This window comes from Sphingomonas bacterium, from assembly GCF_028289855.1.
Lineage (GTDB): Bacteria > Pseudomonadota > Alphaproteobacteria > Sphingomonadales > Sphingomonadaceae > Sphingomonas.
In genome coordinates this window covers 1-44,595 of record NZ_JAQGKZ010000053.1, presented here as the reverse complement: position 1 = coordinate 44,595, position 44,595 = coordinate 1, and the positions used below count along the sequence as shown (strand labels likewise).

At 65.5% G+C, this 44,595-nt stretch carries 45 protein-coding genes; 20 read left to right on the top strand and 25 right to left on the bottom strand.

The features are described from left to right. The coding region (locus JWM94_RS05000; RefSeq protein ID WP_299422652.1) for a ribonucleoside-diphosphate reductase subunit alpha at positions 1-1,514 on the bottom strand (1,514 nt) is incomplete at its 3' end. Between the two features lie 427 nt (positions 1,515-1,941). On the opposite strand from JWM94_RS05000, the gene JWM94_RS04995 reads away from it, so the two are divergent. Beyond that, positions 1,942-2,934, top strand: coding sequence for a phytanoyl-CoA dioxygenase family protein (locus JWM94_RS04995; protein ID WP_299422648.1), 993 nt, complete (start codon positions 1,942-1,944; stop codon positions 2,932-2,934). A gap of 69 nt (positions 2,935-3,003) precedes the next feature. Then, on the top strand, positions 3,004-3,522 hold the full coding sequence (locus JWM94_RS04990) for a hypothetical protein (RefSeq protein WP_299422645.1): 519 nt from the start codon (positions 3,004-3,006) through the stop codon (positions 3,520-3,522). A 7-nt stretch (positions 3,523-3,529) separates the two neighbouring features. On the opposite strand, the gene JWM94_RS04985 is transcribed toward JWM94_RS04990, so the two are convergent. Beyond that, complete coding sequence (locus JWM94_RS04985) at positions 3,530-6,169, bottom strand: bifunctional diguanylate cyclase/phosphodiesterase (RefSeq protein ID WP_299422643.1); 2,640 nt, start codon at positions 6,167-6,169, stop codon at positions 3,530-3,532. 111 nt (positions 6,170-6,280) lie between these two features. On the opposite strand from JWM94_RS04985, the gene JWM94_RS04980 reads away from it, so the two are divergent. The 8 genes from JWM94_RS04980 to JWM94_RS04945 all read left to right on the top strand — a co-directional run bounded on the left by JWM94_RS04980 (position 6,281) and on the right by JWM94_RS04945 (position 13,280). After that, positions 6,281-6,937 carry a dihydrofolate reductase family protein gene (locus tag JWM94_RS04980; RefSeq protein ID WP_299422638.1) on the top strand — a complete coding sequence of 219 codons (657 nt, stop codon included), beginning with the start codon at positions 6,281-6,283 and terminating at the stop codon, positions 6,935-6,937. Continuing rightward, positions 6,934-7,587, top strand: coding sequence for a glutathione S-transferase family protein (locus JWM94_RS04975; RefSeq protein ID WP_299422635.1), 654 nt, complete (start codon positions 6,934-6,936; stop codon positions 7,585-7,587). Before JWM94_RS04980 ends, JWM94_RS04975 begins: the two co-directional genes overlap by 4 nt. Beyond that, a complete protein-coding gene (locus JWM94_RS04970) occupies positions 7,587-8,111 on the top strand; it encodes a DUF1993 family protein (protein ID WP_299422632.1) in 525 nt (174 codons plus the stop codon). Before JWM94_RS04975 ends, JWM94_RS04970 begins: the two co-directional genes overlap by 1 nt. Positions 8,112-8,151: 40 nt before the next feature. Continuing rightward, positions 8,152-9,666, top strand: a complete 1,515-nt coding sequence (locus JWM94_RS04965; protein ID WP_299422629.1) for a fumarate hydratase — start codon at positions 8,152-8,154, stop codon at positions 9,664-9,666. After that, positions 9,663-10,127, top strand: a complete 465-nt coding sequence (locus tag JWM94_RS04960) for an SAM-dependent methyltransferase (RefSeq protein ID WP_299422625.1) — start codon at positions 9,663-9,665, stop codon at positions 10,125-10,127. The genes JWM94_RS04965 and JWM94_RS04960 overlap by 4 nt, the downstream gene beginning before the upstream one ends. Positions 10,128-10,236: 109 nt before the next feature. Beyond that, positions 10,237-11,583 (top strand): methyl-accepting chemotaxis protein, encoded by a 1,347-nt coding sequence (locus tag JWM94_RS04955; protein WP_299422656.1) that lies wholly within the window; start codon positions 10,237-10,239, stop codon positions 11,581-11,583. 38 nt (positions 11,584-11,621) lie between these two features. Next, entirely contained in the window at positions 11,622-12,776 is a 1,155-nt protein-coding gene (locus JWM94_RS04950) for an MBL fold metallo-hydrolase (RefSeq protein ID WP_299422622.1), read from the top strand. Between the two features lie 48 nt (positions 12,777-12,824). Then, a complete protein-coding gene (locus tag JWM94_RS04945) occupies positions 12,825-13,280 on the top strand; it encodes a hypothetical protein (RefSeq protein WP_299422618.1) in 456 nt (151 codons plus the stop codon). A 28-nt stretch (positions 13,281-13,308) separates the two neighbouring features. On the opposite strand, the gene JWM94_RS04940 is transcribed toward JWM94_RS04945, so the two are convergent. Beyond that, positions 13,309-13,833 carry a DUF3617 family protein gene (locus JWM94_RS04940; protein WP_299422615.1) on the bottom strand — a complete coding sequence of 175 codons (525 nt, stop codon included), beginning with the start codon at positions 13,831-13,833 and terminating at the stop codon, positions 13,309-13,311. 11 nt (positions 13,834-13,844) lie between these two features. Next, on the bottom strand, positions 13,845-14,411 hold the full coding sequence (locus tag JWM94_RS04935) for a DUF3617 domain-containing protein (protein ID WP_299422612.1): 567 nt from the start codon (positions 14,409-14,411) through the stop codon (positions 13,845-13,847). A gap of 80 nt (positions 14,412-14,491) precedes the next feature. Between JWM94_RS04935 and uvrB the strand changes: the two genes are divergently transcribed. Further along, positions 14,492-16,699, top strand: a complete 2,208-nt coding sequence (uvrB, locus tag JWM94_RS04930) for an excinuclease ABC subunit UvrB (protein ID WP_299422609.1) — start codon at positions 14,492-14,494, stop codon at positions 16,697-16,699. A gap of 1 nt (position 16,700) precedes the next feature. On the opposite strand, the gene JWM94_RS04925 is transcribed toward uvrB, so the two are convergent. After that, positions 16,701-17,066: a PRC-barrel domain-containing protein gene (locus JWM94_RS04925; RefSeq protein ID WP_299422605.1), complete on the bottom strand. Its 366-nt coding sequence runs from the start codon at positions 17,064-17,066 to the stop codon at positions 16,701-16,703. A gap of 110 nt (positions 17,067-17,176) precedes the next feature. On the opposite strand from JWM94_RS04925, the gene JWM94_RS04920 reads away from it, so the two are divergent. From JWM94_RS04920 to JWM94_RS04905, 4 genes are all read left to right on the top strand, one after another. Continuing rightward, a complete protein-coding gene (locus JWM94_RS04920) occupies positions 17,177-17,692 on the top strand; it encodes a hypothetical protein (protein WP_299422602.1) in 516 nt (171 codons plus the stop codon). A 41-nt stretch (positions 17,693-17,733) separates the two neighbouring features. Further along, positions 17,734-17,883 carry a hypothetical protein gene (locus JWM94_RS04915; protein WP_299422599.1) on the top strand — a complete coding sequence of 50 codons (150 nt, stop codon included), beginning with the start codon at positions 17,734-17,736 and terminating at the stop codon, positions 17,881-17,883. Positions 17,884-17,925: 42 nt separating this feature from the next. Next, a complete protein-coding gene (locus tag JWM94_RS04910; protein ID WP_299422596.1) occupies positions 17,926-18,390 on the top strand; it encodes a hypothetical protein in 465 nt (154 codons plus the stop codon). A gap of 410 nt (positions 18,391-18,800) precedes the next feature. Further along, positions 18,801-20,390 carry an amidase gene (locus JWM94_RS04905; RefSeq protein WP_299422593.1) on the top strand — a complete coding sequence of 530 codons (1,590 nt, stop codon included), beginning with the start codon at positions 18,801-18,803 and terminating at the stop codon, positions 20,388-20,390. Here the strand turns inward: JWM94_RS04905 and JWM94_RS04900 are convergent. Together JWM94_RS04900 and JWM94_RS04895 are read right to left on the bottom strand one after the other, a co-directional pair. After that, positions 20,387-20,779: a DUF4345 domain-containing protein gene (locus JWM94_RS04900; RefSeq protein WP_299422589.1), complete on the bottom strand. Its 393-nt coding sequence runs from the start codon at positions 20,777-20,779 to the stop codon at positions 20,387-20,389. The genes JWM94_RS04905 and JWM94_RS04900 overlap by 4 nt on opposite strands. After that, a complete protein-coding gene (locus JWM94_RS04895; protein WP_299422585.1) occupies positions 20,776-21,228 on the bottom strand; it encodes a DUF2721 domain-containing protein in 453 nt (150 codons plus the stop codon). Before JWM94_RS04895 ends, JWM94_RS04900 begins: the two co-directional genes overlap by 4 nt. A gap of 207 nt (positions 21,229-21,435) precedes the next feature. On the opposite strand from JWM94_RS04895, the gene JWM94_RS04890 reads away from it, so the two are divergent. After that, a complete protein-coding gene (locus JWM94_RS04890; protein ID WP_299422582.1) occupies positions 21,436-22,536 on the top strand; it encodes a GNAT family N-acetyltransferase in 1,101 nt (366 codons plus the stop codon). Here the strand turns inward: JWM94_RS04890 and JWM94_RS04885 are convergent. The 5 genes from JWM94_RS04885 to lnt form a co-directional block, all read right to left on the bottom strand. Continuing rightward, positions 22,496-23,266, bottom strand: a complete 771-nt coding sequence (locus tag JWM94_RS04885; protein WP_299422578.1) for a ParB N-terminal domain-containing protein — start codon at positions 23,264-23,266, stop codon at positions 22,496-22,498. The genes JWM94_RS04890 and JWM94_RS04885 overlap by 41 nt on opposite strands. Positions 23,267-23,286: 20 nt before the next feature. Beyond that, entirely contained in the window at positions 23,287-23,967 is a 681-nt protein-coding gene (gene trmB / locus JWM94_RS04880; RefSeq protein WP_299422575.1) for a tRNA (guanosine(46)-N7)-methyltransferase TrmB, read from the bottom strand. Between the two features lie 62 nt (positions 23,968-24,029). Beyond that, positions 24,030-24,893 (bottom strand): hypothetical protein, encoded by an 864-nt coding sequence (locus JWM94_RS04875; protein ID WP_299422571.1) that lies wholly within the window; start codon positions 24,891-24,893, stop codon positions 24,030-24,032. A gap of 44 nt (positions 24,894-24,937) precedes the next feature. Continuing rightward, positions 24,938-26,149, bottom strand: coding sequence for a methionine adenosyltransferase (gene metK, locus JWM94_RS04870; RefSeq protein ID WP_299422568.1), 1,212 nt, complete (start codon positions 26,147-26,149; stop codon positions 24,938-24,940). A gap of 78 nt (positions 26,150-26,227) precedes the next feature. Then, positions 26,228-27,784, bottom strand: coding sequence for an apolipoprotein N-acyltransferase (lnt, locus tag JWM94_RS04865; protein WP_299422564.1), 1,557 nt, complete (start codon positions 27,782-27,784; stop codon positions 26,228-26,230). A 145-nt stretch (positions 27,785-27,929) separates the two neighbouring features. Here lnt and JWM94_RS04860 point away from each other — a divergent pair, with 145 nt between their 5' ends. Both JWM94_RS04860 and JWM94_RS04855 read left to right on the top strand, forming a co-directional pair. After that, positions 27,930-28,346 (top strand): VOC family protein, encoded by a 417-nt coding sequence (locus JWM94_RS04860; protein ID WP_299422559.1) that lies wholly within the window; start codon positions 27,930-27,932, stop codon positions 28,344-28,346. After that, a complete protein-coding gene (locus tag JWM94_RS04855) occupies positions 28,343-28,645 on the top strand; it encodes a polyhydroxyalkanoic acid system family protein (protein ID WP_299422557.1) in 303 nt (100 codons plus the stop codon). The genes JWM94_RS04860 and JWM94_RS04855 overlap by 4 nt, the downstream gene beginning before the upstream one ends. Here the strand turns inward: JWM94_RS04855 and JWM94_RS04850 are convergent. The 3 genes from JWM94_RS04850 to JWM94_RS04840 form a co-directional block, all read right to left on the bottom strand. Next, on the bottom strand, positions 28,642-29,133 hold the full coding sequence (locus tag JWM94_RS04850) for a hypothetical protein (protein ID WP_299422554.1): 492 nt from the start codon (positions 29,131-29,133) through the stop codon (positions 28,642-28,644). The genes JWM94_RS04855 and JWM94_RS04850 overlap by 4 nt on opposite strands. A gap of 328 nt (positions 29,134-29,461) precedes the next feature. Beyond that, positions 29,462-30,787 carry a sorbosone dehydrogenase family protein gene (locus tag JWM94_RS04845; protein WP_299422551.1) on the bottom strand — a complete coding sequence of 442 codons (1,326 nt, stop codon included), beginning with the start codon at positions 30,785-30,787 and terminating at the stop codon, positions 29,462-29,464. Between the two features lie 37 nt (positions 30,788-30,824). Beyond that, entirely contained in the window at positions 30,825-31,949 is a 1,125-nt protein-coding gene (locus JWM94_RS04840; RefSeq protein ID WP_299422549.1) for an acyltransferase, read from the bottom strand. A gap of 384 nt (positions 31,950-32,333) precedes the next feature. Between JWM94_RS04840 and JWM94_RS04835 the strand changes: the two genes are divergently transcribed. Together JWM94_RS04835 and JWM94_RS04830 are read left to right on the top strand one after the other, a co-directional pair. Continuing rightward, positions 32,334-32,654 carry a metalloregulator ArsR/SmtB family transcription factor gene (locus tag JWM94_RS04835; RefSeq protein WP_299422546.1) on the top strand — a complete coding sequence of 107 codons (321 nt, stop codon included), beginning with the start codon at positions 32,334-32,336 and terminating at the stop codon, positions 32,652-32,654. Then, positions 32,651-33,652 carry an acyl-CoA desaturase gene (locus JWM94_RS04830; protein WP_299422544.1) on the top strand — a complete coding sequence of 334 codons (1,002 nt, stop codon included), beginning with the start codon at positions 32,651-32,653 and terminating at the stop codon, positions 33,650-33,652. Before JWM94_RS04835 ends, JWM94_RS04830 begins: the two co-directional genes overlap by 4 nt. 43 nt (positions 33,653-33,695) lie before the next feature. Here JWM94_RS04830 and JWM94_RS04825 read toward each other — a convergent pair whose 3' ends face one another. From JWM94_RS04825 to JWM94_RS04780, 10 genes are all read right to left on the bottom strand, one after another. Then, positions 33,696-35,645, bottom strand: a complete 1,950-nt coding sequence (locus JWM94_RS04825) for a hypothetical protein (RefSeq protein ID WP_299422542.1) — start codon at positions 35,643-35,645, stop codon at positions 33,696-33,698. A 58-nt stretch (positions 35,646-35,703) separates the two neighbouring features. Beyond that, positions 35,704-36,066 carry a hypothetical protein gene (locus tag JWM94_RS04820; RefSeq protein ID WP_299422538.1) on the bottom strand — a complete coding sequence of 121 codons (363 nt, stop codon included), beginning with the start codon at positions 36,064-36,066 and terminating at the stop codon, positions 35,704-35,706. 42 nt (positions 36,067-36,108) lie between these two features. After that, positions 36,109-36,903, bottom strand: a complete 795-nt coding sequence (locus tag JWM94_RS04815; protein ID WP_299422536.1) for a hypothetical protein — start codon at positions 36,901-36,903, stop codon at positions 36,109-36,111. 146 nt (positions 36,904-37,049) lie between these two features. Next, positions 37,050-39,224: a catalase/peroxidase HPI gene (katG, locus tag JWM94_RS04810; RefSeq protein ID WP_299422534.1), complete on the bottom strand. Its 2,175-nt coding sequence runs from the start codon at positions 39,222-39,224 to the stop codon at positions 37,050-37,052. A 118-nt stretch (positions 39,225-39,342) separates the two neighbouring features. After that, a complete protein-coding gene (locus JWM94_RS04805; protein ID WP_299422532.1) occupies positions 39,343-40,236 on the bottom strand; it encodes a hemolysin family protein in 894 nt (297 codons plus the stop codon). 8 nt (positions 40,237-40,244) lie between these two features. Further along, positions 40,245-40,754 (bottom strand): rRNA maturation RNase YbeY, encoded by a 510-nt coding sequence (gene ybeY / locus JWM94_RS04800; protein ID WP_299422529.1) that lies wholly within the window; start codon positions 40,752-40,754, stop codon positions 40,245-40,247. A gap of 142 nt (positions 40,755-40,896) precedes the next feature. After that, positions 40,897-41,898, bottom strand: a complete 1,002-nt coding sequence (locus JWM94_RS04795; RefSeq protein ID WP_299422525.1) for a PhoH family protein — start codon at positions 41,896-41,898, stop codon at positions 40,897-40,899. 115 nt (positions 41,899-42,013) lie between these two features. Continuing rightward, positions 42,014-42,580, bottom strand: coding sequence for a hypothetical protein (locus tag JWM94_RS04790; RefSeq protein WP_299422523.1), 567 nt, complete (start codon positions 42,578-42,580; stop codon positions 42,014-42,016). Then, positions 42,573-43,901 (bottom strand): tRNA (N6-isopentenyl adenosine(37)-C2)-methylthiotransferase MiaB, encoded by a 1,329-nt coding sequence (miaB, locus tag JWM94_RS04785; RefSeq protein WP_299422520.1) that lies wholly within the window; start codon positions 43,899-43,901, stop codon positions 42,573-42,575. Before miaB ends, JWM94_RS04790 begins: the two co-directional genes overlap by 8 nt. Beyond that, positions 43,898-44,595: 1-acyl-sn-glycerol-3-phosphate acyltransferase (locus tag JWM94_RS04780; RefSeq protein ID WP_299422518.1), on the bottom strand; the 698-nt coding region annotated here is incomplete at its 5' end. The genes miaB and JWM94_RS04780, both read right to left, overlap by 4 nt.

The following is a 44,595-nucleotide window of genomic DNA, read 5'->3' as shown; positions in this document are numbered from 1 at the left end:
TTCTCGTTGAGCAGCTTTTCGAGATAGGGGTTCTTGACCGACCATGAGCCGCTGAGCGTCTTGTGGGTGTAGATGTTGGCCGGGATCGGCTCGATGCAGGCGCTGGTGCCGCCGGTGATGATGCTGATCGATGCGGTCGGCGCGATCGCCATCTTGCAGCTGAAGCGCTCCATCACGCCCATGTCGGCGGCGTCGGGGCAGGGGCCGCGCTCGATCGCCAGTTGCATCGAGGCTTCGTCGACCTGGCCGCGAATGTGCTTGAACATGCGCATGTTCCAGCTCTTGGCCATGGCGCCCTCGAACGGCAGGCCACGTGCCTGCAAGAAAGAGTGGAAACCCATCACGCCGAGGCCGACCGAACGCTCGCGCATCGCGGAATAGGCGGCGCGTTCCATGCCGGGTTCGGCACGCTCGATGAAATCCTGCAGGACGTTGTCGAGGAAACGCATCACATCCTCGATGAAACCCTTGGCGTCCTTCCACTGGTCCCACGTCTCGAAATTCAGCGACGACAGGCAGCATACCGCGGTGCGATCATTGCCGAGATGGTCCTTGCCGGTCGGCAGGGTGATTTCCGAGCACAGGTTCGAGGTCGAGACCTTGAGGCCGAGATCGCGGTGATGCTTGGGCATGTTCTTGTTCACATGGTCGGCGAAGATGATGTACGGCTCGCCGGTCGCGAGGCGCGTCTCGACCAGCTTTTGGAACAGCGCGCGCGCATCGACCGTGGCGCGGACGCTCCGGTCCTTGGGGCTGAGCAGATTCCATTCGCCGCCGTCGCGCACCGCTTCCATGAAGGCATCGGTGATCAGCACGCCGTGGTGGAGGTTCAGAGCTTTTCTATTGAAGTCGCCGGAAGGCTTTCTGATTTCGAGGAATTCCTCGATCTCCGGGTGATTGATGTCGAGATAGACCGCCGCCGACCCGCGGCGCAGCGAGCCCTGGCTGATCGCAAGCGTCAGCGAATCCATCACGCGCACGAACGGGATGATCCCGCTGGTCTTGCCGTTAAGCCCGACCGGCTCGCCGATGCCGCGGACATTGCCCCAATAGGTGCCGATCCCGCCGCCGCGCGACGCCAGCCAGACATTCTCGTTCCACGTATCGACGATGCCGTTGAGGCTGTCGGGGACCGAGTTGAGGAAGCACGAAATTGGGAGGCCACGCCCGGTGCCGCCGTTCGACAGAACCGGCGTGGCGGGCATGAACCACAGCCGCGAGATGTAATCGTAGATGCGCTGCGCGTGCGCCGCATCGTCGGCATAGGCCGACGCCACGCGGACGAACAGATCCTGGTACGATTCGCCCGGCAGCAGGTAGCGGTCGTTGAGCGTGTCCTTGCCGAAATCGGTGAGCAATGCGTCGCGCGAATGATCGACCTCGAGCGCATAAGGCTGCGGCGTGATCGACTTCGAATCGCGCTTCTCGGCCTTTTTCGGCTTGGCCGGGGCAGTCGCCTCGATCGCGTCGGTTGCCATATGCTCGCCCGTTCCTTCGGTGTCTCTGAAGTCCATCATCCGCCCCTGCTTGCCGCGCTCTTATACGCTCGTCGTCTCGACTCGGGGGCGAACCCCCATGCTACCACCCGGGGGTCGGCGGCCAAGAACAAAAAGTGTCCACAGCCTGTGCATTGGGCACGGAAAAGCCGCTTCCGGGATATAGTATCCCGGTCACTCGTCTACCAGTGCTTGGGTTCGCCCCCGAACTGAACCTCAACAGATTGTGCCTATCCGCCGTTCGACGCAAGACGGTAAATGACGTTTTAATGACTCGGTTCGTCGCTATTTTGAGTCGGTTCATGGAAGGTCCGATCCGGCCCATTCGCCGCGACGCGCGGGTTTCTGCGGCTTTGCGGAAACGCAAGCGAACGAACGTGGAACGGCGGAAAATTTTTTAGGGGCGGTCTGGACCCGATCTATCGGTTGTGGTCCGACGTCGGCGATGATCGACGAGCAAATGCCGACCCGCGATGTGGCGGGACTGTACGATCTTTGGGCGCGCGCGACGATGCTGGCCGCGCCGCGCGATTCGCGGCCGCCGCCGACGCGCACCTTGCTCGATACGCTCGGGATCGGGCTGGAGGAGGCGATGCGCCACCTCGGCGACGCACGGCCCGGGTTCGACGAGTTCGCCGCGTGGATCGTCGCGACTGCCGGGCGGTCCGACCCGGCGCGGATCGAACGCTACCATGCCTGGTATCATGGCGCATCGCCGCCCGCCGCCGAGATCGCGCGACGGGCAAGGGTGATGGCGGCCGATCCGGTGTTCGATGCCGCCGAGCTGGCAATATGGGAGCGCGATGGCGTCGTCGTCCTGCGTGGCGCGGTAACGCGCGACGAGGCGGGGGCGATCGCCGAGCACCTCTGGTCGGTTCTCGACGCCGATCCGGCCGACCCCGCGACATGGTACGCCCCGCGCACCAACGGCATCATGGTCCAGCATTTCCAGCATCCCGCGATGAACGTCCCGCGCCGCGCGCCCCGGCTGCACAAGGCGTTTGCCGAACTCTATGGTCACGCCGATCTGATCGCGTCGACCGACCGGCTCAGCTTCAACCCGCCGGTCGCGGGGAATTACAGCTTCCCCGGCCCGCACCTGCACTGGGACACCAGCCTTGCGCCGCCGATTCCGTTCGACGTCGGAGGCATCTTGTACCTGACCGATACCGCCGCCGATCAGGGCGCGTTGCAGGTCGTGCCGGGGTTCCATCACCGGCTTGCCGCCGGCTGGCTGGAGTCGCTGGGCGCCGCCGACCCGCGCCGGGTCGATTTGTCGGGAGAGGCGGTCACGGTACCGGCGGGCGCGGGCGACCTGGTGATCTGGCGCCAGGAAATCCCGCACGGTGCCAGCGCCAACACGAGCGACCGCCCGCGATTGGCCCAGTACGTCACGATGTATCCGATGCAGTGGCCGGACGAGCGCGAGTGGGTTTAGGTGTTTCCGTCCGCCGACTACCCAGTTGCGGGACAGTAGGGCGATTGCCAATAAGGTTTGGTGCGCAGCTTGGACCCCAGCCCGTGGCTTTTGCTGACCGTTCCGTTCCTCGCCGTGGCGGCTTATGTTTCATATCGGGGCTGGGCGAGGGGCCAGTTTCGCGTTCCTGGCCGGGGTGGTTGGGCGCATTACCATAACGGCTCACTCGACTGGTATGGCGCCACATTACTCAACCTGGTTTTTCTCGGCGCGGGCGTTTTCATGCTCTACCAGTCGGTCTTTCGCGGATCGGATTTCTCGCGTGAACCCGTCCTTCCCATGCCCGTTTTGACGGGCGAGCCGATTGAAACAGTGAAAATCAAGGGGGATCCGGGTTCGCTCGCGCGCTGCCTGGCAACCAAAAACCATGGGCAATTGTTTGCGCTGGGACAGGGTAGTTGGCGAGTGGTTGTTCGAAACGGCCGTAACAGGGTGATGTACACGTTCGATATTGTGCCGCGCGGCGGTGCTAGTCGAATGGATATCTATCGGTCTTGGCCAAGCCCGTTTGTCGGCTGGGATGGTTGCCTGGCCGGGACCGTTAAGTAACGTTGCGTCACCCCGCCTTGCGCAGGCCCCTGTTCGGCGCGACCGCGTTCAAGCGTTCGAGGTTGAAGTATTCGGCGAACTCCAGCCCTGCTTTGCCGTCCTTCGCCCATTTGACGGTGGCCGGGAACATCTGGCCTTCGAGCAGTTCGATCATCACGTCGACGCCGCCCGACTCGCTGGGGAATTCGATCCCGTCGATCAGCGCGCCGGTCGACGAGATGTTGCGGATCCGGACTTCGCCCTGCGCACTGCCGAGGTCGAGTTGCGCGGTGCGCAGCATCCGCGAGCGCGGGCTGCGGCTGACCTTGAAGCCTCGAGGCGTGGCGATCCCGCCGGATCCCTCGAGCAACAGGATCACGTCCTCGCAGCGCGCCGCTTTGCCATAGACGAAGCCCTGGATGTGGCTGCACCCCAGTTCGCGGATCAGCTCGACTTCGTCCTGGTGTTCGACGCCCTCTGCGGTGGTTTCCATGTAGAGCGTGTTGGCCAAGGTCACGATCGCCTTGATGATCGCGGCGTTGCGGTTGCCCGGGACGGCGGCGCCACGCACGAAGCTCTGGTCGATCTTGATCTTGTCGAACGGCGCCTTCTTCAAATAGCCGAGCGACGAGTAACCGGTGCCGAAATCGTCGAGCGCGAGGCGCACGCCGATCCCCTTGAGCGACTTGAACATCGCCTCCGAAGAGCTTGTTTCGTTGAGGAAAACGCCTTCGGTGATTTCGAGTTCGAGGCGTTCCGCGGCGAGCCCGGAGGCGGCCAGCGCCGAGGTGACGATCGCCGGCAGCGCGGGGTTGGCGAACTGGATCGGCGACACGTTGACCGCGACGCGGACGTGGTTCGGCCAGGTCGCGGCCTCGCGGCACGCGGTGCGCAGCACCCATTCGCCGATCGGCTCGATCAGACCCGATTCCTCGGCGATCGGGATGAACTCGGCCGGGCTGATGCTCCCGCGGGTCGGGTGGTCCCAGCGGATCAGCGCCTCGAACCCGACGATCCGCGCGCCTTCGGTCGAGACGACCGGCTGATAGGCGACGTGGAACTGGTTGCCCGCGAGCGCGCCGCGCAGATCGTCCTCGAGCAGCTTGCGGCTCTTCGCGCCCTCCAGCAGTTCGGGACGGAAGAAACGGTGGATGCCGCGCCCGTCGCCCTTGGCGGCGTACATCGCGATGTCGGCGTTGCGCGTCAGCGTTTCCGAATCGGTGCCGTCCTCGGGCGCGACCGCGATGCCGACCGAGCAGCCGACCGAGATCGACGAGCCTTCGATGAAGAAGGGCTGCGACACGGCGTTGATGACCGCGATGGCGAGCTCGCTCAATCTGTCGCGATTGCCCATCCCGGGCAGCACGACCTTGAATTCGTCGCCGCCGAGCCGCCCGACCAGCCCGGCCTCGCCGACCGCGCGCTGCAGCCGCTGCGCGACTTGCTTGAGCAGCGCATCGCCGACCTGGTGGCCGAGCGTGTCGTTGACCGCCTTGAACCGGTCGAGGTCGAGCAGGAACAACGCGGTGGTGCCGGTGCCCGATTGCGGCGCGAGCGTCTTGTCGAGCGAGGCGCGCATGCGCTGTCGGTTGGCGAGCCCGGTCAGCCCGTCGAACAGTGCGAGCCGCGTGATCTCCGCGTCCGAGCGGCGTTTTTCGGTCAGGTCGCGGCCCGAGCCGACGAACCCCTGAAACCGTCCGAGCCCGTCGAGCACCGGACGCCCCGAAATCGACCACCAATGATCGCTTTCCTCGTCGGTCGCCGGGCACACCGAATAATCGGTGAACGAGGTGCGCGTGGAGAGGTGGAAATTGAGCGTGCGCTCGGTGTCGCCCGATTCGGCGTCGACGCGGAACGTGTCGATCAACTTGGCGCCGTGGGTGATCGTCCCCAGCCGCTCGAACTCGCGCGCCACCTTCGCCGACAGATAGGTGAAAAAGCCCTGGCGGTCGGTCTGCCAGAACCACCCGTCGCCATGTTCCTCGACCTCGCGGACGAGCTGTTCGGCGAGGCGGCCGGCATTGGTGCTCGCGCCGTGACGCTCGGTGGTTTTCTGGTCGTCGCGCGCCAGCCGGACGGTCGCGACGATCAGCGTGACGAAGGCCAAAGCGGCGACCGCCGACGGCAGCGCGATGCCCGAGCGGAACATCACCATCGCGCCCAGCGTCGCGGCATAGGACAGGGTGGCGGCGCGTACCGGATGGATCGCGATCGCGGTGATCGTGACCGCGGCGAAGATCGCGACGAACCCGGCGAGGTGGAATTGAGTCAGTTGCGGTGTCGCCAGCAGCGGCAACAGCCACAATAGGCCGGCACCGATCCCCGCCGCGCTGAGCGTCAGCGTGCGCACCTGCATCTGCGTCGGCCACTCGCGCGCTCTGGGCAGCTTGAGCTGGAGCAGCGCGCCCAGCGACATCAGCGCGATCAAACCACCGCGCGTCGCGACGTCGCCGAGCATCGCGTCGTGGCCGGTATAATGGACGACCAGCGCGACGGTTACCGGTGCCAGGATCTGCGCGAACAGCACGAACGGCCAGATCGCCGCGACCTCGGCCAGCCGGATCAGACGGCTGTCGGTAACTTCGGGCGCGGGGTCGGCGTTGAGCCCCAACGCGCCCCAGATCGAGCGCGGTGCCTCGGTCGTCGATCGGTTGCGGTGCAGCGACATGCAGCTTGCCATATCGCCAAGGTGTTATGAAGTGCTTGCCGCCCAGGATTAATTTTCCGTCGCTTGGCGGCCGCCTTATAAGGCGCTGGCGCGCGCTTATGGAGAGAGACGATGGGTAAGGTCAGGGTTGGCGGATTTTCGGTGTCGGTCGATGGCTTCGGCGCGGGTCCCGAACAGAGCCTGGCCGATCCGCTCGGCAAGCGCGGGCCCGAGCTCCATACCTGGTTCTTCGGCACACGATTCTTCAAGGAGATGACCGGACAGAGCGGCGGCAGCGACGGGATCGACCAGGATTTCGGCGCGCGCGCGATGGCGGGGTTCGGCGCGTTCATCCTCGGCCGCAACATGTTCGGCCCCGCGGGCGACGATTGGGGCGGGCCCGACTGGAAGGGCTGGTGGGGTGACAACCCGCCCTACCACGCGCCGACCTTCATCCTGACGCACCATCCGCGCGCGCCGATCGAGATGGAGGGCGGGACCACCTTCGTCTTCGTCACCGACGGGATCGAAAGCGCGCTGGAGCAGGCCAAGGCCGCGGCGGGTGACCTCGACGTCAAGATCGGCGGCGGCGTGTCGACCGTGCGGCAATATCTGCAGGCCGGGCTGATCGACGAACTGCATTACGCGGTGTCGCCGGTTTTCCTGGGACAGGGCGAGAAGATGTTCGACGGGATCGACTTGCCCGCGCTTGGCTTTGCGGTGACCGAGCAGGTCAACAGCCCCCACGCGATGCACGTCGTGCTGACGAAGACAGGACAGGTGAAATGACGCTCAAGCTCTACGCCCACCCGCTGTCGTCGTACTGCCAGAAGGCCAAGACGGCGTTCTACGAGAAAGGTGTCACGTTCGAGGAAGTGATGCTCGACGGCAGCGAGCCGGTGGCGAGCGCGTTCGCGGCACTGTGGCCGATCGGCAAGTTTCCGGTGCTGACCGATCACGAGCAATTGGTGTTCGATGCGGCGACGATCATCGAATATCTTGACGTCAAATACCCGGACAAGCTGTTGATCCCGGCCGACCCCGCCGCCGCGGTCGAGGTGCGGATGTGGGACCGCTTCTTCGACAATTACATCAACTATCCGCAGCAACGGATGGTCTATGTCGCGATCGGCCGCGAGCCCGATGACGGCGACGACGGTGCCAAATGGAAGGCGCAGTTCGACACCGCCTACGCATATCTCGACAAGCATCTGGCCGGGCGCGAATGGGTGGCGAGCGACAGGTTCAGCCTGGCCGACTGCTCGGCGGCGCCGGCGTTGCTCTACGCCGACTGGACCTATGCGATCCCCAAAAGCTTCGCGAACCTGTGGGTGTATCGTGACCGTCTGCTCGCGCAGCCGAGCTACGCGCGCGCGCTCGACGAGGCGCGGCCGTACCGGCATTACTTCCCGCTCGGCGCGCCGGAGGGACGGGACTGATGGCCCTGTCGCTCTACGACCTCAGCGTGCCGACCTTCCTGCAGACGATCGATGCAGTCGGGGGCTTCCTGGGCCGCGCAGCCAAGCATTGCGCCGACGCCGGCACCGATCCGGATGACTTGGTGAACACGCGCCTGTTTCCGGACATGGCGCCGTTTCATTTCCAGATCGAAGCGCTGTCGCACCATGCTGCCTGGGGTGTAGAGGCGCTGACGACCGGCGTGTTCGCGCCGCCGCCGCTGGTCGGGTCGATGCCGTTCGCCGATCTCCAGGCGATGGTGGCGCAAGCCGGTGTCAAATTGCGGGCGTTCGCTCGCGATGAAATCGACGCCTGCGCCGGCAAGGCGCTCGACCTCCAGATAGGCCCGCGCCGGCTCGCCTTTACCGCGGAGGCCTTCATCCTCTCCTTTTCGCTGCCCAATTTCCATTTCCACGCGGTCACCGCCTACGACATCCTGCGCGCGAACGGCGTGCCGATCGGCAAGCGCGATTATGAGGGGCGGCTGCGGACGGTGCCGGCTTAACGTCTGGACCGATGGGCGAGGGCGGCGCTAGAGCGCGGCGATGACCATCATCCGCGCCACCGACCTGATCGAGAGCGTCGCCGACGCGCTGCAGTTCATCAGCTACTATCACCCGATGGATTACATCCGCGCGCTCGGCGTGGCGTACGAGGCCGAGCAGGGGCCGGCGGCGAAGGACGCCATCGCGCAGATCCTGACCAACAGCCGGATGTGCGCAGAGGGGCATCGGCCGATCTGCCAGGACACGGGAATCGTCAACGTGTTCGTCGAATGGGGGATGGACTGCCGGCTCGACGACACCAGCCGCTCGTTGCAGGACATCGTCGATGAGGGTGTGCGGCGGGCGTATCTCAACCCCGAGAACAAGCTGCGCGCGTCGGTGCTCGAAGACCCGGCATTCACCCGGCGCAACACCAAGGACAACACGCCGTGTGTGCTCTACGTCGATATGGTGCCGGGGTCGAAGGTATCGATCGATGTCGCGGCCAAGGGCGGCGGGTCGGAGAACAAGTCCAAGTTCAAGATGATGAACCCGTCCGATTCGATCGTTGACTGGGTGCTCGAGATGCTGCCGCAAATGGGCGCGGGGTGGTGTCCGCCGGGGATGCTCGGCATCGGGATCGGCGGGACGGCAGAGCATTGCGTGCTGCTCGCCAAGCAAGCGCTGATGGAGCCGATCGACATGGGGCCGCTCAAGGCGCGGGGCCCGCGCAACGACATCGAGGCGCTGCGGATCGAAATTTTCGACAAGGTCAACGCGCTCGGCATCGGCGCGCAGGGGCTGGGCGGGCTGTCGACGATCCTCGACGTCAAGATCAGGGACGCGCCGTGCCACGCCGCGGGCAAGCCGGTGGCGATGATCCCGAACTGCGCCGCGACGCGCCACGCGCATTTCACGCTCGACGGGTCGGGGCCGACGTATCTGGAGGCGCCCAAGCTCGACGAATGGCCCAAGGTCGACTGGCAGCCCGATGCGGCGGCGATCCGCGTCGATCTCGACACGCTGACGCCTGAGACCGTGCAATCGTGGAAGCAAGGCGACCGCTTGCTGCTCAACGGCAAGATGCTCACCGGCCGCGACGCCGCGCACAAGCGGATCGCCGATATGCTGGCGAAGGGCGAGGAACTGCCGGTCAGCTTTGCGGGCCGGGTGATCTATTATGTCGGCCCGGTCGATCCGGTCGGCGAGGAAGTCGTCGGCCCGGCAGGCCCCACCACCGCGACGCGAATGGACAAGTTCACCCGCATGATGCTCGGTCAGGGGCTGCTCGCGATGGTCGGCAAGGCTGAGCGCGGGCCCGATGCGACGGCTGCGATCGCGGAAGGCAAGTCGGCGTATTTGATGGCGGTCGGTGGCGCGGCGTACCTGGTCGCGCGGGCGATCAAGGGGTCGAAGGTGGTTGGTTTCGAGGATCTCGGGATGGAAGCTATCTACGAATTCGAGGTCCAGGACTTCCCGGTCACCGTCGCGGTCGATAGCGAGGGCAACAACGTCCACCAGCTCGCGCCACTAGTGTGGAAGGAGAAGATCGCACGGGAGAAATTGCTGGCATGACGTTCCCGATCGATCCGATCGCCTACGTCCGCGGCGGGCGCGCCGAAGCGGTAGACGACGATTGGGACCGCGAGACCGCCGTAATCGAGCTCGCCGCGGAGTTCGGCGAGGAAGCGCTCTATGGCCTCGCCGACTTCAGCCATGCCGAGATCGCGTTCGTGTTCGACCAGGTGCCGCTCGACAAGATCGAAACCGGTGCGCGGCATCCGCGCGGTCGCACCGATTGGCCGCTGGTCGGCATCTTCGCGCAACGTGGCAAGAACCGGCCCAACCGGATCGGCATCACCGTCTGCCGGATCGAGCGCGTCGAGGGGACTCGGCTATATGTCCGCGGGCTCGACGCGATCGACGGGACGCCGGTGATCGACATCAAGCCGATGATGCGCGAGTTCGGCCCCCGCGGCGATATCCGCCAGCCCGACTGGGCGAGCGAATTGATGGCGGGATATTGGCAAGCCTGACCCGGTTTCGCTAAGCAGCTGTTAACCAACACCGCTTACGGTTTCCCCTGATTTCCCAGGGGGTTTTTTAGATTTGGACATCGCGCAAACCGTCCAGACCGCGGCGCGGATGTCGGGCGACCTCGGCATCCGGACGCTCGACTTGCAGGCCGACATTACCGAAATCGCCGGCCGCGTAAGCGATCAGGCCGCGACGATCGAGGCGATCGGCGGCGAAGCCGTGCGGCTGGCCGATAACGGTGAAAGCATCGCCACCGCCGCGCATGAGGCGCGCCAGAATGCCGGCGCGGCGCGCAGCGTCATCGACGATTCGAGCCGCCAATTGTCGGATGCGACGATCAACGTGGTCGATCTGATCGAGCAGGTCAGCCATATCCATGCCGCGCTCGGCGGGTTCAACGACGCGCTGGAGACCGTTGCCCATGTCACGTCGGTGATCAGCGGGATCGCCAGCCAGACCAATCTGCTCGCGCTCAACGCGACGATCGAGGCGGCACGCGCGGGGGATGCCGGGCGCGGGTTTGCCGTCGTCGCGAGCGAAGTGAAGAAACTCGCCAACGAAACCGCGACCGCGACGCAGAAGATCGAGCAATCGATCCGCGCGCTGACCGGCGAGGCGTCGGGGATGCTCGACCGGGTCGCGCACGGCGTCGAGAAAGCGCAGTCGGCGCATGCCGGCACGCGCGATATCGAGGCATTGGTCGGGCGGCTGTCGACGCTGATGCGCGGGCTGTCGGACAATAGCGAAGCGGTCGCCGACAGCATCGGCTACATGGTCGAATCGGTCGGCAACATCCGCTCGGGGCTGGGCAGCCTCGCGCACAATTCGACGGGCAATGCCGACGGGCTGCAACGCCTGTCGACCCGGCTGACCAGCGTCAGCGACGACACCAACGCGATGCTCCAGCATTTTGCCGAAAGCGGGATCGAGATCGTCGATTCGCGCTATATCCGTTTCGGCCTCGATACCGCGAAAGCGGTGGCCGACGCGCTCGAGGCCGCGCTCGCCGCGGGCGAGATCGGCGTCGCCGAGCTGTTCAGCGAAGATTACGCGCAAATTCCCGGCACCAACCCGCCGCTTTACACTCACCCGGTCCAGCGCTTCATCGTCCCCGCCGCGCGCCCGCATCAGGAGGCCGCGCGGGGTTATAAGGGCTTTTTCGGGATGACCTTCACCGATCGCAACGGCTTCGGCGCGGTGGCGATGCCCGAACGCGCGCACCCGCAACGCCCCGGCGACGATGCGTGGAACGCCGAACATTCGCGCCAGGGGCTGATCTTCGATTTTCCAGAGACCCAGATCCAGTGCAAGATCACCGATCCGTTCTGCCTCAAGGCCTATCGCCGCGCGACATCGTCGGGTGACGTGTTGCTGCTCAAGCAAGTCATCGCGTCGATCAAGGTGCAGGGGCGGCATTGGGGCATCCTGCAATTTGCGTACGAGGATCAGGGCTGAGCGCTTGAACCCGCGTCCCCGCTGTGGGACGGGCGCGCATGGGCAGGCTTTTCAGATGGATCGGCGCGGGCCTGCTGTGGCTCGTGATCCTGCTGTGCCTGACGCTGACGATCGTCCCGCATTTCCTCGACGCGCGATATTATCGCGGCCCCGTCAGCGATCATTTCGACGGCGAGCGCTTCTTCAATCCCGATGGCGACGACGGCCTGCCGGTGGCCAATACCGGTACGATGCTGCGCTACATAGCGGGCAGCGACGACCGGCCGAAATGGCCGAGCCGCGTCGCGGTGGCGCCGACCAGGCCGCCCGCGCGGGTCGATGGCGAGCGGATGCTGGTGACGTGGATCGGGCATTCGAGCGTGCTCGTCCAGACGGCGGGAATTAACATCCTGACCGATCCCGTGTGGAGCAAGAGCGCTGGCCCGTGGGGGTTCGGTCCGACCCGGGTGGCCGAGCCTGGCATCCGGTTCGACGATCTCCCCCGGATCGACCTCGTGCTCGTCAGCCACGACCATTACGATCACATGGATCTGGCGACGCTCAAGCGCCTGTCGGATCGCGACAAGCCGATGATCGTTACATCGCTCGGCAATGACAGCGTGATCAGCCAGGCGGGCGTGCCCGCGACTGCGCGAGACTGGGGCGGCAGGGTTGAAGTCCGAGCGGGGATCGAAGTGATCGTCAATCGCGGCCATCATTGGGACAGCCGCTGGTTCGCCGACCGCAACCGCGCATTGTGGTCGAGCTTTGTCGTGACGTTGCCGGGCGGCAACCTGTTCTTCGCGGGCGATACCGGCGCCGGCGATTTCGGCTGGGCTGACAAGGCGGTGAGCTATGGCCCGATCCGGCTCGCGTTGATCCCGATCGGTGCGTTCCGTTTTGCGCCGGGGCAGATGGCGGCGGGGAGCCATATCGGGCCGCTCGATGCGGTCGAGGTGTTCCGCCGGCTCGGCGCGAGCCATGCGATCGGGGTGCATTGGGGGACGTTCCGGCTGTCCTATGAAGGCTGGGACACGCCGCCCCGGCTGCTCGCCGCCGCGGAAAAATGTACGGGGCAGAGCGGTTTCGATGCGCTGCCGATCGGACGGACGGTAGCGATACCGCCCTACGCCGCGCCGCGCCCGCGTCCTGCGATGCCGCGCGCCGAGCTATTGCATTGCCTCGAAACATCCGGCGCCGCCGCGCTGCCTTGAGGCGGCGGGGGGCGTGGTGCTATGACGTCACCACTAGGGGGAGGGGGCATGGCCGCACAACCGGCGCCTGCGCGCTATGAGACGAGCATCGACCGTGTCGGGCTGGCGATCGGCGCGGGCGGGACGATGGGCGGCGCGATCGGCGTGCTGCTGATGGCGTTCGCCGGTACGCACAATGTCGGCGCGCTGCTCGGCGGGCTGCTGATCGGATCGCTGATGACCGCATTGTCGATCACCGCGCTGGCGGCGATCCCGTGGGCGTTGCTCCACGCGGCCGGACGCCGCGGCCCGGTTGCCGCCGCAACCCTGGGCGGCGTAGTCGGGTTCGTGCTGTTCCTCGGCGGGCAGACCTATGGCTACGGCATGTTCGTCGCGCCGGTGATGGACGCGCAGACATTGCTCTACCGCTGGGCGAGCGGAATCCTGACCAGCCTGGTCATGGCGGCGATGGCGGCGGGGATCGCGGTCGCGATGTGGCGCGTGGCGTACCGCAAGGTGGGGTAGCTCCCCGGCGGTCGCCGGGGAACGATCCCTACATCGTCGCGGGCGGCGACTTCATGTCCTTGGCGGTGCACTCGCCGTTGCGGGTCGAGTGGTTCGCTATTTCCATCAGCCCTTCCTTCGCGCCCGTCGCGTCGAACACTTCGACGGTGGTATCCATGTCCTGAACGCTCGCGCCCAGCGTGCCCGTTGCGGTCACCTTGGTCGTCTTGCCGTTGGCGAGCTTGCACGTGCCGGCAACGTCGATGGTGCCGCCCGCGATCGATTTCCGGTCGAACGTACAGCGGCCATTGGGGCCGCCGAGCTTCTCGACGTCCTGGGTCGGGTCTTCCTTGGCCGACATTTCGGGCGTGACGCAGATCGACATCGCGCTCATCATCGCGAACATCGGCGTCATTGCCGCCTTGGCTTTGTCGGCGTCCTTGCCCTCGACCCGTTTGAGTTCGAACTTCGACGACCAGCTGCCGGGCTCGCGCTTGGGCGGCGGGCCGCTCTTGGCGCAGCCGGCGAGCATTATCGCCGCCATGCCGGCGGCCATCATTGTCTTGCGCATCATCTCCCCCTGTTTCAGCCGCATTCGCCGACGCGGCGTGCTTCCGTGTGGATCTTTTCCCGCATCGACATCCGCCCGGTCATCGTCGCGTCGGCGTCGGAGGTCATGGCGGTCGGCGAATAGGTGCCGGTGGTATTGCTCGTCATCGTGCCCATCGGGAGCTTGCACGTCATCTGCGCGGAAATCCTGCCGCCACTGTAGCTGGCGGTGGTGGTGGTGCAGTTGACGCCCGCCTTCTTGAGCATTTCGCCGGGGCCCTTTGCCGCCATTTCGGGCGTCAGGCAGGTCTCGACAGTATCGCCGGCGCTCGGCGCGGCGCGGCTGACCCCGTTTATCTCCATGCTCGTGACCGAAATCCTGGTTTCCCATTTGCCCGGTTGAAGCCCCAGCGACGCGGCGGTCGGGCCGGCGGTACCGGTGGTGACGGTCGACGCGGTCGTCGTCGTGGTGGGCGTGGTGGCGGTCGTCGCCGTCGTGGCCGTGGTCTCCGTCGTGTTACTCGTGGCGGTCGTGGTCGTGCTCGACGGCTGGCCGCACGCGGCGAGCGCAAGGGCGAGGGCGGTCGTAAGGGGGATGCGCATATTGCTCTCCGGTTTCTGGACTCGCGCGACCGTTCCCGATTTGTTGCGGGTTGGCGATAGAGTCACCATATTGCGTCGATATGGCAATCCAGATTCGCACCAACCTGGCCGAACCCGAGACCGGGCAGTCGTTCATTCCGCACCGGCCCGAGCGCCCGGCGAAAATCGAGGGCGGGAAGGCGTTCAACCTGGTCAGCGATTACGAGCCGTCGGGCGACCAGCCTGGCGCGATCAAGGAATTGACCGAAGCGGCGCTGGCGGGCGAGCGCGACCAGGTGCTGCTCGGCGTGACGGGGTCGGGCAAGACCTTCACCATGGCCAAGGTGATCGAGACGCTCCAGCGTCCCGCGCTGATCCTGGCGCCCAACAAGATCCTCGCCGCGCAGCTCTACGGCGAGTTCAAGTCGTTCTTCCCCGACAACGCGGTCGAGTATTTCGTCAGCTACTACGATAACTATCAGCCCGAGGCGTACGTTCCCCGGTCGGATACGTACATCGAGAAGGAAAGCTCGGTGAACGAGGCGATCGACCGGATGCGGCATTCCGCCACCCGGTCGCTGCTCGAACGCGACGACGTGATCATCGTCGCTTCCGTATCGTGCCTTTACGGCATTGGGTCGGTCGAGACCTATTCGGCGATGATCTTCGATTTGAAGAAGGGCGAGACGGTCGATCAGCGCGAGATCGTGCGCAAGCTCGTCGCGCTGCAATACAAGCGCAACGACGCGGCGTTCCAGCGCGGCAATTTCCGCGTGAAGGGCGACACGCTCGAAATCTTTCCGTCGCATTACGAGGACACCGCGTGGCGTGTGTCGTTCTTCGGCGACGATATCGAGGAGATCGTCGAGTTCGACCCGCTGACGGGGAAGAAGGTCGCCAGCCTCAACTACGTCCGCGTGTTCGCCAACTCGCACTATGTGACGCCGGGGCCGACGCTCAAGCAAGCGATGGAAGCGATCAAGCACGAACTCGCCGAGCGGCTTAAGGAATTACAGATTGAGGGCAAATTGCTCGAGGCGCAGCGGCTCGAACAGCGCACGAACTTCGACCTGGAAATGATTGCAGCAACTGGATCTTGTGCGGGGATCGAGAATTACAGCCGCTTCCTGACCGGCCGCATGCCGGGCGAACCGCCGCCGACCTTGTTCGAATATCTCCCTGAAAACGCGTTGCTGTTCGTCGATGAGAGCCACCAGACGATCGGCCAGATCAACGGCATGTCGCGCGGCGACCATCGCCGCAAGATCACGCTCGCCGAATACGGGTTCCGCTTGCCATCGGCGATCGACAACCGTCCACTCAGGTTCAACGAATGGGACGCGATGCGACCGCAAACCACCTATGTCTCGGCGACCCCGGGCGGGTGGGAGATGGAGCAGACCGGCGGCGTGTTCGCCGAACAGGTGATCCGCCCGACCGGGCTGATCGATCCGCCGGTCGAGATCAAGCCGGTCGAGGATCAGGTGCAGGATTGCATCAACGAATGCCGCAAGACCGCCGCGCTCGGTTACCGCACGCTCGTCACGACGTTGACCAAGCGAATGGCGGAGGATTTGACCGAGTTCATGCACGAGGCCGGACTCAAGGTCCGCTACATGCATTCGGACGTCGAAACGCTGGAGAGAATCGAGCTGATCCGTGATCTTAGGCTCGGGGTCTACGACGTTCTGGTAGGGATCAACCTGCTGCGCGAAGGGCTCGACATCCCCGAATGCGGGCTGGTGACGATCCTCGACGCCGACAAGGAAGGGTTTCTGCGGTCGGAAACCTCGCTGATCCAGACGATCGGCCGCGCCGCGCGCAACGTCGACGGGCGCGTGATCCTTTACGCCGACCGCATGACCGGCAGCATGGAGCGCGCGATCAACGAGACCAACCGCCGACGTGAAAAACAGCACGAATACAATAAAGCGCACGGCATCACGCCGACCACGATCAAGCGCAACATCGGCGACATCATCCAGGACGTGGCGAGCCGCGACCAGGTGACGGTCGAGATCGACGAGCATCGCCCGCACATGGTCGGCCACAATCTGCGCGCATATATCGAGGAGCTCGAAAAGAAGATGCGCAAGGCCGCGTCGGACCTCGAGTTCGAGGAAGCCGGGCGGCTGCGCGACGAAATCCGCAGTCTCGAAGCGGAGGAGTTGGGCTTGCCCGTGGACGAGCACCGTGCGCCGATCATGGGCCGCTCGAACGAGGGCAAGCCGGGCACCCGCAAGACGCGCTACGGGAAGAGTCAGAAAATGCGCGCCGGGATGCCCGGCAGCGGGCGAAGGGCGCGTTGAGCTACCCTATCTCCAGATCTTGCTTGTCCGCGCTGTAATAACTCGCGACGCGGTCCGCATAATCCTGGTCGAATTCCGGCGCGGTGCTGGTCCAGCTCGGGCCGCCTTCGAGCACCTTGGGCTCGACCGACGCGACATATTGGTCGGCGGCAAAGTCATAGGCGAGCAACGCGACCGGCACCGCGTAATAGGCTTTGCCGATGCCGAGGAACCCGCCGAGACTGAGCACGGCGTACATCGCGCGGCCCGAGCGTTTGTGGATCATGAACGCATGCACCGCGCCGATCGCCTTGCCGTCGCGGCTTTTGACCTTCATGCCCTCGGCCAGATTGGCGGCTAGCAGCGGCTGGGTAGGGGTGTCGGCCAAATCGAACGCCTTTCGTGATCGGGATCGAAACGCCTGTCGCACATCGCCGATCCGCGCGCATCCGCCGCTTTCGGGTTGAGGCGCGCGCGTCCTGCCGTCATGGTCGGGCAATGCGTTATGTGATCCCGCTTGTGCTCAGTCTTGCCATCCTCGCCGGCTGTGCCGCGCCGCCCGCGCGGGAGGTGCGTCCGCCCGTCGTTGTTGCGCCACCGCCGCGCCCGACTCCCGCTCCACCGCCGCTCGCCAGCGACTGGAACGACTGGCCGTTCACGCCGGGCGATTGGCGCTACGTGCAGCGGCCCGAAATGTCGCAGGTCCAGTTCGATACCGATGCCGATGTGCTCAGCTTCAGTTGCGAGCGGGCGGCGCGTCGGGTCGTCCTGACAGGCATTCTGCCGGGGCCCGTTACGATCCGAACGACGACGATGACGCGAACCATCGCGCCCGCCGGCAATTTCAAGAGCGACTTGCCCGTCATGAGCATCACGTTCGCCGCGAACGATCCATTGCTCGACGCGATCGCGTTCAGCCGCGGGCGGTTCGTGGTTGAGCAGGCGGGACGCCGACCGGTGGTGCTGCCACCGCAGGCGGAGATCGGCCGCGTGATCGAGGATTGCCGAGGATAGGTCGCGCGCCTCGCGCGTTTTGTCGCACGAGGAGAATCCCCGTGATCCGCAAGCTAAAATCGGGCGAATACCGGCTCTATTCGCGCAAGGTCGATCCCGACACCGGCAAGCGCCGTAACCTCGGCACGTTCGACACCCGCGCGGGCGCGGAGAAGCACGAACGCGAAGTCCAGTATTTCAAGCATCATTGAGGCGCGCTAGGCTGGGTACCCCTTCCTCGCGAAAGACGCTGCATGATCCGCTCCACTATCGCCGCCGCCGGATTGTTGACGGTCGGTGCGAATGCCGCGGCGCCGGATCTGGTGCGCGTTCCGACCGACATAACGTTCGCGAGCGGGCATTGCGCGTCGTTGGTGATGAGCGGCAAGACGATGCCCTGCGGCGATGCGATCCTCAGCCTGCATTACAATGACGGCCAGCGGTCGATAGCGATAAAGTCCGGTGACGGGCTGGTCAGTTTCTTCGGTATGCCGGATGCCGAGGGGATCGCGCTCAGCAAGGTGACCGGGGTCCGGCCGGGCGACACCGCCGCCCAAGTGACTGCCGCCGCACAGAACATCACCGGGCGTTGCACGCCGGCGCTGATCGTCGCCCGTACACAGATCATATGCCAGGCGACCGGCGCCGACGGCGGCCGCTACATGCTCAGCTTCACGACGGACGACAAAGCACCGGAGACCAAGCCGTTCGGTAAATGAGGGGAGCGGCCGGGCAACCGGCCAAGGCGAAAGAGAATCGTCGATTTCACCGCGCATTACAAGACTTGAAATACTTATCCACGTGATTCACATTGCGTTCGTGCCCAGTGCTGGGTGCGCCGTTTCAACAAGCGAAAGGAGGTGATCCGATGTCTCATGGTTCAGCAAGGGGGTCGGTTCAGTTCGTTCGGGGGACGCGCCGCTAGCTCCGCCGGTTCCTGACGGGAGGTATGTCCCTCCAATCAACGCAGGAACCACAGGAATAGCGGTCCGCATGGTCCTCCGGGCTGGAGCTTCCGGCCGCTGACCATGTCAGGAGGTTGCCGGGGTGCCGAGAGGCCCCCGGCAGCCTCTTTTCATTTGTGCGTAGCTGGAGGATGACCGGCACGACGAAATTAGGGGAAATCGCCATGCGCCGTCTCGCCGCCTTGTTGTTGCTCGCCGCCCCGCTTCCGGCGCTGGCAGAGACAATCGTCACCGGGCCACGCATCCCCATGGTCGAAGAGCAATCGATCGACGACCTGCGCCTGAAAATGGCCGGCGGCATTTCGAGCGAGGAAATCACGCGTGCTTATATCGCCCGGATCGAGGCGATGGACCGCAAGGGGCCGACGCTCCGCGCGGTTATAGCGCTCAACCCCGACGCGATCGCCGAGGCGCAGGCGAGCGACGCGCGGCGCAAGGCGAAGAAGCTGCTCGGCCCGCTCGACGGCGTGCCGATCCTGATCAAGGACAATATCGAGACGAAGGATCCGATCGCGACCACCGCGGGCAGTTTGGCGTTGAAGGACAACAGGACCGGCCGCGATGCGCCGGTCGTCGCGCTACTTCGCGCACAGGGTGCGGTGATCCTCGGCAAGACCAATTTGAGCGAATGGGCCAATATCCGATCGACCAAGTCGATGAGCGGCTGGAGCGCGGTTGGCGGGCTCGTGCGCAACCCCTATGCGCTCGACCGCACCGCCTGCGGGTCGTCGAGCGGCACCGGCGCGGGCATCGCGGCGAGCTTCGCCGCGGCCGGGCTGGGGACCGAGACCGACGGGTCGGTGGTGTGCCCGTCGTCGATGAATGGGCTGGTTGGGCTCAAGCCGACGGTGGGGCTCGTCAGCCGCAGCTTCGTGGTGCCGATCAGCCATAGCCAGGACACGCCCGGCCCGATGGCGCGCAGCGTGCGCGACGCCGCGATCCTCTTTTCGGCGATGATCGGCAGCGACGCCGCCGATCCGGCGACGGCGGATGCCGGCAAATATCGCAAAGACTATGCCGCCGGGCTGTCGGCGGGCGGGTTGAAGGGTGTGCGGATTGCGGTCTACCGGCCCGACGTCCCGGCGCTCGAAAAAGTCAAGTTCGAGGAAGCGCTGGCGGTGCTCAAGGCCCAAGGCGCGGTGCTGGTCGATGTCACGCGGCCCAAGACCGATGGGATGGGCGACGCCGAATTCGACGTGCTCAAGTTCGAGTTGAAGAGCGATCTGGACAAATATCTCGCGGCGGCGGCACCGGCGGTTAAGGCGCGGAGCCTCAACCAGGTCGTTGCGTTCGACACCGCCAACGCTGGATCCGAAATGCCCTATTTCGCGCAGGAAATCTTCGACATGGCGGCAAAGTCGAAGGGCGTCGACGAGCCGACCTACAAGGCGCAGCGCGAGAAATCGCTGGCCGCCGCCAAGGGCGCGATCGACACGATGCTCAAGGATGCCGGGGCGACGATCCTGGTTCAGCCGACCTACGGCCCGGCGTGGCTCAGCGATCCGGTCTATGGCGACCAGTATAACGGACCGAGCTCGTCGGAACTGCCGGCGATTTCGGGCTATCCCAATCTGACCGTGCCGATGGGGTTGGTGCGTGGGTTGCCGGTGGGACTGTCGTTCATCGGCCCGGCGTACAGCGAGCAGGCGTTGTTAAACGCGGGCTATGCGTACGAGCAAGCGTCGAAGGCGCGCGCGGTGCCGCGTTACTTGCCGAGCGTCGATGGCGGGCCGGAGGTCGAAGCTGCGCGCTAAGGGCGATAGTGCTTGGAGAACCGATACTGCCACAGCATCAGCAGCGGAACGACGCCGAGTTCCATTGCGAAGCCGAAGATATGCCCCTTGCTCGGCGGTCCCACCGCGAGCAGCGACACGACGCGCGCCAGCCCGCCGCACACCACCATCGCGCCGAGCAGGCGGAAGCGTGGACCCTTGTCCTCGATCGCCGGGACGCAGCTGACGAAGCCCAGCCCGAGCGCGAAGAAGATTCCCGAAATGTAGCGGAAATGGCTGTCGAGATCGGTCGGGATGACCGGCGCATGGCCGAGAAAGCCGGGGCCGTGCAGGATGCTCTGCCCGCCGACCGACAGCGGCACCAGGCATGCGACCGCGACGACGATCTGGAGCAGGCGTTTCTCGATCATCTGTGCTCGAGCAATTCGGCGCGGATGTGGACCGCGCGGAGCGACATCCGCACCTCGACCATGAACGCGACCAGCGACGCGATCAGGAACGCCATCGCCAGGATGAACGCCAGCGCGACACCGGTGCCGAACTTCAAGTTCGCCAGTTCGGCGACGAACAGCAACGCGACGACCAGGCACGTCATCACCGCGCTCGACACCGCGAGAAACAACGCGGCGTTGATCACCGAGATGCGCCGGTCGAGCAACCTAAGCTCCCAAACATGCCGGTCATGCTCCGGCCCGGTCGAGCGCGGGTGCAGCGCCTCGAGCTGACGCGCACGATCGACCACGCGCGACAGCCGCCCGGCGAGCACGTTGAGCAGCCCCGAAATGCCAGCGAGCATGAATACGGGGGACAGCGACAGCTGGATCGTCTGGGCGATCGTCGAGACGGTGTTGGCCTGCATCGCGGGACATGATGCAGGCACGGCGTGGCGATGGGAAGCGAATCTAGCCTAGCCGTCATGTCGGGCCTGTCCCAGCATCCGCCGTGCAACAATAAATGACATCCGACTTGGAGAGGCGGACCCCGGCACAAGGCCGGGGTGACGACCGTGTTTGTATAAGCCGATCTCGAACGGCTTGGTAACGCCTGCGCGCTAGATCGTCGTCCCATGACCAAGCCGATGCTGCTCGCCGATTTCACGCGCTTGCCGCCCGTCATGCGCGCGACCGCGTTCGACGGATTGTCGGCGCTGATCGACCGGGTGGCGGAGGCCGCGCCCGAGAGCCATCGGTTCCTGCGCTATCAATGGTTCGCCGCCGCGACCGCCGCCTATGGCTTGCGCGCGCGGACGCTGATCGTCGAACATGACGGCGACCCGGTCATCGCGTTGCCGCTCGCAAGCTTCGGGCTGAGGCCGGCGCGGCTGGCGATGGTGCCGGGGAGTTACTGGCCATTCCGCGGTTTCCCTGCCGCCGAAAATACAGGCGCGGGCGCCTTCGACGTGCTGGTCGATCGTCTGGGGCAAGAGGTCAACGGCTTGCGGATCGGGCCGAGCTATGACGGCGACCTCGCGACGACCGCGTTGATCGCCGCCGCCCGGCGACGCGGCTGGACGGTGCTCGATCGGTTCATCGCCGACAGCTACGCACTCGACATGGTCGCGGCGCAAGGCGCGGAGGGCGGCTGGCCGCGCGGATCAACGCTCAAGAAGAACCGCTTTCACGAAAAGCATCTGGCCGGGCACGGCGAGCTTGCCTGGACCTTCCTGTCGGGCACCGATCTGCTCGCGGGCGGGTTCGATCAGCTTGCCGCGATCGAGCAAAAGAGTTGGGTCGCCGCGCGCACCGACGGCAGCGATGCCAAATTCACGAAGGAAGGGCACGGCGCGTTCTGGCGCCAGGCCGCGACCGACCCGGTGATCGCCGATATGCTGTCGGCGGCGTTGCTGACGGTCGAGGGCGAGCCCGCGACCTTCTCGTTCGACATGAACCTCGGCGGCCTCAAATACGCCATCGCCAACAGCTACGACCCCGCCGTCGCCAAGCATTCACCGGGCAAATTGCTCTATTACCGCAACCTCGTCCGCGCGCTCGACGACGGCATGACGACGGTCGATTGGGGCGCGGGCGACAGCGGGTACAAAAGCACAATCGGGGCGACGAAAGGCTCGGCGATCCGCGACTGGCTCTTGTTGCGGCCCGGCGCGCCGGCGTTGCTGGGAAAAGCGCTCAGGGGTCTGTGGCGGCGCTCGGGGCGGTTGCCCATTTGACCGCGATGCCGTCGGCGGCGGCGCCGTCGATCATCGACTTGACGATCCGGGCGAGCATTTCGGGCGGCATATCTTCCTCTGCGCCGACCCGGAAGGTGACGGTGCTGGCGCTCGCCTCGACGATGCTTAGCGACAGCGGCTCGGCGGCATCGTCCGCCCCGATCGCATCGATCAGCCGCATCACCTCGGCGGGCGGATAAGGCGGCAGCCCGTCGCCACGCCGCGCCGCCTGCGCGCGCGCAATCTGTGCGGCGGTCACGAGAATGACCGGGCCGAGCGGACCATCGAGCCGCGCGGCCAGATCGGCCGCGGCGGCCAGCGGACCGGGCAAAGCGGCCCCTGCCACCAACTCCCCCACACCATCGTCGTCGACCAGCGCAACGCGCACCAGCAGTTCGAGCGCCGGAATGGCGGTTTCGCGCAAATGGCGCACCGCGACATAGTCGCGCGCGCCGGCGATTATTTCATATTCATAATGCGCGTCGTCGAACACCGGCCGCACCGTCACCGGCTCGGCCTGACCGTCGCGGACGATCGCATTGATGCGGTCGCGGCATTCCTCGGGCGTCGGACCGACAAGGCCACTCCACAACCGAACGCGCGTCGGATCGACGTGGAACGACCCGTCGGTCCCGGGCAGCGGCAGGTCGACCGGCGCGCTGTCCTCGTCGCGGCGCGACGAGGAGCGGAGCAGGCTGGCGAAGCTTGGCTTGCTGCGGCGCGCGGTCATGCCCCCATGTTATGCCGCAATCACACGCGGCGGTAGCGAAAATACCACACTTCGTGGCCGTGGCGCCGCGCCTTGCGCTCGTAGCGCGTTTCGGACCAGTCGGCGGGGCGGGTCAGGAAGTCTTGCGCGGTCTGTGCGGTCCATTGGAAATCGCGGCGGCGGTTCATCACCATCATCGCCCAACGGCAATAGGTCGGGTCGTCGGTGCCGAGCCGGAACTCGCCGCCCGGCTTGAGCTTCGCAGCGATCAGGTCCAGCGGGCCGTCATTGACCATCCGGCGTTTCGCGTGCCGCGCCTTGGGCCACGGGTCGGGGTGGAGCAGGTAGACGCGCTCCAGGCTGGCGTCGGGCAGCCGCTCGACCACGTCGAGCGCATCGCCCATGTGCAGGCGGACATTGTCGAGACGTTCGTTGCGGACATGATTGAGCGCGCCGACCACGCCGTTGAGGAACGGCTCGCAGCCGATAAAGCCGTGGGTCGGTCGGGCGGCGGCCTGACCTGCTAGATGCTCTCCCGCCCCGAAGCCGATCTCGAGCTCGAGCGGGCGGTCATCGCCAAACAGCGTTTGCGCGTCGAGCGGGCCGCTCTCCGGGATCGCGATCCGGGGCAGCAATTCCTCGACCAGCGCCGACTGGCCCTGACGCAACTTGTGTCCCTGACGGCGGCCATAAAGGCGTCGGATGGTGGTCGGGTCGTTCATCCAGGAGCGCCTAGGGCTAGTCGACACGAAAGCCAATCGCACGTCCCCGCGGACGCCCCACTCTATTTCTTCGGCATCTCCATTGCCCTGATCCGCGTAGCGCCCCCGACCCTTTCGATCGACCAGAGGCGATTGTTTTGCGTCGTCGCGACGAACAACGGCAATCGCGCCGCGCGCATCGTGAAGACGTGGATTTCGGTCGGTACCGGATCGAGCAGATGTGTGATGAACATCGCCGCCGGCGACCCCTTGGGCGGTGCGCCGGTGTTGATGCAGCTTTTGGTGAAGGGACGAGTCGATCCGATCGAGCTGTCGGCCTTGACCTCCACCAGATAATGGCCGCCCATCGGCCAGATTCCGTTCTGCGTCTGGGGCGTCAGGAAATAGACCAAGGTCGGACCGTCGGGCGTCTCCGGTGGCAAGACGACGCTGTTAAACGCGGCATTGGCGCACACGTCGAGTTGGGCCCTTGCTACCTCGGTGCGCGCCGCGCGGAGCGCGACGACGAGCTTCATACGCGCCGGGGAGATCGAGCGGTCGTCGCCGGCGCCGAGCAGCTTGCTCTCGATCAGCCGCGTCCCGTTATCGGCGAAACGCGCAGTATAGACCGCTTGCGCTCGATCCGACTTGTCGATGAACACCAACACCGGCTCGGCCGCGGTGCCGTCGACGATCCAGCCGCCGAGTGTCGGGGCGAGCTTGTCCCATACCCCCGCCGCCTTGGCCTTTTCCTGCAGGTCGTCCGTGCCGTGCCACGCTGCCTGATCGTACGCGTAGAGCATGTCGCCACGCGCGATCGAGCGATCGACCAGTGTCTGATCGACCGCTGACAAGACGATCGGCGTGGTGTCGTCCTTCGCCCGAACGGCAAGCGGCGCCGACATCGCTGCCAGCGCCGCCAAAATCGCGAATGATCTGAACTTCATGCGATACCTCCCGGTGTTGCCGGAGCGTATCGCGCAAATTTCGATCAGGCCAGCGCCGCCTTCAAATCGTCGACCAGGTCGGTGCGTTCCCACGGGAAGAAATCGCCTTCCGGCTTGCGCCCGAAATGCCCGTACGCGGCGGTCTTCTGATAGATCGGCTTGTTGAGCTTGAGGTGTGTCCGGATGCCGCGCGGCGTCAGGCCGCCCAGCTTGGGGATGCTCATGATCGCTTGTTCGATCCTGTCGTCGCCGACGGTGCCGGTGCCGTGCGTATCGACATAGAGCGACAGCGGCTTCGACACGCCGATCGCATAGGCCAGCTGGATCGTGACGCGCTGGGCGAGCCCCGCAGCGACGATGTTCTTCGCCAGATAGCGGGTGATGTAGGCGGCTGAACGATCGACCTTGGTCGGATCCTTGCCGCTGAACGCGCCGCCGCCGTGAGGGGCGGCGCCGCCATAGGTGTCGACGATGATCTTGCGGCCGGTGAGCCCGGCGTCGCCGTCGGGGCCGCCGATCTCGAAGCTGCCGGTCGGGTTGATGTGATAGACGGTTTCGTCGCTGAGCAGCCCCGACGGGATGACGTCGGCGACGACCTGTTTCACATAAGCGTGGAGCTCGGCTTCCTTGTCGCCTTCGTCATAGCCCTTGCCGTGCTGGGTCGAGACGACGATCGCGGTCGCGGCGACGGCCTTGCTGCCTTCGTAACGGAGCGTCACCTGACTCTTGGCATCGGGCTCCAGGAACGGGGCCTTGCCCGAATGGCGGTCGGCCGCCATCTGCTCGAGGATCTTGTGGCTGTAATACAGCGTCGCGGGCATCAGGTCGGGGGTATCGTCGGCGGCATAGCCGAACATGATGCCCTGATCGCCGGCGCCTTCGTCCTTGTTGCCCGACGCGTCCACACCTTGCGCGATGTGTGCCGATTGCGGGTGCAAATTGTTCTCGAAGCGGAGCGTCTCCCAGTGGAAGCCGTCTTGCTCGTATCCGATCCGCTTGACGGTATCGCGCGCGGCCTTTTCGACCTCTTCCTTGACGCCCGGGGCCCAATTGCCGGCCTCGTCCATGATGCCCTTGCCGCGGATTTCCCCGGCGAGCACGACCAATTGCGTGGTGGTCAGCGTCTCGCACGCGATGCGCGCTTCGGGGTCCTTGGCCAGAAACAGGTCGACGATCGCGTCGCTGATCTGGTCGGAGACTTTGTCGGGATGGCCTTCGGAAACCGATTCGGACGTGAAGAGATAATCGGAACGCATGGAATTTCCTCTTTGTGGGGCGGGAAAGCGGGCCGTTGCCATGCCCATATAAAGCTTTCCTTATATGCGGGTGCGTCCCTAGCGGGCGCGCCGCCGGATGGCAATCGCTGTCAGCAGCAATAACGCCGAAACGAGCGCGACCATCCAATTGCCGATGCGCGCGAAGGGGGTGGGCTCGAACTTGGGCGGCAGGATGTCTTCGATCGCGCCACTATGCCCCAGCGGAATCGACTGGCGGATCTGGCCGTTGGGCCAGATGATCGCCGAAATGCCCGTCGGCGTGGAGCGGACGATCGCAATCCCTTCCTCGATTGCGCGCAATTGTGCCTGGGCGAGGTGCGCGGGCGGGCCAAGCGGGCCGAACCAGGCGTCGTTGGATGGGTTAAAGATCAAATCGGGGCGGCTCGCCGGATCGACAGTCGCACCCGAAAAGACCACTTCATAACATATCAGCATGCCGACTTTGCCGAACCCGGGAACGTTTATCGTGCGCGCGCCGGGGCCGGGGATGAAATCGACATCGCCCGGGACCAGCCGCGACAGGCCGATTGCCTCGAGCAACGGCCGCATCGGTAGATATTCACCAAAGGGGACCAAGTGCGCTTTGTCGTAGCGGCCGTGCAGCCTGGCGTCGGGACCGGCGAGGACGATCGAATTGGTCGCGGCGACCACGTCCTCAGCGGCGTTGAACTTCATCGTCTGTGCGCCGGTCAGAATCGCGTCGTTATCGCCGAGCAACGCGCCCATGCGGAGGCGCGCCATCGTCGCGGTGCCGAGCGAGGCATAGACATAGCCGGGATAGCCGTCCTCGAGCGGGAAGCGGATCGCACCCTCGGGCCAGAACAGCAGCCGCGGCGGCGTACCGGGGTCGGTACGCCGCGACAGTTTGGCGAGCGCGCGGAAATTGTTCTCGGCGTAGTTGTCGGTCGGGCGCTCTTCCTCGGGCAGGTTGGGCTGGACGACGACGATTTTCCGGGACGCTTGATCGGGGCTCGGGATGATCCAGTACGGAAAGATGCCGGCAACGGCGAAAGGCAGTGCGATGGCCAAGGCCGACCGCCAGCGCCCCTGCACCATCAACAAGAGGGCACCGGCGAGTACGACGGTTAACCCGGAAAGGGCATAGGTACCAACCAACGCCGCCAATTGGGCGACGCTCAATTCGCTTACCCAGATCACCGACAGCGGGTCCCATGGATAACCGGTGAACATCGTGCCGCGCAAATATTCGGTGACGATCCATGCAGCGCCGGCGGCCAGCACGAACGCGGTATCGGGGCGGGCAGCGAGATCGCCACGTGCCGTGGAACCGAAGCGCCACGCGAGACCCGCGGCCAGCATCGGATAAATCGCGAGGTAGACCGAGGCCAGCAGCACCGCGACATAGCCGAGCCAGTGCGGCATCGCGTCCTGATACTCGAACGGCTGCTTGAGCCAGGCATTGGCGACGCAGAAATGGCCAACCCCAAACAGCCAGCCGATGCCGAGCGCACGGCGCAGGGTGGGGGCTTCGTGGACGAGGAACAGCAGGACCGCAAAGGCGATGAGCGTGAGCGGCCACAAGCTCCACGGGGCGAAGCCGAGCGCGGCGATCGCGCCAAGGGCGAAGGAGAAGAGGAAACGAACGGCTCTCAAGACTATCCCGGCCCAACATTCGTCATGCCGGGCTCGTCCCGGCATCCGCCGTGCCGCGGGTGCTGCACCTTTTGCCTATGCGGAACGGCGGACCCCGGCACAAGGCCGGGGTGACGGAGGTAGGAAAGGACGTTAGCTGAGCGCAATGCTCCGACCATTCCACCTTGCCTTTCCAGTTCACGACCTCGCCGCCGCCCGTGCATTCTACGGTGGCGCGCTCGGATGTCCCGAAGGCCGCAGCGCCGCGACATGGATCGATTTCGATCTGTTCGGGCATCAGATCGTCGCGCACCTCGACCCCGCCGCCCGGCCGGTCGCGGTGTCCAACCCGGTCGACGGCCACAACGTCCCGGTGCCGCATTTCGGCGTGGTGCTGAACCTGACCGACTGGCGCGCGCTGGCCGACCGAGTCGCCGCCGCCGGCGTCACCTTCGGGATCGCGCCGCACATTCGCTTCGTCGGCCAGCCCGGCGAGCAAGCGACGATGTTCTTCCGCGACCCGTCGGGGAACGCGCTCGAGTTCAAGGCGTTCGCCGACGATGCGATGTTGTTTGCCACGTGACTGAGCCGGTTACCGTCGAGGTGCCGCACAAGCTGGGTCTGGCCGAAGCGCGGCGGCGGGTAGAGGGCGGGGTCGGCAAGCTCGCCGGATGGATCCCGGGCGGCGCGATGATCGACCACCATTGGGACGGCGACATGCTTCACTTCACCGTCGCGGCAATGGGCCAGCGCATCGCGAGCCGGCTTGACGTCCGCGCGGACCGCGTGATCGCGACGGTCGATCTGCCGCCGTTCCTCGCCTTGTTCGCCGAAAAGTTGAAGGCAAAGCTCGCCAAAGAAGCGCCCCGGCTCCTCGACTAGCCCGGCGTGACCTCGATCACGCCGACCCGCAGCAACGCCTCGCTGCTGCGCGCGAATTCGGTCAGCAGCTTTTCCAACAGCGGCTCGAACCCGCGATCCTGGATCGCCCCGGGGACGATCGTCACGCCGCCGCGCGGATCCTCGATCAGCAGGCCTTGTGCAATCAAATGCCCGACATGCCGGCGGACGGTTTCGCGCGGCAGGTCGGTGGCGGCGGCAATCGCGCTGCGCGACATCGGCACCACCCATTCGCGCGGCAGCACCGCGGTCGCGGTATAATCGGCGGGCACGCTGCGTTCGCGCATCAGCTTCTGGATGTTGCCGACACACACGGTGACATAGATCAACAGCACCGACGGGCTCATGCCCTCATGTTCGGACAGGATGCGATGGCTCGAGAGAAACATGTTGAGCAGGGGGAACATCGCGCTGCGCCAGTGCGCCTGCATGCGGTCGGGAACGGTTGAAACACGATCTCCAGCGGCCATACACTTACTCCCGCCCCCGAAACTGCCCCATTTTGGGCAGGTTCGTGCATTTCGTCAACGCATCGACGGTACGGCTGGTGTAAGGTCGTGGAATCGAACGGAAAGAAGCGCGGGTCAAACGCGCGGAGCTTCGGTGTCGTACTCAGTGCGGGTCGCGCGGTCGGGGGGCCGTTGCGGCCCGCCGTTTATTTGGGGTTTGTTCGATCGGCTCACGCCGATGGCGGCACCAGCCCGCTCCCCCACCGACCGCCCATAGAATATCCTGATTGGGCGGTCGGGTGGGGGAGTGGACCGGTGCCGCCCCGGATTCGGCAAGGCTGAATCCGCACTAGCGCGCGCTCACCCGCCAGATAGTGTTGCCGACATCGTCCGCGACCAGCAGCCCGCCGCCGGCATCGAACATCACCCCGACCGGCCGCCCGCGCGCATTGCCGTCCTTGTCGAGGAAGCCGGTCAGCACGTCGACCGGCTTGACGTTGGGCAGCGGGAAGCCCTTGTCGCCGAACGGCACATAGATGACCTTGTAGCCCGACACCGGCACGCGGTTCCACGATCCGTGCTGGCCGACGAACGCGCCGTTCATGAACTGCGCGCCCAGCCGCGAATCGGCCGCGAAGCACAGGCCGAGCGAGGCGGTGTGCGGCCCCAAAGCATAGTCAGGCCGCTTCACATATTGTTGCAGGCTCGGGTTCTCCGGCTTCACGCGGTGGTCGGGATAGCCGCCCCAATAGAACCACGGCCAACCGAAATTGTCCCCCGCCTCGACCGCGCTCATGTAGTCGGGTGGGCCGTCCGACCCCAGCATGTCGCGTTCGTTGACCGTCACCCACAAGCTGTTCGAATGCGGCTCGATCGCCATGCCGTTGGGGTTGCGCGTGCCGGCGGCATAGACCCGCGCGCCCTTAGTGTCGGGATAGACTTGCAGAATGGTGGCGCGATGCTCTTCCTTGTCGAGCCCGTTTTCGGCGATGTTGCTCGACGATCCGATGCTCAGATACAGGCTCTTGCCGTCCTCAGCGACGATGACGTTGCGCGCCCAGTGATTGCCGCCGCCGGGATATTTGATGACGGTCTCGGGCTTGGCGGTGATCTTCGTCTGCCCCGGCGCGAAGGGGAACCGGACGAGCCGATCGGTGTCGGCGACGTACAGATAGCCGCCCATCAGCGCCATGCCGAACGGCGAGTTGAGCCCGGTCAGCAGGACGGATCGGCTCTCCGCCACGCCGTCGCCGTTCGAATCGCGCAGCAACGTGATCCGGTTGGCCGACGGCACGCCCGCGCCGCCCTTGTTCATCAAATATCCCATCACCGCGCCGGTGATCCCGCCGCCCTCGCGCGGCGGCGAGTTGGTCTCGGCGACCAGCACATCGCCATTGGGCAGGCGGTACATCCAGCGCGGATGGTCGAGCCCGGTGGCAAAGGCGTTGACCTTCAGCCCGGCGGCCGCGGTCGGCGTCTCGCCCGCTTTCCAGCCGACCGCGTCGGCGACGCTGATCGTCGGCACGATCTGGCTGCGCGGCGGGTCGATCTTCGGCGTGCGCCCGGTGACCGCGGCGATGCTCAGCCGCGCCTCGTCGGGCTGGGCGAAATACAGATACAGCCCGCCCAGCAATGCCAGGACGAGCGCGAGACCGATCAGGATTTTCTGGCGCATGGCGGCAAGATAGAGGGAGCAGGGAAGCGGGGCAATGTTATCCTGTCACGTTGCGGGCGGGGCCGATGCCCAACATCCGTGCCGCCCATCGCGATCGCGCGAAGGGGCGTTCGATCGACCGGAACATGATTTCCGCGATGGCGAAGGTGACGGCGACGGTCGCCCATGCCTCCAGCAAGGGATATCCCAGACCGACCGCCGCCAAGCCCAGAGGCACCGCGGTGATCATATAGGCGTGAACGAGGTAGGAGCTGAACGACAATTGCCCGACGCGGCGCAGCCAGCTCATCTCGAACAGCCGGCGCGGCCACTTACCGCCCAGCAAAGCAGTGACGATCAGCGCCGCCCACAGCACGCTCCAGGAAAATACCCATCGCCCCACCGCGCGCTCCGGCGAGTCGCTGACGGCCAGCATGCTTGCGATCAACGGCGCCAGCACCAGTGCGACGATGCCGATTACGACAGCGGCGCCGCGTGCCAGCCGCGCGGCGCGCGCCTCCGGCGGATGCGCACCCGCACGATGAAACACGATCGCGGCGGCACAACCCGGCAGGAACGGCGGAAGATACGGCCACAAGGCAATGATGGGCGCCGTGCCCCGGGCGGGTAAGGGCACCATGATCGCGACCCCGACGGCGAGCGCGATCAACATCACGGCGGCCGCCACGGTCCGCTTGCCGAACAGCAACAGGCAACACGCGGCGATCAGCGGGAGGATGACGTAGAACTTCACTTCGACGACCACCGACCAATTGACGCCGTCGGCCCGCTGCAGGGTCAGCGCCTGAAGCATCTTCCCGGTGTCGATCCGCGGCATTTCGCCCTGCCGCAGCCGGTAGACCTCCGCATAGGCGATCGGCAGGAACAGGATATACAGCGGCGCGATCCGCAGCACGCGACGGATCGCGTAGTAAACGAGATGCCGCCATTCGAGGCTCTGTGCGCCCTGCCGCAGGAAGCCCATCATCAACAGGAACGCGCTCAGCGTGAAGAACAGATACACGCCGGCCTGACCCATATGGCTGAGATCGAGCCCCGGGATGAGGTTTAGCCGCACCTGGGACAAGTGCGCCGCCAGGACGTACAGAACCGCGAGACCGCGAATGCCATCCAGCGCGTCGATCTGCGCGGCCTGGTCGGAGAGGTGTCTGCCGTGGATCACTCTATCTCCCTGGAGGCCTTGTCAGAGCAAATGCTGCGGTTGGCAACCAGCACGGCGGCATGCTTTCGCTCGCCGCATTACGAAGCCGTGACGAAGCGGGAAGGCTGGCGTTTTTCGAATATCGCGAACGTCGCCCATAGCGCTGCGGCGCCCGCCCGTTGACGGGGCGAATGTTCCGAATGTTCCCAGTGACCATGAGGCGGCGAAAGGTCGCAAAAGTCACACTCGCAACGCGGACGCGCGGGTGCGCGCGCATAGGAAGGATAACGACGACCATGCGCGGGACGCCGACACGCGAAATCCTACATTGGAAGGGGCTTGCCAAACGATAGGCCGAAAACGGACGTCGTTGACTTTCGTATTTTCCTAATTAGGAAAGTATGCATGGAATCGGCTTTCAAAGCGCTTTCTTCTGCGCCGCGGCGACGCATTCTCAACCATCTGGCCGGTGGTCCGATGACCGTGAGCGAAATTGCCGACAAGTTCGAGATGGCGATGCCGTCGATCTCCAAGCATCTGTCGGTGCTCTATCAGGCGGGATTGGTGCACCAACAGAAGCGCGGCCAACACATCATCTATTCGGTCGCTGCCGATAGTCTCGCCAACAGCCTTTACGCTTTTCTGACGCCGTTTTGCCCCGAAGCGCGCAAACTCAACGCAGAGCGGAGGAAGGGGCGGCGCCAGGACGGGGGAGATGACGTATGAGTGTCGCGGGCGAGGCGGCGGAGGGCGCATTCAAGGTCAATTCGCTGGGCAATCTGGAGAATGCTGACGCCGGAAGCGGGCGGCTGCAATGGGACGCACCGCGATCGATCTGGAATATGTCCTTCATCGCCGGCGCGCTGATCCTTGGCCCAATTTTCTTCAGCTGGGGCGGGGTCCTCGTCTTTCTGCTCCTGTCCGGATTCACGCTTTGCGTCGGGCATTCGGTCGGCTTCCACCGCCGCTTGATCCATCACAGCTTCGATTGCCCGAAATGGCTCGAACGCGTGATGATTTATGTCGGGGTGCTCGTTGGAATGGGCGGGCCTCTTTGGACCGTGGGACTTCACGACATTCGCGACTGGGCGCAGCGCCAGTCCAACTGCCATTGGTTTCTCCGACACGGCAAATCCGCCATCGCGGATGGATTCTACTATCTCAACTTCAAGCTCCTGTTCGACAAGCCACCGCGCTTCGATGCCGGACCGGGCATCAGCGACGATCCCTTTTACCGATTCCTGCAACGGACCTGGATGCTGCATCAGGTCCCGGTCGCCCTTATCCTGTTCTGGCTGGGTGGCTGGTCCTGGGTAGTATGGGGCGTGATCGTGCGCGTCGCCGTTTGCTTCACCATGCATTGGTACATCGCCCATGTGGCTCATCGCCGGGGGCACCAGGATTGGTTCGTCGAGGATGCTGCTGTCCAAGGCTATAATATCGCGTGGCTCGCCATTCCGACGATGGGCGAAAGCTGGCATTGCAATCACCATGCCTTCCCGGCGTCGGCCAGGCATGGACTCTATCCCCGGCAAGCCGATCCGGGTTTTCGGTTTATTCAATTGCTGGAATGGGTCGGATTGGCTTGGGACGTCCGGGTGCCGCAAAACCTTCCACCGCGCTCCGCATTAACGCCGCTGTCCGATCGGGCACTCAGCCTCGCCGCGCCCGGCCAGGAAGCGCTATCGCGAGAATGGGCGCAGGCGCATCGTCCGAATCCGTAGACGTCCGTTATTGGTTTTCAGCAGTCATCGAGCCGATCCGCCGTCATTTCCCCGATGCCGCCGCCTGACCGCGCGCCATGTCGAGCAACCCCGCATCCGACGGGACCGACTGGCCGGCGGTGCGCATCGCCTCGAGCTGCGCGACGACCTGGTTCCACCCATGGCCCGGCGCGCCGAATTGCGCGAGGCTCCACAGCGCGCCCAAAATAACGCGTTGCGGTTCCGCCGATTTGGCGTCGGCCTTGGCCAGCGTCCGCCCGATCGTCAGCGCTTCGTCGAGCGCGGCGAACGCGCCCGCGTCGTCGGCCGGGTGGCGCGCGCTGGCGAGCTTGATGAGCAACAGCGCGATCTGCCGCTGCAACGGCGCAGAGACCGGCGCGGTTTTCAGCTGGGCCCGGCGCAGCGCGACGCCTTCTTCGAGCAATTTGGCTGCAGCCGCACCGTCGCCGCGCGCGAGCTCGACGTCGCCCGCGCGTTCGAGCGCGACCGACAGGTCGCGTTGTGCCTCCGGATTGGCCGGATTGGCGGCGGCTTGCCGGCGCGCGATGTCTAGCATTTCGGTGACCGCTTTTGCGGCGCCGTCGAGATCCTTGATCGCGAGCCGCAACAGCCCGAGCGCGTTGAGCGTGTAGGCGGCGTCATGCTTCGCCGTCGCCGTCGCGTCGGTCGCCGCGAGCCGGCGATTGATCGCCAGTGCCTCCTCCATGAGCGCGATCGCCCCGGGAATGTCGTTTCGCGCGATCCTGATCTGCGCGATCTTCGACAGGCTGATCGACAGGTCGCGCTGCGCTTCGAGCGATTGCGGCGCTTTGCTGGCGAGAAGCCGGGCGAGCGCAAGCGATTCGTCGAACAACGCCGTTGCGCCGTCGATATTGCGTTGCTGAATACGAAGGTCGCCGAGCGTATCGAGCGCCACGCCGAGATCGCGCTGGATCGACGGATTGTCGGGGTTGCGTTCCGCCAAGCCGCGCCGGATCTTGAGCATCTGTTCGAAATCGCCCGATGCGCCGGTAAGGTCGCCGCGCGCCAGCTTGAGCTTGCCCGATCGTGCGAGCGTGTCGGTGAGGTCGCGCTGGGCCAAGCCGTCGCCCGGATTTTGCGCGAGCCGCACGCGGTCGAGCCGCATTGCCTCGTCGTAGGATGTGGCAGCGGTCTGCACGTCGCCGCGTGCCAGCGCCGCCTCGCCGATGCGCAGCAACGCGACCGACCGATCGCGGTCGTTGGTGGCGGTAGCTTGCGCTTTGCCCGCCGCCTCTTGCGCGCGGTCGAACTGGCCGGCGTCGAGGTAGAGCGCGGCGAGTTCCATCCAGTCCCAGTGGGTCGACGGGTCGGCCTCCACTACCGCGACCCACCGCTCGATCGCCACTTTGGTCGTCGTCAGCCCCTTGTCGCGCGCGTCGAGCGCGAGTTGGGCGCGCGAGCGGCGGTCGGCGGCGAGCTGCTGACGCGCGGCCGCCTCGCGTGCCTTATCGCGCGCCGCTTCGACGGCGGCGAGTACCGCGTCAGCTGCCTCGAACGCTCCGGCGCCGCCCGCATTGTAGAGTGCGAGCGCCCGCACGCCGTCGGGGGTGGCGAGCAATTGTTCGCCCGCCGTCTGCAGGATCGCGATGTCACGGGCATATTGCGCGTCACGTCTGGCGAGTTCCTCCGTGAAGCCGTTCTTGAGCGCGGTCAGATCGGCAACCAGCGCCCCGGCCTGTTTTTCCAGCGTCGCGATGCGCGCCTTGTCGCTCCGCGCGTTCGCCCGCAGCGCGGCGAGCTGGCCGCGAGTCCGGGCAAGCTGCTTGTCGCCGCCGTCGATCCGCGCGCGCATCGCCAGCAGTTGCGCGTCGGCGATCCGGGCGGCGACGGTCTCGGTCTGGGCCGAGCGGTATCGCAGCGTCGCCAGCGCATCGAGTTCGACCGCGGTGCGGGCGCCCGCCGGTGGCAGCGGCGATGCCGCGACCGCCGCGATTGCTACGACATTCACCCACCCCATCGTCAGCGCCCCCATCCGCCGCCGCAAGGGGCGAGCGTAGCATCGGCGACGGGCAACCGTTAGGACGTAATCGTCACCGCCAGCGGATTTGCGGTTCGGTCGGGACGGCGCTCCTGAGTCCCTCGAGCTCGGCTATCAGCACGCTCAGGCTCTCGGGCTTGAACAGCAGCGGCAATTCCGCGCCGCCCTCGAGCGCCAGGAAGAGCAACGGCTCGCCCTTTTCGGTTTTCCCGGTCTGCATGCCCGTGGGCCGGATAAACTGCTGCTGTTTGTCCTGCACGTCGAGCTTGGCGGTTTGGGCCGCCAGCTCGGCGAGGAGCGCCCCGGCGCATTCGGCGCTCACCTCGAAGCGGTGAACCGCCTGATCTTCCGCGAGCATCTCGAGAAGGATGCCGTCGCCCTGTGCCGCGCACTCAACGACTCGAATGTATTTCACTGCAGCATTCCCTTTGATTCGACGATGATCATTCCCGCGACGCTATTCCTTCGGGAGGAGCAATTTCGCCGGCCGGCGCTCGCGCGCGGTCTTGAACAGCGAATAGGTCTGTCCGACGATCTCGCTGACGCCCGAAATCGAGGCCATATAGCTTTCCAGTTCGGGCGTCTTCTTCGCCTCGATCAGCCGCACCGGCGCCGACGGATCGGGCCCCTCGAACCGCACGTAGAACAGCGGTTCGCCGCGTTTGAGGATCAGGTCCTTGCTCGTGTCGTGCCACTCGAACGCCCATTGCAGCGAACGCGGCCAGATATCGATCGGGAAGCGGCCGCTGATCTGAATCCCCGGCCGCCGGTCCGCGGTGTAATGAAAGATCGGGGGATATTGATTGATGTAGAGCGGGTCGTCCGAGACGAAGACGTAGGAGGTCAGCATCTGCAGCACGGGGCGCTGCGGGTGGCGCCATTCGCTCTTCGGCTGAAACACGATCCAGCGTTGCAGCGCTTCCGGACGGATCGGGCTCTTGTCCGCTAGCACGTTGGTGATGTCCATCGTGCCGCCGGTCATGTTGAGGCGCAGGTGGACGTCGATCGGGCAATTGATCACGAAATGACGGCGGTCGAAATCGAGGACGGAGGGGCATTGGCCGACCGACTTGGGCTCATTGCTCTGGGACTCGACCCGTACCGGCCTGGGCGTGTCCCAGATGATGCTGGCCTGTTCGGTGCTGAGCAGCCAGCCGACCGTAAAGCTGCGGGATTCGGCCGGTTCGGGCACGCCGGAACCCGGCTCGGTCTCGGCGGCGGCGGGGCTTTTCGAAAACAGATTCCTCAGCATGCGGGAATATTTGGCCTTTCTATCGCCTCGGCTGGGGCTTGCGCGCCAAACATACAGGATTCGATGCCCTCGGCGAGCATCGATTTCAACCTGCAAGCTACCCCGAGAAAGGCGTGGGCTCCTTCTCGAAAGAAGGAGCCCATCGTTCAGGCCAGATCGAACCGATCCGCATCCATCACCTTCACCCACGCGCTCACGAAGTCCTTCTCGAACTTCTCCGCGCCGCCCTTCTCGGCATAGACCTCGCCAACCGCGCGCAGTTCCGCGTTCGACCCGAAGATCAGGTCGGCGCGGGTGGCTTGCCATTTGGCATGGCCTTCAGCGCGGTCGGTCGCGACATAGTCGTCGTCGCTGCCTTCGACGGCTTTCCAGACGTTGGTCATGTCGTAGAGGTTGACGAAGAAGTCGTTGGTGAGCTGGCCCGAACGCTTGGTGAAATGGCCGTGGCCGCGCTCGCCGTGGTTCGCGCCGAGCACGCGCAAGCCGCCGATCAGCACCGTCATTTCGGGTAACGACAGGCCGAGCAGCGAGGCGCGGTCGATCATCATCTCCTCGACCTTCACCGCCAGCTTCTTCTTGCCGACATAATTGCGGAAGGCGTCGGCCTCGGGCTCCATCACCGCGAAGCTGTCGGCGTCGGTCTGTTCCGCCGTCGCATCGCCGCGGCCGCCGGTGAAGGGCACGTTGGTGGCGCCCGCCTTTTCGAGGCCCACCACGCCGCCCAGCACGATCGCGTCGGCCAGGCTCATCGATCCGCGCAGGCCGTTGAGCGTGTCGATCACCTTCGCCAGCATCTCCGGCTCGTTGACCTCCCAGTCCTTCTGGGGGCTGAGCGCCACGCGCGCGCCATTGGCGCCGCCGCGATGGTCCGATTTGCGATAGGTGCTGGCCGAGGCCCAAGCCGTCTTGATGAGTTGGCTGACGGTCAGGCCGCTGCTCGCGATCTTCGCCTTCACCGCCGCGACATCGGCGTCCGACGGCGTGGTGCCGGCGGGGATCGGATCCTGCCAGATCAGGTCCTCGGCAGGGACTTCCGGCCCGAGGTAACGGACCTTGGGGCCCATGTCGCGGTGCGTCAGCTTAAACCAGGCGCGCGCGAAGGCGTCCTTGAACGCCTCATGGTCGGTGCGGAACTTCTCGCTGATCGCGCGGAATTCGGGGTCGCGCTTCAGCGCCATGTCGGCGGTGGTCATCATCGTCGGGACCTTGATGCTCGGGTCCCACGCTGCCGGCGCCATGTCCTCGGGTTTTTGATCGATTGGCTGCCACTGGTTGGCGCCCGCGGGCGACTTCACCAGCTCGTAGTCATAGTCGAGCAGCAGGCGGAAGTAATTCTCGGTCCACTCCTTGGGCGTGTTGGTCCACGCGCCCTCGATGCCGCTGGTGACGGTGTGCTCGCCGATCCCGCCGCTCTCATGCCCGCTGACCCAGCCGAAGCCTTGCGCGACGAGATCGCCGCCCGACGGCGCGTTGCCCAGCAGCGAGGCGTCGCCATTGCCGTGCGCCTTGCCGAAGGTGTGGCCGCCGGCGGTGAGCGCGACGGTCTCCTCGGCGTTCATCGCCATGCGCGCGAAGGTTTCCTTCATGTCGCGCGCCATGCCGGCGTCGTCGTGCGGATTGCCCTGCGGCCCTTCGGGATTGACGTAGATCAGCCCCATCTGGATCGCGGCGAGCGGGCCTTCGAGCTCATGCATGCCGTGTTCGGGCGAGATGCGGGTCTGGACGCCCTGGTTCACCCACTTGTCCTCCGAACCCCAATAGATGTCGCGCTCGGGCTCGTAGACGTCGGCGCGGCCGCCGCCGAAGCCGAACACCGGCCCGCCCATGCTCTCGATGGCGACGTTGCCGGCCAGAATGAACAGGTCGGCCCAGCTGATCGCCTGACCGTATTTCTGCTTGATCGGCCACAACAGGCGCCGCGCCTTGTCAAGGTTGCCGTTGTCGGGCCAGCTGTCGAGCGGGGCGAAGCGTTGTTGCCCGCTATTGGCGCCGCCACGCCCGTCGGCGGTGCGATAGGTCCCCGCGGCGTGCCACGCCATGCGGATGAAGAAGGGGCCGTAATGGCCGTAATCGGCCGGCCACCATGGCTGGCTGTCGGTCATCAGCGCGGTCAGGTCGGCCTTCAGCGCGGCATAGTCGAGGCCCTTGAACGCTTCGGCATAGTCGAAATCTGCGCCCATCGGGTTGGACGCGCCGTTGGGATTGAGGATTTCGGTGGCGAGCATCTCCGGCCACCAATCCTTGTTGGTGCGGCCCAGCAGCGCACGCACGCCGCCCGCAGGGCAACCGCCGCCATCGATCGATCCAGTCTTCGCGTCCATGGGAATCGTTCCTCTCGCCAATTGGGGTTGCGCCCGTCCTAGCGGGCGATGATGACACGGCAATAGATTTACACGATGACTTAATCCAATCTCGGCGAGCGAGAAAATCGATCAGTCGTCAGGCGTTCGCGTCCTCGGGCACCGGCTTGGGCGGGTGCAGCCGCAGCCGCTCGACGCGTCGGGCATCGGACGCGAGGATTTCGAGCGTCCAGCCCGACGGCGTCGTCAGCCGCTCGCCCTTGGCCGGCACGCGCCCGGCAATCACCGCCGCGAGGCCGCCGAGCGTATCGACATCCTCGTCATGCTCGCCCAGCCGCTTATCGACTGTGTCGGCAACATCCTCGAGCTCGACCCGCGCATCGGCATCCCACGCGCCGCCGTCCAAGGGGATCAGCAGCGCCTCGGGCGCGTCGTCATGCTCGTCCTCGATGTCGCCGGTGATCTCCTCGATCAGGTCCTCGATCGTGACCAGCCCCTCGGTCCCCGAATATTCGTCGAGCACGATCGCGAGATGGACGCGCTTCGACCGCATCTCCGCGAGCAGATCGAGCGCGCCCATCGCCATCGGGACGTAGAGCGGCTCGCGGATCAGGATGTCGATACTCTCGGGCGGCGGGGTGGCGCTCGCCATGATCGCAAACACATCCTTGAGGTGAATCATCCCGATCACTTCGTCGAGGCTGCCGCGATAGACCGGCATGCGGCTGTGCCCGCCCTCGGCGAAGCGCTGGACCAGGTCGGTGAAGCTGGTCTTTTCCTCGACCGCGATGACGTCGGCGCGCGGCACGCCGATTTCGCCCGCGTCGCGCTCGCCGAAATGGAGCAAATTCTTGACCATCTGGCGCTCGAGCGGGGTCAGGTCGCCCGCGGCGTCGGGGGCGGGGTCGTCCTCGTGACGCTCGATCACGTCCTCGAGTTGATCGCGCAAACTGGCTTCTTCACCGAAGATGGTGGATTTCAGCTTGCGCCAGATACTGTCGCCGTTGTCGGTATTGGAGGGGCCATCGGCCATTTTCGTCGTCAGTCCTCGTCGATCATATACGGGTCGGCGATGCCGAGTGCGGCCAGCGCATCGATCTCGATCGCCTCCATCGCCTCACCCTCGCGGTCGTCGATATGGTCATAGCCTAGCAGATGCAGCGTGCCGTGCACGATCAAATGCGTTGCGTGCGTTTCGAGGGATATGCCGCGCTCTGCGGCTTCGGCGGCGCAGATGCCGTGGGCGAGGACGATATCGCCGAGCAGGACCTCGCCATCGTCCGAATTCGCCGTCACCGTTTCGAGCAGATCGGGTTGGACCATCGGAAACGACAGCACGTTGGTCGGCTTGTCCTTGTGGCGGTATTGCTTGTTGAGCGTCTGGACTTCGTCGTCCGATGTCAGTCGCACCGAAATCTCGACGGCCGCGGGGATCGTCAGCAGTTCGCCATGCGGCGTCCGGTCGATGGCGGCCTTGGCGGCGCGATCGGCAAGCGCTTCCCAGTCGTGCTCCGGCCACGGCGCCTCGCTCGACAGCGCAATTTCTAACACTTTCCCCTCCCTTCCAGGGAGGGGATCAAGGGGTGGGTGGCGTCCGGGCGGTACGGAAGGGCAGGTGCCTGGGCTCCCCGTATCGCGGTCATCGACCCACCCCCAGCCCCTCCCTTCCAGGGAGGGGAGAGGGGGGTCGAACTCACAACCCCGTCCCCTCGTACGCTTCGACGATCCGCCCGACGATCGGATGGCGCACGACATCGCCCGCGCCGAAACGGCACATCGAAATGCCCTCGATCCCCTCGAGCCGGCTGGTCGCATCCGCCACCCCCGACGCCGCGACGCCGCCGGGCAGATCGGTCTGGTTGGGGTCGCCGCAGATTACCATCCGGCTGTTCTCGCCGAAGCGCGTCAGGAACATCTTCATCTGCGCGGGCGTGGTGTTCTGCGCTTCGTCGAGGATGATGAACGCGTCGGCCAATGTGCGCCCGCGCATGAACGCGATCGGCGCGATCTCTATCTCGCCCGACGAAATCCGCCGCTCGACCTGTTCGGCGGGGAGGCAATCGTTGAGCGCGTCGTAGAGCGGCCGCAAATACGGATCGACCTTCTCCTTCATGTCGCCGGGCAGGAAGCCGAGCTTCTCACCCGCCTCGACCGCGGGGCGCGACAGGATCAGGCGCTGGACGCTGCCGGTGATCAGCTGCGATACCGCTTGCGCGACCGCGATATAGGTCTTGCCGGTGCCCGCCGGCCCGAGCGCAAAGATCATCTCGTTCTTGGTCAGTTCGCGCATGTAATGCGCCTGCGCCGGGGTGCGCGGGACGATCGTCTTCTTGCGCGTGCGGATCATGATCGGCGGGGTGTCACCGCGCGCTTCCGCGCTGATGATGCCGTCGAGCACCGGCTCGGACGCCATCGCGATCGAGGCGTCGACCAGGCCGGTATCGACATCCTCGCCACGCTGGATTCGCGCGTACAAATCGTTGAGCACGTCGCGCGCCATCGCGACTTGCTCGGCGGTGCCCTCGAGCCCGATGCGGTTGCCGCGCGCGGTGATGTAGATGCCGAGCCGATGTTCGAGCGCGACCAGATGCTGGTCGTACTGGCCGAAGAGTTGCGCGAGCAGTTGCGGCTTGTCGAAGGTCAGCTCGACCCGGCTGCGTTCACCGGATTGGGCGGGGACAGGCTTGCGGCTCATGCGGCTCCTTGGGTTTTGCGTGCTGGGTCGAGAATGGCAGAGCGCGGGCGGGGATGACAGCGACTTTTGTTAACTAATGGCGGTTTTGCCCGAGCGTTGCGTAAAGGCCGCAGCATCAGCCGTGCAGGCGCAGGCCGTCGCGGCCGTCGAACGCGGCATCGGCGTGGTCGCCGTCCTTGATCACATAATGCAGGAAGACCTGGTACTGGCGCTCGCCGGTGAACGGCTCGCGCCAGTGCGGGATGCGGCATCCCTGATAGACGATGGCGTCGCCGGGGTTCAGCGCGACGCCCGTCTCGTCGCCGTGGAGATCGCGGACGTGGATCGGCCACGGCGCGTCCGGCACCGAGAAGACCGGCAGCGACGCGCTCACCTCGCACGCGTTGCGGTCCTTGTGGCGGCGCAACTCCGCGCCGTTCTCGTAGATCCGCCAGAAGGCATAGGCCGGCACCAATTCGCGCGCCGTGATCGCCTCAAGCGCGGGGCGGCATTGCAGCAGCAGCGCCTCGCCGGCGATCGGCGAATATTGGTTCATCGCGCCCTGCGGCACGACGGTGGTGGCGTGATGCATCGCGCCGGTGCGGTGCGACACGTCCATCGCCGCGCGCAGGAACGCCTGTTGCTCCGCGCTCACCAGATCGCGGGCGACGGCATAGCCGCGATCCCAGAAGCCGTCAGGCAAACGCGGCCTCGCGCGGTGTATCGGCACGTTCGACCGCCGACACCGAATTCGGTCCAGCCGCCACGATTTCGACCGTCACCAGATCGCCCACCGCGGCGTCGGTGATGAGATGGACCGATTGCAGCCACGGGCTCTTGCCGAGCATCTGGCCGGGGAGCTTGCCCTTGCGCTCGATCAGCACGTCGCACGTCCGCTCGACGGTCGATGCGTTGAACGCGGCCTGGTGGCGGTTGAGCGCGGCCTGGAGACGTTGCAGGCGGTCGTCCATCACGTCCATCGCGATCTGGCCGTCCATGTCGGCGGCCGGGGTGCCGGGGCGGGGGGAGTATTTGAAGCTGAACGCGAGGCTATAGCCGACCGCGTCGATCAGGCTGAGCGTGTCGGCGAACTCGGCCTCGGTCTCGCCGGGGAAACCCACGATGAAATCGCCGCTGAGCGCGATGTCGGGCCGCACGGTACGAACTCGGTCGAGGATGCGCAGGTACGAGTCACGCGAATGGCTGCGGTTCATCGCCTTGAGCACGCGGTCGCTGCCCGATTGCACCGGCAGATGGAGGAACGGCATGAGTTTTTCGACGTCGTGGTGCGCGTCGATCAGCCCTTGCGTCATGTCGTTCGGGTGGCTGGTGGTGTAGCGGATCCGCGCGAGGCCGGGGATGCGGTCGAGCTCGCGGATCAACGCGCCCAGATCGCGGTCGCCGTCGGACCAGGCGTTGACGTTCTGGCCGAGTAGGGTGATCTCTTTCGCCCCGGCATCGACCAGCGATTTCGCCTCGTCGACCAACGCCCCCCACGGCCGGCTGATCTCCGCGCCGCGCGTATAGGGCACGACGCAATAGGTGCAGAATTTGTCGCACCCTTCCTGCACCGTGAGGAACGCGCTCGGCCCGACCTTGCGGCGGGCGGGGAGCGCGCCGAACTTCGATAGCACGGGCATGTCGGTATCGAGCCCGAGCTCGCCGCGCACCGCCTTCGCGATCAGATCGGGGAGGTTGTGATACGCCTGCGGGCCGACGACGATATCGACCTTGGCGCGGTTGGCGATCTCCACGCCCTCGGCCTGCGCGACGCATCCGGCGACCGCGATCATCGGGTTGGCGCCGTGTTTGCGCAGGCGTCCGATGTCAGAATAGACCTTGTCGGTCGCCTTTTCGCGGATGTGGCAGGTATTGAGCACGACGAGGTCGGCATGGTTGGCGTCGTCGGTCGCGGTCATGCCCTGCGCCGCCATCAACTCGCCCATCCGCTCGCCGTCATAGACGTTCATCTGGCAACCGAACGATTTGACGTGGAAGGTTTTCGGGGCAGTCTTGGTGGTCATGGGCCGGGCGCTATAGCGCGGGCATCGGGCGCGGCATAGGCCACAGGCGCGACGTCATAGGCGAATGGCCGCAAGGGTTTGCCGAGCACCCCGACCAACGCTTCCTCGATCCTCCGCCGGCTCTCCGCGGCGATCGCCTTGCGGCCGGGGACGTCCTCGGGGCGGAAGGGGTCGAGGAAATGCACTTTGAGGGGAAAGCTGCCGCGCCGCGACAGCAGCCGTTTGGCGTTGTCGAGACCGCTTTCGACGCCGATCCAGCCGATCTCCTCGGCGACCACGCCATAGTCGAGCATCACCGGCTGAACCATTACGCCGGGCGGCGGCGGCTCGAGCACGCGCAGCATCGGCGTCTTGAACGGGAGGAGCGACTGGCCGTCGGTCGTTGTCCCCTCGGGAAACACGGTGACGGACCAATTCTCGGCCAGCGCGTCGCGCAGGGCATTGATCTGTTCGGCGACCCCCATCCGGTTCTCGCGTTTGACGTAGACCGTGCGGTTGAGCGTCGACAGCCAGCCGACCACCGGCGCCTGGCGCAATTCCTCCTTGGACACGAACGCGGTGCCGCTCTGGCCGGCGAGCGCGAGGATATCGATCCAGCTGAGATGGTTGGAGATGTAGAAGACGTCGCGCTTGAGCGGCACGCCGACCCGGCTGACCCGCGCGCCCGCCAGTCGCGCCGCCCAGCCGAGAAAGA

Bases quoted from the DNA above. Each gene is read 5' to 3' on its own strand.
- JWM94_RS04995 (WP_299422648.1), top strand. From the start codon at position 1,942: ATGATCGACGAGCAAATGCCGACCCGCGATGTGGCGGGACTGTACGAT.
- JWM94_RS04985 (WP_299422643.1), bottom strand. From the start codon at position 6,169: ATGTCGCTGCACCGCAACCGATCGACGACCGAGGCACCGCGCTCGATC.
- JWM94_RS04980 (WP_299422638.1), top strand. From the start codon at position 6,281: ATGGGTAAGGTCAGGGTTGGCGGATTTTCGGTGTCGGTCGATGGCTTC.
- JWM94_RS04975 (WP_299422635.1), top strand. From the start codon at position 6,934: ATGACGCTCAAGCTCTACGCCCACCCGCTGTCGTCGTACTGCCAGAAG.
- JWM94_RS04970 (WP_299422632.1), top strand. From the start codon at position 7,587: ATGGCCCTGTCGCTCTACGACCTCAGCGTGCCGACCTTCCTGCAGACG.
- JWM94_RS04965 (WP_299422629.1), top strand. From the start codon at position 8,152: ATGACCATCATCCGCGCCACCGACCTGATCGAGAGCGTCGCCGACGCG.
- JWM94_RS04960 (WP_299422625.1), top strand. From the start codon at position 9,663: ATGACGTTCCCGATCGATCCGATCGCCTACGTCCGCGGCGGGCGCGCC.
- JWM94_RS04955 (WP_299422656.1), top strand. From the start codon at position 10,237: ATGTCGGGCGACCTCGGCATCCGGACGCTCGACTTGCAGGCCGACATT.
- JWM94_RS04950 (WP_299422622.1), top strand. From the start codon at position 11,622: ATGGGCAGGCTTTTCAGATGGATCGGCGCGGGCCTGCTGTGGCTCGTG.
- JWM94_RS04945 (WP_299422618.1), top strand. From the start codon at position 12,825: ATGGCCGCACAACCGGCGCCTGCGCGCTATGAGACGAGCATCGACCGT.
- JWM94_RS04940 (WP_299422615.1), bottom strand. From the start codon at position 13,833: ATGATGCGCAAGACAATGATGGCCGCCGGCATGGCGGCGATAATGCTC.
- JWM94_RS04935 (WP_299422612.1), bottom strand. From the start codon at position 14,411: ATGCGCATCCCCCTTACGACCGCCCTCGCCCTTGCGCTCGCCGCGTGC.
- uvrB (WP_299422609.1), top strand. From the start codon at position 14,492: ATGGCAATCCAGATTCGCACCAACCTGGCCGAACCCGAGACCGGGCAG.
- JWM94_RS04920 (WP_299422602.1), top strand. From the start codon at position 17,177: ATGCGTTATGTGATCCCGCTTGTGCTCAGTCTTGCCATCCTCGCCGGC.
- JWM94_RS04910 (WP_299422596.1), top strand. From the start codon at position 17,926: ATGATCCGCTCCACTATCGCCGCCGCCGGATTGTTGACGGTCGGTGCG.
- JWM94_RS04905 (WP_299422593.1), top strand. From the start codon at position 18,801: ATGCGCCGTCTCGCCGCCTTGTTGTTGCTCGCCGCCCCGCTTCCGGCG.
- JWM94_RS04900 (WP_299422589.1), bottom strand. From the start codon at position 20,779: ATGATCGAGAAACGCCTGCTCCAGATCGTCGTCGCGGTCGCATGCCTG.
- JWM94_RS04895 (WP_299422585.1), bottom strand. From the start codon at position 21,228: ATGCAGGCCAACACCGTCTCGACGATCGCCCAGACGATCCAGCTGTCG.
- JWM94_RS04890 (WP_299422582.1), top strand. From the start codon at position 21,436: ATGACCAAGCCGATGCTGCTCGCCGATTTCACGCGCTTGCCGCCCGTC.
- JWM94_RS04885 (WP_299422578.1), bottom strand. From the start codon at position 23,266: ATGACCGCGCGCCGCAGCAAGCCAAGCTTCGCCAGCCTGCTCCGCTCC.
- trmB (WP_299422575.1), bottom strand. From the start codon at position 23,967: ATGAACGACCCGACCACCATCCGACGCCTTTATGGCCGCCGTCAGGGA.
- JWM94_RS04875 (WP_299422571.1), bottom strand. From the start codon at position 24,893: ATGAAGTTCAGATCATTCGCGATTTTGGCGGCGCTGGCAGCGATGTCG.
- metK (WP_299422568.1), bottom strand. From the start codon at position 26,149: ATGCGTTCCGATTATCTCTTCACGTCCGAATCGGTTTCCGAAGGCCAT.
- JWM94_RS04860 (WP_299422559.1), top strand. From the start codon at position 27,930: ATGCTCCGACCATTCCACCTTGCCTTTCCAGTTCACGACCTCGCCGCC.
- JWM94_RS04850 (WP_299422554.1), bottom strand. From the start codon at position 29,133: ATGGCCGCTGGAGATCGTGTTTCAACCGTTCCCGACCGCATGCAGGCG.
- JWM94_RS04845 (WP_299422551.1), bottom strand. From the start codon at position 30,787: ATGCGCCAGAAAATCCTGATCGGTCTCGCGCTCGTCCTGGCATTGCTG.
- JWM94_RS04835 (WP_299422546.1), top strand. From the start codon at position 32,334: ATGGAATCGGCTTTCAAAGCGCTTTCTTCTGCGCCGCGGCGACGCATT.
- JWM94_RS04830 (WP_299422544.1), top strand. From the start codon at position 32,651: ATGAGTGTCGCGGGCGAGGCGGCGGAGGGCGCATTCAAGGTCAATTCG.
- JWM94_RS04825 (WP_299422542.1), bottom strand. From the start codon at position 35,645: ATGGGGGCGCTGACGATGGGGTGGGTGAATGTCGTAGCAATCGCGGCG.
- JWM94_RS04815 (WP_299422536.1), bottom strand. From the start codon at position 36,903: ATGCTGAGGAATCTGTTTTCGAAAAGCCCCGCCGCCGCCGAGACCGAG.
- katG (WP_299422534.1), bottom strand. From the start codon at position 39,224: ATGGACGCGAAGACTGGATCGATCGATGGCGGCGGTTGCCCTGCGGGC.
- JWM94_RS04805 (WP_299422532.1), bottom strand. From the start codon at position 40,236: ATGGCCGATGGCCCCTCCAATACCGACAACGGCGACAGTATCTGGCGC.
- JWM94_RS04795 (WP_299422525.1), bottom strand. From the start codon at position 41,898: ATGAGCCGCAAGCCTGTCCCCGCCCAATCCGGTGAACGCAGCCGGGTC.
- miaB (WP_299422520.1), bottom strand. From the start codon at position 43,901: ATGACCACCAAGACTGCCCCGAAAACCTTCCACGTCAAATCGTTCGGT.